55 protein-coding genes (1 of these 55 running past the window's edge) are annotated in these 57,671 nt (G+C 41.6%); 24 read left to right on the plus strand and 31 right to left on the minus strand.

Annotation, left to right across the window (positions count from 1 at the left end):
- Positions 1 to 198: 198 nt before the first annotated feature.
- From AN213_RS18350 to mnmE, 18 genes are all read right to left on the minus strand, one after another.
- Positions 199 to 2,037: a choice-of-anchor I family protein gene (locus AN213_RS18350; RefSeq protein WP_055199307.1), complete on the minus strand. Its 1,839-nt coding sequence runs from the start codon at positions 2,035 to 2,037 to the stop codon at positions 199 to 201.
- 143 nt (positions 2,038 to 2,180) lie between these two features.
- The gene (glmU, locus tag AN213_RS18355; protein ID WP_054563739.1) at positions 2,181 to 3,539 is read right to left on the minus strand and encodes a bifunctional UDP-N-acetylglucosamine diphosphorylase/glucosamine-1-phosphate N-acetyltransferase GlmU; all 1,359 of its coding nucleotides are present in this window, start codon (positions 3,537 to 3,539) and stop codon (positions 2,181 to 2,183) included.
- A gap of 269 nt (positions 3,540 to 3,808) precedes the next feature.
- A complete protein-coding gene (locus tag AN213_RS18360; RefSeq protein WP_054554812.1) occupies positions 3,809 to 4,231 on the minus strand; it encodes a F0F1 ATP synthase subunit epsilon in 423 nt (140 codons plus the stop codon).
- A gap of 13 nt (positions 4,232 to 4,244) precedes the next feature.
- On the minus strand, positions 4,245 to 5,630 hold the full coding sequence (atpD, locus tag AN213_RS18365; protein ID WP_054554811.1) for a F0F1 ATP synthase subunit beta: 1,386 nt from the start codon (positions 5,628 to 5,630) through the stop codon (positions 4,245 to 4,247).
- 32 nt (positions 5,631 to 5,662) lie between these two features.
- Positions 5,663 to 6,523 (minus strand): F0F1 ATP synthase subunit gamma, encoded by an 861-nt coding sequence (atpG, locus tag AN213_RS18370; RefSeq protein ID WP_054563740.1) that lies wholly within the window; start codon positions 6,521 to 6,523, stop codon positions 5,663 to 5,665.
- Positions 6,524 to 6,582: 59 nt separating this feature from the next.
- Positions 6,583 to 8,124: a F0F1 ATP synthase subunit alpha gene (gene atpA / locus AN213_RS18375; RefSeq protein ID WP_054554809.1), complete on the minus strand. Its 1,542-nt coding sequence runs from the start codon at positions 8,122 to 8,124 to the stop codon at positions 6,583 to 6,585.
- 14 nt (positions 8,125 to 8,138) lie between these two features.
- Positions 8,139 to 8,672: a F0F1 ATP synthase subunit delta gene (gene atpH, locus AN213_RS18380; protein ID WP_054554808.1), complete on the minus strand. Its 534-nt coding sequence runs from the start codon at positions 8,670 to 8,672 to the stop codon at positions 8,139 to 8,141.
- Between the two features lie 16 nt (positions 8,673 to 8,688).
- Positions 8,689 to 9,159: a F0F1 ATP synthase subunit B gene (gene atpF, locus AN213_RS18385; RefSeq protein ID WP_054554807.1), complete on the minus strand. Its 471-nt coding sequence runs from the start codon at positions 9,157 to 9,159 to the stop codon at positions 8,689 to 8,691.
- A gap of 42 nt (positions 9,160 to 9,201) precedes the next feature.
- The gene (atpE, locus tag AN213_RS18390) at positions 9,202 to 9,435 is read right to left on the minus strand and encodes a F0F1 ATP synthase subunit C (protein WP_010561330.1); all 234 of its coding nucleotides are present in this window, start codon (positions 9,433 to 9,435) and stop codon (positions 9,202 to 9,204) included.
- Between the two features lie 56 nt (positions 9,436 to 9,491).
- Positions 9,492 to 10,349, minus strand: a complete 858-nt coding sequence (gene atpB, locus AN213_RS18395) for a F0F1 ATP synthase subunit A (protein ID WP_054563741.1) — start codon at positions 10,347 to 10,349, stop codon at positions 9,492 to 9,494.
- Positions 10,350 to 10,364: 15 nt separating this feature from the next.
- The gene (locus AN213_RS18400) at positions 10,365 to 10,745 is read right to left on the minus strand and encodes an ATP synthase subunit I (RefSeq protein WP_055022070.1); all 381 of its coding nucleotides are present in this window, start codon (positions 10,743 to 10,745) and stop codon (positions 10,365 to 10,367) included.
- Positions 10,746 to 10,904: 159 nt separating this feature from the next.
- Complete coding sequence (locus AN213_RS18405) at positions 10,905 to 11,816, minus strand: ParB/RepB/Spo0J family partition protein (protein WP_054554804.1); 912 nt, start codon at positions 11,814 to 11,816, stop codon at positions 10,905 to 10,907.
- 20 nt (positions 11,817 to 11,836) lie between these two features.
- On the minus strand, positions 11,837 to 12,622 hold the full coding sequence (locus AN213_RS18410; RefSeq protein WP_054554803.1) for a ParA family protein: 786 nt from the start codon (positions 12,620 to 12,622) through the stop codon (positions 11,837 to 11,839).
- A 13-nt stretch (positions 12,623 to 12,635) separates the two neighbouring features.
- A complete protein-coding gene (rsmG, locus tag AN213_RS18415) occupies positions 12,636 to 13,256 on the minus strand; it encodes a 16S rRNA (guanine(527)-N(7))-methyltransferase RsmG (protein WP_054554802.1) in 621 nt (206 codons plus the stop codon).
- Between the two features lie 15 nt (positions 13,257 to 13,271).
- On the minus strand, positions 13,272 to 15,161 hold the full coding sequence (gene mnmG / locus AN213_RS18420; RefSeq protein ID WP_055199308.1) for a tRNA uridine-5-carboxymethylaminomethyl(34) synthesis enzyme MnmG: 1,890 nt from the start codon (positions 15,159 to 15,161) through the stop codon (positions 13,272 to 13,274).
- A gap of 429 nt (positions 15,162 to 15,590) precedes the next feature.
- Positions 15,591 to 16,040: an FMN-binding protein MioC gene (gene mioC, locus AN213_RS18425; protein ID WP_055022073.1), complete on the minus strand. Its 450-nt coding sequence runs from the start codon at positions 16,038 to 16,040 to the stop codon at positions 15,591 to 15,593.
- Positions 16,041 to 16,626: 586 nt separating this feature from the next.
- Entirely contained in the window at positions 16,627 to 17,367 is a 741-nt protein-coding gene (locus tag AN213_RS18430; protein ID WP_055199309.1) for an isocitrate lyase/phosphoenolpyruvate mutase family protein, read from the minus strand.
- A gap of 147 nt (positions 17,368 to 17,514) precedes the next feature.
- Positions 17,515 to 18,879 carry a tRNA uridine-5-carboxymethylaminomethyl(34) synthesis GTPase MnmE gene (gene mnmE / locus AN213_RS18435; RefSeq protein WP_055022068.1) on the minus strand — a complete coding sequence of 455 codons (1,365 nt, stop codon included), beginning with the start codon at positions 18,877 to 18,879 and terminating at the stop codon, positions 17,515 to 17,517.
- Positions 18,880 to 19,088: 209 nt separating this feature from the next.
- On the opposite strand from mnmE, the gene AN213_RS18440 reads away from it, so the two are divergent.
- Complete coding sequence (locus AN213_RS18440; protein WP_055199310.1) at positions 19,089 to 21,236, plus strand: TonB-dependent siderophore receptor; 2,148 nt, start codon at positions 19,089 to 19,091, stop codon at positions 21,234 to 21,236.
- 9 nt (positions 21,237 to 21,245) lie between these two features.
- Positions 21,246 to 22,451, plus strand: a complete 1,206-nt coding sequence (locus AN213_RS18445; RefSeq protein WP_055199311.1) for a PepSY domain-containing protein — start codon at positions 21,246 to 21,248, stop codon at positions 22,449 to 22,451.
- A 56-nt stretch (positions 22,452 to 22,507) separates the two neighbouring features.
- On the opposite strand, the gene yidC is transcribed toward AN213_RS18445, so the two are convergent.
- The 4 genes from yidC to rpmH all read right to left on the minus strand — a co-directional run bounded on the left by yidC (position 22,508) and on the right by rpmH (position 25,113).
- Positions 22,508 to 24,139, minus strand: a complete 1,632-nt coding sequence (gene yidC / locus AN213_RS18450; protein ID WP_054563757.1) for a membrane protein insertase YidC — start codon at positions 24,137 to 24,139, stop codon at positions 22,508 to 22,510.
- Between the two features lie 8 nt (positions 24,140 to 24,147).
- Complete coding sequence (gene yidD / locus AN213_RS18455) at positions 24,148 to 24,420, minus strand: membrane protein insertion efficiency factor YidD (RefSeq protein ID WP_054563758.1); 273 nt, start codon at positions 24,418 to 24,420, stop codon at positions 24,148 to 24,150.
- 128 nt (positions 24,421 to 24,548) lie between these two features.
- Positions 24,549 to 24,971 (minus strand): ribonuclease P protein component, encoded by a 423-nt coding sequence (gene rnpA, locus AN213_RS18460; RefSeq protein ID WP_058583673.1) that lies wholly within the window; start codon positions 24,969 to 24,971, stop codon positions 24,549 to 24,551.
- Between the two features lie 7 nt (positions 24,972 to 24,978).
- A complete protein-coding gene (gene rpmH / locus AN213_RS18465; protein WP_008488847.1) occupies positions 24,979 to 25,113 on the minus strand; it encodes a 50S ribosomal protein L34 in 135 nt (44 codons plus the stop codon).
- A 506-nt stretch (positions 25,114 to 25,619) separates the two neighbouring features.
- Between rpmH and dnaA the strand changes: the two genes are divergently transcribed.
- The 7 genes from dnaA to AN213_RS18500 all read left to right on the plus strand — a co-directional run bounded on the left by dnaA (position 25,620) and on the right by AN213_RS18500 (position 35,304).
- Complete coding sequence (dnaA, locus tag AN213_RS18470; RefSeq protein ID WP_055022065.1) at positions 25,620 to 27,017, plus strand: chromosomal replication initiator protein DnaA; 1,398 nt, start codon at positions 25,620 to 25,622, stop codon at positions 27,015 to 27,017.
- Between the two features lie 13 nt (positions 27,018 to 27,030).
- Positions 27,031 to 28,134, plus strand: coding sequence for a DNA polymerase III subunit beta (gene dnaN, locus AN213_RS18475; RefSeq protein ID WP_054563760.1), 1,104 nt, complete (start codon positions 27,031 to 27,033; stop codon positions 28,132 to 28,134).
- Between the two features lie 6 nt (positions 28,135 to 28,140).
- The gene (gene recF / locus AN213_RS18480; RefSeq protein ID WP_054563761.1) at positions 28,141 to 29,235 is read left to right on the plus strand and encodes a DNA replication/repair protein RecF; all 1,095 of its coding nucleotides are present in this window, start codon (positions 28,141 to 28,143) and stop codon (positions 29,233 to 29,235) included.
- Positions 29,236 to 29,247: 12 nt separating this feature from the next.
- Positions 29,248 to 31,674 carry a DNA topoisomerase (ATP-hydrolyzing) subunit B gene (gene gyrB, locus AN213_RS18485; RefSeq protein ID WP_054563762.1) on the plus strand — a complete coding sequence of 809 codons (2,427 nt, stop codon included), beginning with the start codon at positions 29,248 to 29,250 and terminating at the stop codon, positions 31,672 to 31,674.
- 141 nt (positions 31,675 to 31,815) lie between these two features.
- Positions 31,816 to 32,715: a glycine--tRNA ligase subunit alpha gene (glyQ, locus tag AN213_RS18490; protein WP_054554789.1), complete on the plus strand. Its 900-nt coding sequence runs from the start codon at positions 31,816 to 31,818 to the stop codon at positions 32,713 to 32,715.
- Positions 32,716 to 32,723: 8 nt separating this feature from the next.
- Positions 32,724 to 34,793 carry a glycine--tRNA ligase subunit beta gene (gene glyS / locus AN213_RS18495; protein ID WP_055199312.1) on the plus strand — a complete coding sequence of 690 codons (2,070 nt, stop codon included), beginning with the start codon at positions 32,724 to 32,726 and terminating at the stop codon, positions 34,791 to 34,793.
- Positions 34,794 to 34,854: 61 nt separating this feature from the next.
- The gene (locus tag AN213_RS18500; protein ID WP_055199313.1) at positions 34,855 to 35,304 is read left to right on the plus strand and encodes a hypothetical protein; all 450 of its coding nucleotides are present in this window, start codon (positions 34,855 to 34,857) and stop codon (positions 35,302 to 35,304) included.
- A 146-nt stretch (positions 35,305 to 35,450) separates the two neighbouring features.
- Here AN213_RS18500 and tusA read toward each other — a convergent pair whose 3' ends face one another.
- The 3 genes from tusA to fadB form a co-directional block, all read right to left on the minus strand.
- Positions 35,451 to 35,690, minus strand: coding sequence for a sulfurtransferase TusA (gene tusA, locus AN213_RS18505; protein WP_055199314.1), 240 nt, complete (start codon positions 35,688 to 35,690; stop codon positions 35,451 to 35,453).
- Between the two features lie 153 nt (positions 35,691 to 35,843).
- The gene (fadA, locus tag AN213_RS18510; protein WP_054563765.1) at positions 35,844 to 37,010 is read right to left on the minus strand and encodes an acetyl-CoA C-acyltransferase FadA; all 1,167 of its coding nucleotides are present in this window, start codon (positions 37,008 to 37,010) and stop codon (positions 35,844 to 35,846) included.
- Between the two features lie 5 nt (positions 37,011 to 37,015).
- Positions 37,016 to 39,175 (minus strand): fatty acid oxidation complex subunit alpha FadB, encoded by a 2,160-nt coding sequence (fadB, locus tag AN213_RS18515; RefSeq protein ID WP_055199315.1) that lies wholly within the window; start codon positions 39,173 to 39,175, stop codon positions 37,016 to 37,018.
- A 195-nt stretch (positions 39,176 to 39,370) separates the two neighbouring features.
- Between fadB and AN213_RS18520 the strand changes: the two genes are divergently transcribed.
- The 9 genes from AN213_RS18520 to AN213_RS18560 all read left to right on the plus strand — a co-directional run bounded on the left by AN213_RS18520 (position 39,371) and on the right by AN213_RS18560 (position 47,209).
- Positions 39,371 to 41,257, plus strand: a complete 1,887-nt coding sequence (locus tag AN213_RS18520) for a transglycosylase SLT domain-containing protein (RefSeq protein WP_054563767.1) — start codon at positions 39,371 to 39,373, stop codon at positions 41,255 to 41,257.
- Positions 41,258 to 41,350: 93 nt separating this feature from the next.
- Positions 41,351 to 42,673, plus strand: coding sequence for a Xaa-Pro dipeptidase (gene pepQ / locus AN213_RS18525; RefSeq protein WP_054563768.1), 1,323 nt, complete (start codon positions 41,351 to 41,353; stop codon positions 42,671 to 42,673).
- A 57-nt stretch (positions 42,674 to 42,730) separates the two neighbouring features.
- Positions 42,731 to 43,348: a YigZ family protein gene (locus AN213_RS18530; protein WP_055199316.1), complete on the plus strand. Its 618-nt coding sequence runs from the start codon at positions 42,731 to 42,733 to the stop codon at positions 43,346 to 43,348.
- 95 nt (positions 43,349 to 43,443) lie between these two features.
- Positions 43,444 to 44,895 (plus strand): TrkH family potassium uptake protein, encoded by a 1,452-nt coding sequence (locus AN213_RS18535; protein ID WP_055199317.1) that lies wholly within the window; start codon positions 43,444 to 43,446, stop codon positions 44,893 to 44,895.
- 38 nt (positions 44,896 to 44,933) lie between these two features.
- Positions 44,934 to 45,590, plus strand: coding sequence for a flagellar brake protein (locus AN213_RS18540; RefSeq protein WP_055022186.1), 657 nt, complete (start codon positions 44,934 to 44,936; stop codon positions 45,588 to 45,590).
- A 468-nt stretch (positions 45,591 to 46,058) separates the two neighbouring features.
- Positions 46,059 to 46,268 (plus strand): calmodulin, encoded by a 210-nt coding sequence (locus tag AN213_RS18545; protein ID WP_054563772.1) that lies wholly within the window; start codon positions 46,059 to 46,061, stop codon positions 46,266 to 46,268.
- 67 nt (positions 46,269 to 46,335) lie between these two features.
- Entirely contained in the window at positions 46,336 to 46,548 is a 213-nt protein-coding gene (locus AN213_RS18550; RefSeq protein ID WP_055199318.1) for a calmodulin, read from the plus strand.
- Positions 46,549 to 46,688: 140 nt separating this feature from the next.
- Positions 46,689 to 46,904 (plus strand): calmodulin, encoded by a 216-nt coding sequence (locus tag AN213_RS18555; RefSeq protein ID WP_055022185.1) that lies wholly within the window; start codon positions 46,689 to 46,691, stop codon positions 46,902 to 46,904.
- A gap of 86 nt (positions 46,905 to 46,990) precedes the next feature.
- On the plus strand, positions 46,991 to 47,209 hold the full coding sequence (locus AN213_RS18560; RefSeq protein ID WP_054563774.1) for an EF-hand domain-containing protein: 219 nt from the start codon (positions 46,991 to 46,993) through the stop codon (positions 47,207 to 47,209).
- Between the two features lie 81 nt (positions 47,210 to 47,290).
- On the opposite strand, the gene trkA is transcribed toward AN213_RS18560, so the two are convergent.
- The 4 genes from trkA to def are packed head-to-tail and all read right to left on the minus strand — an operon-like array spanning position 47,291 to position 51,442.
- Entirely contained in the window at positions 47,291 to 48,667 is a 1,377-nt protein-coding gene (gene trkA, locus AN213_RS18565) for a Trk system potassium transporter TrkA (protein WP_055199319.1), read from the minus strand.
- A 12-nt stretch (positions 48,668 to 48,679) separates the two neighbouring features.
- Positions 48,680 to 49,966, minus strand: a complete 1,287-nt coding sequence (rsmB, locus tag AN213_RS18570; protein ID WP_055199320.1) for a 16S rRNA (cytosine(967)-C(5))-methyltransferase RsmB — start codon at positions 49,964 to 49,966, stop codon at positions 48,680 to 48,682.
- Positions 49,959 to 50,912 carry a methionyl-tRNA formyltransferase gene (gene fmt / locus AN213_RS18575; RefSeq protein ID WP_055199321.1) on the minus strand — a complete coding sequence of 318 codons (954 nt, stop codon included), beginning with the start codon at positions 50,910 to 50,912 and terminating at the stop codon, positions 49,959 to 49,961. Before fmt ends, rsmB begins: the two co-directional genes overlap by 8 nt.
- Before the next feature lie 20 nt (positions 50,913 to 50,932).
- A complete protein-coding gene (gene def, locus AN213_RS18580) occupies positions 50,933 to 51,442 on the minus strand; it encodes a peptide deformylase (RefSeq protein WP_054554770.1) in 510 nt (169 codons plus the stop codon).
- Positions 51,443 to 51,560: 118 nt separating this feature from the next.
- Here def and AN213_RS18585 point away from each other — a divergent pair, with 118 nt between their 5' ends.
- From AN213_RS18585 to hemF, 6 genes are all read left to right on the plus strand, one after another.
- Entirely contained in the window at positions 51,561 to 52,679 is a 1,119-nt protein-coding gene (locus AN213_RS18585; RefSeq protein ID WP_055199322.1) for a LysM peptidoglycan-binding domain-containing protein, read from the plus strand.
- A 30-nt stretch (positions 52,680 to 52,709) separates the two neighbouring features.
- Positions 52,710 to 53,807 (plus strand): DNA-processing protein DprA, encoded by a 1,098-nt coding sequence (gene dprA, locus AN213_RS18590; RefSeq protein WP_054563779.1) that lies wholly within the window; start codon positions 52,710 to 52,712, stop codon positions 53,805 to 53,807.
- On the plus strand, positions 53,800 to 54,273 hold the full coding sequence (locus AN213_RS18595; RefSeq protein WP_054563780.1) for a DUF494 family protein: 474 nt from the start codon (positions 53,800 to 53,802) through the stop codon (positions 54,271 to 54,273). The genes dprA and AN213_RS18595 overlap by 8 nt, the downstream gene beginning before the upstream one ends.
- A 71-nt stretch (positions 54,274 to 54,344) precedes the next feature.
- The gene (locus AN213_RS18600) at positions 54,345 to 54,914 is read left to right on the plus strand and encodes a type I DNA topoisomerase (RefSeq protein WP_055199323.1); all 570 of its coding nucleotides are present in this window, start codon (positions 54,345 to 54,347) and stop codon (positions 54,912 to 54,914) included.
- Between the two features lie 34 nt (positions 54,915 to 54,948).
- Positions 54,949 to 55,515: an L-threonylcarbamoyladenylate synthase gene (locus tag AN213_RS18605; protein ID WP_055199324.1), complete on the plus strand. Its 567-nt coding sequence runs from the start codon at positions 54,949 to 54,951 to the stop codon at positions 55,513 to 55,515.
- Positions 55,516 to 55,517: 2 nt separating this feature from the next.
- Positions 55,518 to 56,468, plus strand: a complete 951-nt coding sequence (hemF, locus tag AN213_RS18610; RefSeq protein ID WP_055199325.1) for an oxygen-dependent coproporphyrinogen oxidase — start codon at positions 55,518 to 55,520, stop codon at positions 56,466 to 56,468.
- On the opposite strand, the gene AN213_RS18615 is transcribed toward hemF, so the two are convergent.
- The gene (locus tag AN213_RS18615; protein ID WP_054563784.1) at positions 56,465 to 56,917 is read right to left on the minus strand and encodes a hypothetical protein; all 453 of its coding nucleotides are present in this window, start codon (positions 56,915 to 56,917) and stop codon (positions 56,465 to 56,467) included. The genes hemF and AN213_RS18615 overlap by 4 nt on opposite strands.
- A 66-nt stretch (positions 56,918 to 56,983) precedes the next feature.
- Positions 56,984 to 57,671: the 3' end of a methyl-accepting chemotaxis protein gene (locus AN213_RS18620; RefSeq protein WP_054563785.1), read on the minus strand. It continues 908 nt past the right edge of the window; the window shows 688 of its 1,596 coding nt (coding positions 909–1,596); its start codon lies beyond the right edge, outside the window — the gene reads right to left on this strand; its stop codon occupies positions 56,984 to 56,986.

Here is a 57,671-nt window from a genome sequence, read left to right on the forward strand (position 1 = left end):
TATAGGGATGCGAAGAATTAACGCAAGCACTTTTTGAAGGTTTTTTTGATTATTTTCAAATTAGTACAATAACCATACAAATAAAGGGCTGCAGAGGGGTTTTAGCTCAAAAAGCAGTCATTTTTGTGAGGATAAAATGGTATAGAAAAGCGACATACTTTAAATTAGCTATGTCGCTTTTTATTTTTATAAGGCGGATTAGTTAGTAGAAATTTCCCAAACAGCGATTGAACCCGAAATTTCATTACCAACAACTAGCAATGCTTCATTCGTTGCACTTTGTTCTGCAGGTATAAATGCCATACCTTCAGGAGCAAGATCACCTGTTATATCTGCATCAGCTTCTAGGCCACGATTAAAAAAGTAATCTTGGAATGTCACATTGTATGGATTAGTAATATCAAACACCATAATGCCACCCATACGCTCTAACCCGATAAATGCAAATGTACGTTCGCCAATCGTACCCAGTGCTAACGCTTCTGGTTCTGCACCTTTGTCATCAGAGCGACTATCACCGTCATTTTCATCTTCGTTATTATTGAATGCTGCTCCGTGAACTGATGCAGTAATGCGTGAGATTTGATCGCCAGAGTCAAAAGCCACCATGCCGTTACTATCCCAAATGGTAAAAGAGCGGGCACCATATGCATAGAGTGATTCATATTCGCCATTATTATCTTCATCACCTTTAACAGTGGTCACTTTTAAACGGCCAATATCACTGTTGTCATTGTTCAGGTAATCAAAATTGCTTGCCAGTGTTAAGTCTTTAGCTCTGGTTTCATCTATATATGATAAACACCCATCATCTTCATCGTAATCAAGACCACCTTTTGCTAAACAATCAGCTTCGTCGGTTGTATCAAAGAAGTATTCTCGTGCATCACCTTCGTTCGCTGTGACAATAAAGTTAGCACCTTTCCAAGTAAAGCTTGAAATAGTATCTGGTTGATACATGCCATAGAGACCAGGGTAAGATTTAAAGTTAACGCCACCGTCTTTATCTGATGCATCAAAAAGTAAATTAGACCAATCCTTAAAACCTAAGCCTTTTAGCTCGATGCTATTATCTTCAAGGTTGACGATAGCAAGGGCGTTATTTTCTTGTAGTGACACGTAAGCAAACTTATTGTCTTTCGAAACGCTGACGTATTCAGGTTCTAAATCCATAGCTACGGTTGTATTAATCAAGTTACCGTTGATTGTTCGACCTGTCGGGTTAGCAAATACAATCCCAAGTTCTTCAAGCTCTGCTTGTTTGTCGTTATAAGCTGAAAAAGTAATGCTAATAGCAGTATCTGCAATTACACCATTATTGATATTAATAATGCTGATAGAGCCTTCAGGGTCAATACTGTAATCACCATTAGGTTCGCCTTCATTTGCAACCAATACTTTATTGCCATCATGGCTAAAAGTAACCATGTCGGGCAGGGCACCTACAGTGACATTTTTAATAAACTGAGGCTCGTCGCCACTAATATCATAAAATGCGATTAAACCGGCATCACCGGTATTACTTGCTGCCATTGCGACGGCTAAAAGTTCATTATTAGCATCAATAGCGATACTGTTTGCATCGCCCACACTGTGCTCATTAAGTGCAAGGGTAATCTCTGAACTTAAATTAGTGCCGGTTATGACCCCTTCGTTATCTTTAACTAAAGCTGCACGGTCAAAGCTATCAACTTTTATGATATTAACGACCGCAGAATCACCGGAACTATTGATAGCAAATATTCGTTGTTTAGATGCTTGGTAAGCAACAATTTCCGCAGCACCTTCAGGGCTTTCTGCGTTCAGCACTGCACGGCCGATAAGATTTATAGTTAAAGCAGCGTTTGCATCTGTACCATTTGCTCCGTCAGTTCCGTTTGTACCATCGGTGCCATTTACCCCATCAGTTCCATTAGTACCATTTTGACCTGCAGGACCTTGTTCACCTTGTAGGCCGTCTTTGCCGTCGTCACCGTCTAATGAGCAGCCAGAAAGAATGGTTAAAAGTGATAGCGCAATAATTGATCTTTTTAACATTATTATTTTTCCTTGGAGTTGTATTGAGGTAATTACAACACCCAGGTATTACAACTATATGGCACTTTTATGAGAACAAAATTTAGTCATAAAAAAAGCGAGTATAAACTCGCTTTTTATTTATAAATTAGTAGGGTAGCTCATTACTTTTTAGTTGGGCGCTTCCAACCAGTAAGGTTACGTTGTTTACCACGAGCGACTGCAAGCTGATCGTCTTCAACTGTATTAGTGATAACAGAGCCAGCGCCAATCGTTGCCATTGAGCCAATATTAACAGGGGCCACCAGTGATGAGTTAGAACCGATAAAGGCGTTATCTCCAATAATAGTTTTTGATTTGTTTACGCCATCATAGTTACAAGTAATAGTACCTGCGCCAATATTAACTTTTTCGCCAACTTCAGTGTCGCCTAAGTAGGTTAGGTGATTTGCTTTTGAGCCTTTACCTAAGCGAGTCTTTTTCATCTCAACGAAGTTACCAATGTGTGAGTCTTCTTCCATAATCGCACCAGGGCGAAGGCGGGCATAAGGACCTAAAGTACATTTCGCTGCAACACTGGCTTCTTCAACCAGTGAGTTAGCTTTAATAACAACGTTATCGCCGATAGTACAATCTTTAAGTACGCAATTTGGGCCAATCTGTACGTTATTACCCAGAGTTACTTTACCTTCGAAAATAACATTAACGTCGATCAGTACGTCTTCGCCGGTCGTTACTTCACCACGTATATCAATACGAGCAGGATCAGCAAGTGTTGCGCCGTTTAGCATTAGCTCTTCTGCTTGCCACGCTTGGTATGCACGTTCAAGCGCTGAAAGTTGTACGCGATTATTAGCACCTTCAACTTCCATCGGATGCTCAGGCTGTGCAGAAGTAATTTCAACACCTTCACTGTGTGCCATCGCAACAATGTCTGTTAAGTAATATTCACCTTGAGCGTTATTGTTAGATAGGTTACCTAACCAACGTTTAAGTAGCGCACCATTAGCAGCCATAATACCGGTATTGATTTCTTTAATCGCAAGTTGCTCAGGTGAAGCATCTTTTTGTTCGATAATACCTACTAGCTTGCCATTTTCACGGATCATTCGGCCATAACCTGATGGGTCATCTAAGGTAACCGTTAATACTGCTAAGCCTTTTTCTGGAGTCGCAGCAAGTAGCTTTTCTAAGGTCGCGCGTTTTGTTAGTGGCACATCACCATAGAGAATTAATACGGTGTCATCATCGGCAATATGTTCTTTAGCAACAGCAACAGCATGACCCGTACCGAGTTGTTCTTCTTGTAATACCCAGTTTACTTGGTTGTGCGATAGGGCTTCTTGAAGCTGCTCACGGCCATGACCGTAAACAAGATTTGTTTCACGAGCGCCAAGGGCAGTGGCATTATCGATAACGTGCTGCACCATAGGTTTACCAGCAACTTTGTGTAATACCTTAGGTAGAGCAGAGCGCATACGGGTGCCTTTACCCGCAGCGAGAATAACGGTAGTCAGAGACATTAAAACAATATCCTTCTTTCTTTGTTTTAGTGGGACGTAATGAGTTTAGCTATAAACATGCAAAGTTGCGCAAGTCACATCATGTGCAAATACTCAATCCTAGCTTGAAGGAAAGAACCTTGTATAAAAGCTTAGCTCATTATCAATTAACACATTGTAGCGGGGAAAAGTGCAGGTTATAAGTACAATGATCAGAATAGGGTATAAAACAGTGAATTTTAGACACAAAAAAGCCCACATTAAGTGGGCTTTTCGAAAACCGAGTAGGCTTACTTTTTACGTAATTGTTGAATTACGCGAAGTTGAGCGATTGCTTCAGCAAGTTGCACTGCAGCTTGTTGATAATCTAACTCAGCAGTTGACGTATTCGCCATTTGCTCTTCAGCATCACGTTTAGCTTTTTCAGCCGCTTGCTCGTCTAGGTCTTCACCACGTACTGCAGTATCTGCAAGAATCGTGATGCGATCCGGTTGAACTTCTAGCGTGCCGCCAGCAATATACATCACGTCTTCGTGACCAAATTGCTTAACTAAACGTACCATACCAGGTTTTAGGGCAGTTAATAATGGAGCGTGACCATAGTTAACACCAAGGTCACCTTCACTACCACTCACTTGAATCGATTCAACCAGACCAGAGAACAAGCTCTCTTCTGCGCTTACTACGTCAAGATGTACAGTCATAGCCGCCATACTACCCTCCTAATTACATGCTTTTGGCTTTTTCTTGAGCTTCTTCAATAGAGCCAACCATGTAGAACGCTTGCTCTGGCATATCATCAAACTCACCGTTTAAGATACCTTTGAAGCCAGCAATTGTGTCTTTAAGTGACACGTATTTACCAGGCGCGCCTGTGAATACCTCAGCAACGAAGAACGGCTGAGATAGGAAACGCTGGATTTTACGTGCACGAGATACAACTTGCTTATCTTCGTCAGAAAGCTCGTCCATACCTAGGATTGCGATGATGTCTTTAAGTTCTTTATAACGTTGAAGAACTGTTTGAACGCCACGCGCTGTATCGTAGTGCTCTTGACCGATTACTAGTGGGTCAAGTTGACGTGAAGATGAATCAAGTGGGTCTACCGCAGGGTAGATACCAAGTGAAGCGATATCACGAGAAAGTACTACTGTTGCATCTAAGTGAGCAAACGTTGTTGCTGGAGATGGGTCAGTTAAGTCATCCGCAGGTACGTATACCGCTTGGATTGAAGTGATTGAACCCGTCTTAGTAGATGCGATACGCTCTTGAAGTACACCCATTTCTTCAGCAAGAGTTGGTTGGTAACCTACTGCTGAAGGCATACGACCTAGAAGTGCTGATACCTCTGTACCCGCTAGAGTATAACGGTAGATGTTATCAACGAAGAAAAGTACGTCACGACCTTCGTCACGGAACTTCTCAGCCATAGTAAGACCAGTTAACGCTACGCGTAAACGGTTACCCGGTGGCTCATTCATTTGACCGTATACTAGAGATACTTTGTCTAGTACGTTTGAGTCGTTCATCTCATGGTAGAAGTCATTACCCTCACGAGTACGCTCACCAACACCTGCGAATACTGAGTAACCGCTGTGCTCGATTGCGATGTTACGGATAAGTTCCATCATGTTTACGGTTTTACCAACACCGGCACCACCGAATAGACCAACTTTACCACCTTTAGCGAATGGACATACAAGGTCGATTACCTTGATACCAGTCTCTAAAAGTTCTACTGAACTTGATTGTTCTTCATAAGAAGGTGCTGCACGGTGAATAGACATACGCTCTTCTTCACCAATTGGACCAGCTTCATCAATAGGGTTACCTAATACGTCCATGATACGACCTAGTGTCTTCGTACCTACTGGAACGTGGATTGGCTGACCTGTACCTTCTACTGCAGTACCACGACGTAAACCGTCAGTAGTACCAAGTGCGATACCACGTACCACACCGCCACCTAGCTGTTGTTGAACTTCTAAAGTTAAACCAGCTAAGTCGCCATCTGTTACTTTTAGTGCGTCATATACGGCTGGCACGTTGTCTTGTGGAAATTCGATATCCACAACGGCGCCGATAATTTGGACGACCTTACCTAAACTCATGTCTATTCCTCTCATTAAACTTTGCCGAAGCGTTAAACTGCTGCCGAACCGCCAACAATCTCACTAATTTCTTGTGTGATTGCAGCTTGACGAGCCTTGTTATAAACAAGCTGTAACTCATCCATAAGGTCGCCTGCGTTATCAGTTGCAGCTTTCATTGCAACCATACGGGCAGCCTGTTCAGAGGCAGCGTTCTCAACTACACCTTGGTATACTTGAGACTCAATAAAGCGTACTAACAGAGCTTCTAAAATTGCTTCTGGGTTTGGCTCATATAAGTAATCCCAAGAATGTTGAGATACTTCTTCTTCAGCTTTTGGCAAAGGGAGTAACTGATCGATTGTTGGCTCTTGCTTCATAGTATTAACGAACTTGTTAAATACTACGTATAAGCGGTCAATTTTACCTTCAGAGTATGCATCTAGCATTGTCTTTACAGGACCAATAACGTCTTGTAGTGAAGGTGTATCTCCTAAGTTCGCTTTTTTAGCGACTAACTTACCGCCAAAACGTTGGAAAAAGCCAGCTGCTTTGCTACCTAAAGTAGTAAATTCAGCTTCAACGCCTTTTTCTTTCCACGCTTTAACATCTAGGGCAACTTTTTTGAACTCGTTTGAGTTCAAGCCACCACATAGACCACGGTCAGTAGAGATAACAATATAACCAACTCGTTTTACTTCACGCTCTTCTAAGAAAGGGTGAGTAAAATCAAGATTTGCTTGAGCAACACGACCAATCACTTGGCGTAAGTTTTCAGCGTATGGACGGCTTGACGCCACACGTTCCTGCGCTCTTTTCATTTTAGACGCAGCAACCATTTCCATTGCGCTGGTGATCTTTTGAGTATTCTTGATACTCCCGATCTTGCTTTTAATCTCTTTTCCGCTGGCCATGACTCTCTCTCCGAATCAGGTGGGCTTTAGTTGCCTAAAGCTCACCATTCATAACTAAATTACCAAGTTTGCGTCGACTTGAACTTCTCTAGAAGTTCTTTAAGTTGAGCTTCAATCTCAGCGTTGTAGTTACCAGTTTCATTGATTTGAGCCATTAGCTCTGCGTATGTGCTGTTTGCATAAGAAATTAGGCCAGCTTCGAAATCCATGATTTTCGCGATTTCGATGTCTTTTAGGTAGCCTTTTTCAGCAGCAAATAGCGACAGAGACATTTCAGCAACAGACATTGGTGCGTACTGTTTCTGCTTCATTAGCTCTGTTACGCGCTCACCATGCTCTAATTGAGCACGTGTTGCATCGTCAAGGTCAGACGCGAACTGCGAGAACGCAGCTAATTCACGGTACTGAGCTAACGCTAGACGGATACCACCACCTAGTTTCTTAACGATTTTAGTTTGCGCTGCACCACCAACACGAGATACCGAGATACCAGCGTTAACAGCTGGACGGATACCTGAGTTGAATAAGTCAGTTTCTAAGAAGATCTGACCATCGGTGATAGAGATAACGTTTGTCGGTACGAACGCAGAAACGTCGCCGCCTTGAGTTTCAATGATTGGCAATGCCGTCAATGAACCTGTTTTACCTTTCACTTCACCATTAGTGAACTTCTCAACGTAATCAGCGTTTACACGTGATGCACGCTCTAGAAGACGTGAGTGAAGGTAGAATACGTCACCTGGGTATGCTTCACGGCCTGGTGGACGCTTAAGTAGTAATGAGATTTGACGGTAAGCAACAGCTTGCTTAGATAAATCATCATATACGATTAGCGCGTCTTCACCACGGTCACGGAAGTATTCACCCATAGTACAACCAGAGAATGGTGCTAGGTACTGAAGTGCCGCAGATTCAGAAGCAGATGCAACAACAACAATCGTGTTTTCTAATGCACCGTGCTCTTCTAATTTACGTACTACGTTAGCGATAGTAGATGCTTTTTGACCAACTGCAACGTACACACACTTAACGCCTGTACCTTTTTGGTTGATGATAGCATCGATTGCTAATGCAGTTTTACCAGTTTGGCGGTCACCGATCACAAGCTCACGTTGACCACGACCTACTGGGATCATCGCATCGATAGATTTATAACCAGTTTGTACTGGCTCATCTACTGATTGACGTTCGATAACGCCTGGTGCGATTTTCTCAACAGGTTCAAAACCGTCGTTATCTAAAGCGCCTTTACCGTCGATAGGTGCACCTAGTGTGTTAACAACACGACCAAGTAGACCACGACCAACAGGAACCTCTAGGATACGACCAGTTGATTTAACTTTTACGCCTTCTTTAAGGTCAGCGTAAGGACCCATTACTACAGCACCTACTGAGTCACGCTCAAGGTTTAGTGCGATAGCATAACGGTTGCCAGGAAGCTCGATCATCTCACCTTGCATACAGTCAGCAAGACCGTGGATGCGGATGATACCGTCAGTAACAGATACGATAGTACCTTCGTTACGAGCTTCACTTACAACTTCGAACTGCTCAATACGTTGTTTGATCAGATCTGAAATTTCAGTGGAATTAAGTTGCATGCTCTTTTTCCCAATTACGATTGTAGTGATGTAGCTAAGCGGGCTAATTTGCCACGTACTGAGCCGTCGATTACAGTGTCACCCGCCTTAATGATAAGACCGCCAACAACTGTAGTATCTTCACTACAATTCAGCTTAACTTTGCGTGCGAAACGTTTTTCAAGTGCCGCTACCAATGTTGCTTGCTGCTCAGCAGCAAGCGGTGTTGCAGAAATCACGTCAACGTCGATTTCTTTGTCGTAGTCCGCTTTAAATTCAGCGAATAACTCAGCAACAGCAGGCAGTGCAACTAAACGTCCATTTTCAGCCATCACCTTGATTAGGTTCTGACCTTGTTCGTTGAGCTGCTCTGCACAGATCTTGATAAACAGATCTGCTTGTTCAGTAGCAGTAGGCAATCCAGCTAGCGCGGCAGCGGCTTGCTCGTTGCTGGCAACGTGGCCAGCAAAGAACAGCATGTCGTTCCAACTTTCAACAGTGCCTTTTTCAACGGCAAGTTCAAAAGCCGCTTTAGCGTATGGGCGAGCGATAGTAGCCAATTCAGACATGCTCATACCCTCCTAATTACAGCTCAGCGACAAGTTTTTCAACGATGTCACTGTGTGCGGCTTGATTGATTTCGCGCTCTAAAATCTTCTCAGCACCAACCACTGCCAGCGTCGCTACTTGTTTACGTAGTTCTTCTGTTACACGGTTACGCTCTGCTTCGATTTCAGAGTGCCCTTGAGCAATAATTTTTTCACGCTCTTGTTGACCACGAACAGTTTCTTCGTCAACGATTAGCGTGGCACGCTTTTTAGCTTGTTCAATGATATCAGCCGCTTGAGCTTTTGCCTCTTTAAGCTGCTCAGCAGCTTTCTTTTGCGCAAGTTCTAAGTCTTTTTCGGCTCTATCAGAGGCAGCTAAACCATCTTCGATTTTCTTCTGGCGAGCTTCAATTGCACCATTTAGTGGTGGCCATACGTATTTCATACAGAAAAGTACGAAAACCGTAAATGCAATTAATTCACCGATAAGAGTGGCTGTTAAGTTCACGACCGCTCCTCCTTAAAATAGTAAGCTGTTCAAAAAATAATATTAAAGTACGAACAACAATACCATTGCGATACCAACACCGATCATAGCTACGGCATCGATTAGACCAGCAAGGATGAACATCTTAACTTGTAATGAAGGTGCAAGTTCAGGTTGACGTGCACAAGCTTCAAGGAATTTACCACCCATGTTACCGAAGCCGATAGCAGTACCGATTGCACCGAAGCCGATAAGTAGAGCAACAGCGATGTACTTAAGACCAATCATTAGTTCCATTTTTTTCTCCAAAGTTTCAATTGTAAATTAAAGTTAAAATTTAAAAGTGTAAAAAATTAGTGATTATCTGAGCTTGCCATGCTTAGGTATACGATTGTAAGCATCATGAATACGAATGCTTGCAGTACGATTACTAAGATGTGGAATACAGCCCAAATAAAGTGCAACGGTAGTTGCATTAAACCAACTGCGCCGATCAAGATGAAAATCAACTCACCAGCATATAAGTTACCGAATAAACGCAGTGCTAACGAGAACGGCTTAGCAACTAAAGCGATTGTTTCTAGTAATAAGTTACATGGGATTAAGAACACCATCGCTAGCTTGTTATTAGAGCTGAACGGGTGAAGCGTTAATTCAGCTAAGAATCCGCCAATCCCTTTGATTTTGATTGCGTAACCGATCATCAGAATGAATACACCAATAGCAAGTGCAGCAGTCATGTTGATGTCTGTTGTAGGTACAATCTTCATGTAAACATCGTGAGAATCCATACCAAATGCTTGCTCGCCAACGAAGCCAGCTAATGCAGGTAGGAAATCAACCGGAATCAAGTCCATTAAGTTCATTAAGAACACCCAAACGAAAATCGTTAGAGCTAATGGAGCGATTAATGCACTTTTACCGTGGTATGTGTCACGTACGTTGTCGCCAACGAACTCAACGATCATTTCAATGAAACACTGAAATTTACCAGGTACACCGGTATTTGCTTTCTTAGCGGCACTACGGAAGATCCATAAAAATACAAGACCTAGACCGATTGACCATGCGAGGGTATCTATATTCCATGTCCAGAAACCACTGTCTGCACACGCTTTGTTGAAGGCAAGACCAGCGTCGGTCGAGCACATCTTAGCGTTAGTTAAGTGGTGCTGAATATGGCTTGATAGAGTTACTTCTTCTGCAGCCATGTTATATCCCAAAAGTTAATGATTAAAAAAAACGGGCGCAAACAATCCGCTAAATAACACCAATACATAAACACAGAAAAACGGTAATAAAACGACCGTGTAAGACTTCAGTATCAGTGCAAACAAAACGATTGTTAGCATAAATTTTAATCCGTTGCCGCGCTTTAGCGAGGCATACACTTGATTTACTCGACTTGCACCCATATAACGGAATGCATAGACAGCAAATACAAAATTAGGGAGTAGTGCAACAGCTCCGCCAGCAAGCGCTGACTGGCCGGCATTGACTCCCCAACCTATAAAAACAATTACTGCAGCGATTAATGCTACGATACCCTGAAGACAAATTAATTTAAATGCGGCAAGCCTATACGGCTTTGCTAACCTATTAGTCACGTTTTGTTAACCTTTAGAACGTTAAATTGTCAGGGTATGAAAACTGGCGAAATTATACTGATTCCTACCAGTTTTGCAACTTGAGTCGACCCTTTGTAGTGCAAAAACACCACAAATGTCTCTTTTTGGACATGTTATTAATTAATGACGGGAATAGTCTTAATTTATACGGCTTAAAATGCCATCCAACTCATCAAGAGTTGTATAAGAGATAACCAGTTTTCCTTTGCCTTTTTTATTGTAGTTTATTTCTACTTTGGCGCCTAAATTTTCAGCAAGTTTTTGTTCTAACTGTTTGACATCCGGATCTTTTTCTTGCACTTCTTTTTTCGGAGCTGGTTCTAAGATAGAGCGAACTAATTTCTCAGTTTCACGAACAGTCAACGCTTTAGCAACCGCTAATCTAGCAGCATCTGACTGCGCTTCGCCTTCAAGTGCCAATAAACAGCGTGCATGACCCATTTCGATGTCGCCATGTTCTAACAAGATTTTAACATCTTCGTTAAGGTTATTTAGACGTAGTAAATTAGTCACAGTCGTACGCGATTTACCAACAGCTTCGGCGACTTGTTGATGAGTGAGTTCAAATTCGTTAAGTAAACGATTCAATGCAATCGCTTCTTCCATCGCGTTTAGGTCTTCACGTTGGATATTTTCAATCAATGCGATTGCAACGGCTGCTTCATCTGGCACATCTTTGATGATACATGGAACAGCATCTAATTTTGCAAGTTGAGCAGCACGCCAACGACGTTCACCAGCAATAATTTCATATTTGTCTGCACCAATTTGGCGCACAACAATTGGCTGAATGATGCCTTGGGCACGAATTGAGCTGGCTAACTCTTCTAGCGCTTCTTCAGACATGTCTTTACGCGGTTGATATTTACCCGATTGTAAAAACTCAATCGCTAATTTTTGCAGCTCACCTTTGCTTTGCTCTGCAACAACTTCAGAGACTTGCTCTGGTGTTGCTGTCGCTTGTTGCTGATTATTTGCACTTGGGGCAGGTTTTGATGAACTTAATAAAGCGTCGAGTCCTCGGCCTAAACCGCGTTTTTTAGCAGACATGTTATTTTTTTACCTCGAAGTTAGGCTACTGCTGAAGATGTTTTCTCTTTTCTACGTAACATTTCGCCGGCTAGGGCTAAGTAAGCTTTAGCACCACTTGATGCACGGTCATAATACATGGCAGGGGCACCAAAACTCGGCGCTTCTGCTAAACGGACATTACGTGGGATAACGGTACGATATACTTTATCGCCAAAATGTTGTTTGAGTTGTTCTGATACATCATTTGCAAGGCGATTGCGCGGATCATACATGGTGCGCAAAATCCCTTCAATTGTTAACGCTGGATTTACTAGCTTAGATAGCTGAGTAATGGTATCCATTAATGCCGTTAAACCTTCAAGGGCATAATACTCACATTGCATCGGAACTAAAATCGAATCTGCGGCAGCCATTGCATTAACAGTAAGCATGTTAAGTGAAGGCGGGCAGTCGATAAAAATGAAATCGTATTGATCTTGAATTTGTTCAAGCGCATTACGTAAACGCACTTCACGAGCAAACAATTCCATTAGTTTAACTTCAGCGGCAGTCACATCGCCATTAGCAGCAATTAAGTGATACTCACCTGAGGTTTCTTTATTGATCACTTCATCGATTGGTGTTTCTTCAATCAATAAATCGTAAATAGTCGCAACATCACCGTATTTATCGACACCACTACCCATGGTAGCGTTTCCTTGCGGATCAAGATCGATTAATAACACTTTACGCTTCGTCGCGGCCATCGATGCCGCGAGATTCACAGCGGTGGTTGTTTTACCAACACCACCTTTTTGGTTTGCTAATGCGATGACTTTTGCCACAGTGCTCTGATCCCTAGTCTTTAGATAGAATGATTAGATGTCTTTGCGCATCTAACTCAGGTACTTCCAAGCTGATTTTTTCATCAAACTTAATACCTTTAGGTAATGAGTCTAGTTCTTCGCTCGGAAATACGCCTTTTAAGGCGATAAATTTACCTGAATGATCAATCAAGTGCGCACACCAGTCAACCATATCTTGTAAAGAGGCGAATGCACGACTTAATACACCATCTAATTTAACACTTGGTTGATATTCTTCAACTCTAGACTGCACTGGGGTTACATTTTCAAGACCAAGTGCATGTTTTACCTGCATCAAAAAGCGTACGCGTTTACCTAAACTATCTAACAATACAAATTGTGTATCAGGTAAAGCGATGGCTAATACGATACCCGGTAAACCAGGACCCGTACCTACATCAATGTAATGTTTGCCTTTAAGGTGTGGTGCAACAACTAAGCTATCCATAATATGTTTAACCATCATTTCTTCAGGTAAACGAACAGAGGTTAAGTTATACGCTTTGTTCCACTTGTCTAATAATTCAACATATTGCACAAGTTGTTGTTGCTGTTTTTCTGTTAGCGCAATATCAGTTTGCGCTAACAGCGAAGTTAATTGTTGTTGTAACACTGTATTCCTCACCAACTACGCAGTCTTGCGCAGTAAGCCTTGCTTTTTCAGATAGACTAATAATAGCGAAATAGCAGCAGGGGTGATACCTGAAATACGTGACGCTTGGCCAATTGTATCTGGACGACTATCAGTAAGCTTTGCGATAACCTCATTTGATAAACCAGAAACAGTTGAATAATCAAAGTCTTTTGGTAATACAGTTTGTTCATGACGTAACTGCTTATTGATTTCATCTTGCTGACGAGCAATATAGCCTGCGTACTTAGTATGGATCTCAACTTGCTCAAGTGCAGCTTGGTTATCAAACTCAGAACCTAAACCATCGATCGCCATTAAGTCGTTATATCGAATTTCAGGACGGCGGATCAGATCTTCAAGGCTCGCTTCACGAGTCAGTGGTGTTTTTAATAATGCATTTACTTGATCAACAGCAACGTGATCTTTGTGGATCCATGTTTCTTTTAAACGTTGCGTTTCTTTTTCGATGATTTCCATTTTTTCGTTAAAGACAGCCCAACGAGCATCGTCAACTAAGCCAAGTTCACGGCCTTTCTCAGTTAAACGAATGTCGGCATTATCTTCACGAAGTAATAAACGGTATTCAGCACGGCTAGTAAACATACGGTACGGTTCTTTAGTACCTAATGTTGCTAGGTCGTCAATTAGTACACCTGTGTATGCTTCATCACGGCGAGGTGTCCAAGACTCTTTGCCTTGTACTTGTAATGCCGCGTTCATACCCGCAATTAAACCTTGTGCGCCTGCTTCTTCGTAACCGGTTGTACCATTGATTTGGCCTGCGAAGAATAAACCATTAATAAACTTAGTTTCTAATGATTGCTTTAAGTCGCGCGGATCAAAGAAGTCATACTCAATAGCATAACCAGGACGACAAATATGTGCATTTTCAAAACCAGTGATTGATTGCACAATTTCAAGCTGTACATCAAACGGTAAACTCGTTGAAATACCATTTGGATATAATTCGTATGATGTTAAACCTTCAGGCTCAACAAAGATTTGATGTTTGTCTTTATCAGCAAAACGTACGATCTTATCTTCGATTGAAGGGCAGTAACGTGGACCAATACCTTCAATTACACCTGAATACATAGGTGAGCGATGTAAGTTATTGCGGATCACATCATGTGTTTTTTCATTTGTATAAGTGATGTAACACGGGATCTGCTGTGGGTGATCCGATTGTTTACCCATAAATGAGAATACAGGCGTTGGGGTATCACCAGGCTGTTCTTGCATCTTGCTAAAGTCAACAGTACGCGCATCAATACGAGGAGGCGTGCCTGTTTTTAAGCGATCAACACGGAAAGGTAATTCACGTAATCGCTCTGCAAGTGCAATTGAAGGTGGATCGCCAGCACGACCACCTTTGAAGTTCTCTAAACCAATATGGATCTGACCACCTAAGAAAGTACCTACGGTAAGAACCACAGAAGGCGCGCTAAAACGAAGACCCATTTGCGTTACAACACCGATTACTCGATCACCTTCAACGATTAGATCGTCACATGATTGTTGGAAGATCTTTAAGTTTTCTTGATGTTGTAAAGTATGTTGAATAGCTGCTTTATACAAAGCACGGTCAGCTTGTGCACGTGTAGCACGTACTGCAGGGCCTTTAGATGAGTTTAAAGTACGAAATTGAATACCGCCTTTATCAATAGCCTGAGCCATTGCACCACCAAGTGCATCGATCTCTTTAACTAAATGGCCTTTACCAATACCGCCAATTGCCGGGTTACAAGACATTTGACCAAGGGTATCCATATTATGAGTTAGCAATAGGGTATTCATGCCCATGCGAGCAGATGCTAATGCAGCTTCAGTACCTGCATGTCCACCACCTACAACAATAACATCAAAACGTTCGTGAAAAATCATTTATGGGATCCTACTTAATCGACCAGCAAAACTTTGTAAAGGGAGCGTATTCTACCTAGAAATTTAGAGAAGATAAATGATTAAACAGTGCTCAAGATCTAAGTGGGTGATCTCTAATAATATAAAGGATCTTTTAAAGAGATCTTTTATTACTCTTACTACTAATAACGGCTAGATCTGTTGATAATGTTCGCTTTACTATTTAAAACATGATCTTAACGCAGATCTAAAGGTGTTAATATGATCGGATCTTCCCGCGTAAAAGCTTTGATCAAAAGGGCTATTTATACACAGGGCAATATCGATTGGATCTTATCCAAGGGATAAACTAGGTTAAAATCGCAGTTAGATCAGTGTTTATCCACAATCCGATCTAAATTATCAGTAAATTGTGGGTAACTTTTATAACAACGATCAACACCGATCGGTTTAATTGAGCCCCACTGATTCGATCCAGCTTGGTAACCAGGCTAATGCTGTGTCTTCTGGCAATGCTTCATCAAGAATATTTAGCTCTAAGCGTTCTGCCACGCGGTTTGCGCCTTTAATAGCTAATAACTCATCTAGATTACGGCCTGCATAGTTATAGGTGTCGTAACTAGTGTCACCTAATCCGATCACACTGTAGTTTAATCCTTTAAGATCAGCCTGTTGGTTAATAGACTCAATAAATGGCAGTAGGTTCTCTGGGTAGTCTCCCGCACCGTATGTAGAAGTACATAACAACCAAATAGTATCTTGCTGATCAATATCATCAAATACAGGCTGTTCATGAAGCTGCACTTGGATCCCTTGTTGTTCAAGGGCTTCTGCTAGTTGCTCTGCCACGTATTCTGCAGATCCCATTTGGCTGCCAACGATGATATTTACTGATTGCATGTGATTGATCATGTATAGAAATAAGTGGCCACATGATAACTAAGTTAGGGTGTGAGTAAAGCGTTGAATTACGATCTGAATAAGTTTTTCTGCTTAAAATGACAGCTTTAATTCAATGCTTTTTATAATCTACTGTTTTTAATCGTTTTTTATATTTATTCATAAATTAAACCCTTTGATCAAGCTGTTAATAAATTTGGGGAAAGTTCTGATCAAGCTAAATATTGGAAACTGTATAACTTTGCTAAGTTGTTGATCTTTAATTATGTGTAAGCGCTTAATTTTTCAGATCTGATAAAAATAGTGAGTATGATCGTTTTGTGGATAGATCGCTTGTTGATAACGATCGGTTTGCAATTTGCGATCAATAAAATAGATCGAAAAAAACTTAAATAAGCGCTAATAAAGGCTATTTTTAAGAAAATTAGTTATCAAAAAGGGCTGTTGTATGAAAATAAATTCAAATTTCCGCGTTTTTTTATGATCAAATCAGCCTTTAGATCTAAAAAATCCCCAAATGTGGATAACATTTTTAGCTAAATTCGATCTTAAAAGCTGTTTTGATCTGATTTTTTAGCTCGCTAAGTTAGTTTTCGATCTGAGTTAAACTGATTTTTATCGTATTACCGACTAGTTCATAAAGCGAATTACCCAATGAAAACCGTTTTGCACCACCAGCGAAAGCGGCTTTTGCTGAGTTAAAATTGCTCATTGCCATAACATTTAATGGCATATCTATTGTGTTAGCTAAGCTGGTTATGTGATCTATGTTAGTTAAGCCGGGTACAAACAGACCGTCTGCACCTGCATTTTGATACGCTTTTGCTCGCTTTAATGTTGCTTGAAAAGGGGAGTCACTAACAAAGTAGGTATCAGTTCTGGCGTTTATAAATAAACCACCGAAGCCATTTTCGTTAAGTACTTTTTTTATTTCACTAATAATAGTGCATTGCTGCTCGGTAGATCTCAGTGCGTTAGTGTTTTTATCTGAGTCCTCTATGTTGATGCCTACAACTCCTAATCTTGCTAACGCTAAAACGTTTTCGCTAATTTGCAGCGGATCGTTACTGTAGCCTGACTCTATATCGACAGAGAGTGGAATATGAAGGTGTTCGGTTAAGCTTTTAACCAGCGCTAATTGAGTTTTAAAAGAGATGTTTTCACCATCAGCTAACCCTAAACTGGCAGCAATTCCCCAGCTGGTTGTTGCTACTGCTTTAGCTCCCGCAGCTTGGATGAATTGTACTGAACTAAGATCCCACGCATTAGCAAGTATAAAGCCGCTTTGCTGGTGGTGTAATTGGTGAAAGAGTTGATATTTGTCCATGATGTCCTCCGTTTAATAACATCGCTAGACTAATTGATATGAGGTTAATTACTGGCTGGTTTCGGCCCTGAACCGATAATTGATTAGTTGAAGTAAAAACAAAAAAAGAGTCTTGCGACTCTTTTTTATAATATTGATGACCGTAATTTATTTACCGATACAGAACGAACTAAAGATTTTCCCAAGTAGGTCATCAGAGGTAAATTCACCCGTTATCTCATTTAAGAACTGTTGAGTTAGGCGTAATTCTTCAGCCAAGATCTCACCAGCTATATGCATCTCTAGTTGCTCTTTACCTGTGTTTAAATGATAGGCTGCATGATCAAGTGCATCTAAGTGACGACGGCGTGCCATAAATCCACCTTCTGTGGCACCTTGGAAACCTATACATGCCTTTAAGTGAGTACGAACTAACTCTATACCCTCTGCATTTTTAGCGCTTAAACGGATCACCGGATATTGATCATGTTCATCCATACCGACATTTTCACCGGAAATATCGGCTTTATTTCGGATCACAGTAACACCCATACCCTCTGGTAACTTGGCCATAAACTCTGGCCAAATATCATGAGGATCAGTGGCTGATGTGTCTGTGCCGTCTAACATAAATAGTACGCGATCGGCTTGGTTAATTTCATCCCATGCGCGTTCAATACCAATTTGCTCTACTTTATCAGGGCTTTCACGCAGGCCTGCGGTATCAATAATATGTAGTGGCATACCATCAATGTGGATATGTTCGCGTAAAACGTCACGTGTTGTACCAGCTATTTCGGTAACGATGGCTGCATCTCGGCCAGCTAAAGCATTTAATAAGCTTGATTTACCAGCGTTAGGGCGACCAGCAATAACAACACGCATACCTTCACGCATGATGCTACCTTGCTTAGCTTGCTGAGTTACATTCTCTAATTGATCAATAATGGCATTGAGATCTGTTGATACTTTACCGTCTGATAAAAAGTCGATTTCTTCATCTGGAAAATCAATTGCGGCTTCAACATACATACGTAGGTGAATGACTTTCTCCACCAGCGTTTCTATGTGCTTAGAGAATTCACCTTGCAGTGATTGGAGGGCGCTTTTTGCTGCCTGTTCACTGGTTGCATTAATTAAATCGGCAATTGCCTCTGCTTGAGTTAAATCAAGCTTATCATTCATAAATGCGCGCTCAGAGAACTCACCTGGTTTTGCTAAACGTACACCGTCAATTTGGCTAATTTCTTTTAATAGCATATCTAATACGACAGGGCCGCCGTGACCTTGTAGTTCTAGTACGTCTTCGCCGGTAAATGAATTTGGCCCTTGGAAGTAAATAGCAATACCTTGGTCAAGCTGTTCACCGTTCAAGCTTTTAAATGGTACATAGTCTGCGTAACGTGTTTTAGGACAACGGCCAATAATCTGTTCTGCCACTGTTTTAGCTAAGCTGCCAGAGACGCGAATAATACCAACCCCACCACGTCCTGGTGCGGTCGCTTGTGCTGCAATTGTGTCTTGATTAATCATGCGATGAAATAATGCCAATAAAAGAATGAATGCTGGCTCTATTGTAACCTATGGCTTAATTTCATGCGAATAGCTGTTTGAGTAATGAGGTAGCAAAAGTCTGATGTAAGTAATACTTTATTTAGCTTTAATTAATAATAAACGACCATTACAAATGATAATTATATTCATTACCATGTTGCGCATTCTAAATCTTATCGTTTTTTATTATGCGTCTTTCTGCTGTTTTTATTGCACTTGCTGCTGGTTTTTCGGGCGTTGCCCATGCTCAAACTGAAGTGACTACTTCGGATCAAAGTGATTCAAAAGAACTCGAAAAAATAGAAGTTGTTGGCCGTGCGTTTTCTTTATATCGCCCAACCGAGTCTAGCTTTGCTACTCGTACCAATACACCTTTAGAGAAAATTCCTCAGTCAATTCAAATTTTACCGCAGGAGCTGATCAGTGATCAGGCTGCTCGCCAAATTACTGACCTTTATAGCAATATAGCTGGTGTTAATGCCTTTAGTTATTCAGGCGTTACATTCCGTGGTTTTCGCCAAGATGAGATTTTATACGATGGCGTAAAGGGCGACCCTTTCAATGGTTTTGCTGTACCGCAATTATTTAATATTGAACAAGTTGCGGTTTTAAAAGGGCCTGCTGGCGCTATATACGGTAGTGGTAATCCGGGTGGTATTATTAACTATGTAACTAAGAAGCCTAAATTCACCAGTGAACACAGTATTGAAGTTGAAGTAGGTAATGATGACTTCTTTAGTGGTGCATTAGAAAGCACAGGAACATTGAGTGAATCACTTGATAATCATGCTTACCGTGTTGGTCTTTACCGTGATACTGAAAAGCCATTCCGTGCTAATACTAGCAGCGATAATACCATTGTTGATCTTGGTTATACGTGGCTTATAAATAGTGCAACCGAATTGACCACTCAGTATACCTATATAGAGCAAGAGTTGGGTGGGGCACGTTTACGTGGTGTACCTGCTGATGATAATGGCAATTTTCTAACTGATATTAGCTGGAATCATAACGAGGTGACAGACTTTCAAAATGTTGAGGCCCATGTCTATCAGGCAACTTTAAAACATGAGTTTAATGATGTTTGGCGCACAGATGTCACAGCACGTTATTTTGATAACAAAGAAGTGCAAAACTACCATGAACCAAGAGGCCTCGTAGATACAGATGACGACGGTATTGTTGATTGGAGCCATCGTGAGTTTCGTGATCAAGTACGTGAGAACGAAGGTTTTAGCTTAACAGCTAATGCGATTGCAGAATTTGTAGTTGCAGACATGCAGCATCAAGTGTTGTTTGGTAGTGATTGGTATGAACATGATTTTGAAAGCGTTTACCGTACAGCTACGCAACAAAGTAAAGGTGGCCCAGTACCAGGTCTTGATCTTAACAACCCTGAGTATGGTTTAACCTCTGCTGATGATTATGATCTTGATAGTATTACACCAAGGCTTGGCAAAACGAATAGCACCCGTTTTGGTGCCTACTTGCAAGATCAGCTAGATATCACCGCTAATTGGAGTGTGACAGCTGGCTTAAGGTATGATCGTTTTGAAGATAAAGATCTGTTAAATCAAACCGAGTTTTCTGATAGCGACTTAACTTACCGTATTGGTACCAGCTATAACATTAACAACATGTTCTTCCCTTATGCGCTACATGGCACTGGCTTTGTGCCGCAAAGTGCGAGTAATCAAGAAACAGCAAAGGGTGGCCCATTCTCGCCAGAGACTAGCCGTATTAACGAGTTAGGTTTAAGAACCAAGCTATTAGCAGACACACTTGCTGTTAATATGGCTGTGTACGATATTGTCCGCGAAAACATCCTACAACCTAGCTTATTAGGTGATGTTGCAGGTGACGGCGTTGATGATTTAGTTGCCGTTGGTGAAGTACAAAGTAAAGGTTTTGAACTCGAGGTGGTTGGCGATATTACTGATAGCTGGGTAGTGACTGCAAGCTACGCTTATAATGATACCCGTATTACTAAAGCCAACGACAGCATTCGTAACCAAATTCCTGATAGCGATAAATTTGCTAACGCGCCGCAAAATACTCTAGGTATATGGACACGCTATGAGCTACCTAGCTTATCGTCATCTATTTCTGCTGGCTTAGATTATGTTGATGAACAGCTTAGTTTAGGCGGTCAACGTGTTAAACCTTACACTGTTTACAACATGGCGTGGCAAACAACCGTTGATAACTGGCAATGGCAGCTATCAGTTAAGAACCTATTTGATAAAGAATACGCAAGCAGTGGCTTTATCGAACGAACAGGGCACTTTCCTGGTGAACCACGTCGTGTTTATTTAAGTGCTAAATACAGTTTTTAATGGTGGCGTGTGAACGCTAAAAGTTGGTTTAATTTACATTCTTGGGCAGGACTCTTTGTTGGAGTCCTGCTTTTTGTTACCTGCGTATCGGGAACACTCGCTACGTTAAGTCATGAACTCGAGTACTTAACAGACGCTAAGTACCGTGCTTTAACTTCTTCTGCCTCTACTAACTACCCAGCTCTCGAAAACACCCTTAATAAGCATTATCCGCAAGCTCAGCTACTTTATATCCAACGTCATAAGCAAGATTACCTTGCCATTGAAGCGGCTCTTAAAGTCGGTGATTCATTTCGCTTTGTTTATTTAGATGCTGCAACGGGTCGCTTACTCGGTGAAGGAGAGTGGGCGCGGATATCGCGGTTTTTACGTAACTGGCATATGAACTTGTCGATGGGCTGGACGGGTAAATTAATCGTCACCAGTTTGAGTATTTTACTCGTTATTTTATTGGTTTCGAGTTTTTATGTGTATCGGCGCTGGTGGCAAGGCTTTATGAAAAAGCCTGCTGCGCTAAGCCTTGGTAAACGAAGTAGTTGGTCTGATTGGCATAAGCTGTTAGGGCTTTGGAGTTTATGGTTTATTGCTGTGATGGCCATCACAGGGGTTTGGTATCTGGTAGAACATGGGCTGCAAACTGCGAAGGTACCTCACTATGTCTCTAGTCCACCTGCTGTAAGTGAGTTTAAAAAACAAAGCCCTCGTAAAGGTCTATCGCCAATTAGTTTAGCTGCTGCTTATGAAGCCGCTCAACAGGCGTTTCCTAGCCTAGATATACGCTATATTCGTTATCCTAATAAAGCGGCTCAGCCTATTGAAGTACGTGGTTATAACGATGATATTTTATTGCGCCTGCGTGCTAACCGGGTTTATTTAAATCCAAGTTCCGGTGAAGTTCTTGGTGTACAAAAAGGGGAAGAACTAAACCTGCTTCCACGAATTAAAGACACCGCTGATCCGCTGCACTTTGGTAACTTTGCAGGAATTGGTACTAAGCTTATTTGGGGTGTATTTGGTGCATTAATGAGCTTTGTAAGCGCTGCTGGCATCTATATGAGTTGGCTTAGGGTTAAGCGTAAAACAACGACTGGAAAGTGGCTTGGTTTATCTGGGGTGGTTGCAATCGGTTTGGTAGTTGCTTCGTTACTAACAACGAGTTTGAGCTTTACTGAACGCAGTGTGCCTAATCAAGTTTATTCTCCTATTCTCGGTTAGCTATTTTCAGGCAATAAAAAAGGCGCAGTTAGCGCCTTTTTTATTGGGTTAAGAGTTTAGCCTCTTACCTTAATACCTTTTTTCTCCATACCGCGGTAGATGATTAGCATCTGTGCGATTGAGATAAGGTTCGATACTAACCAGTAAAGTACTAGGCCAGATGGGAACCATAAGAAGAAAATAGAGAATACTACTGGCATAAAGGTCATCATTTTTTGCTGCATAGGGTCAGTAACCGTCATAGGTTGCAGCTTTTGAGTGATGAACATACTTAAACCAAATAAAACCGGTAATACGTAGTATGGGTCCATTGCTGATAAGTCATTTAACCATAAAACGAATTCAGCATGACGTAGCTCAGTTGACTCTAAGAATACGTAGAATAACGCTAAGAAGATTGGCATTTGTAGTAACAGTGGGAAACAGCCACCCATAGGGTTCACTTTTTCTTTGCGGTACATTTCCATCATAGCTTGACCGAATTTTTGACGGTCATCACCATACTTCTCTTTTAGGGCAGCCATTTTAGGCTGAAGTGCACGCATCTTCGCCATTGACGTGTATTGTGCTTTAGTAAGTGGGTACATTGCCGTTTTAACGATAACCGTGATTGCAATGATAGCTAGACCCCAGTTACCTAAGATACCGTATAACCACTTAAGTAATACGAATAATGGTTGTGAGATAAAGAATAACCAACCGTAATCTACAGTTAGGTCTAAGTCTGGGTGAATTGCTTCTAGTACGTCAGACTCTTTCGGGCCCATATAGTAGGTTGAGCCAAGCGTTGCTTGCGAACCAGCTTGTACATTAACTGCTTCACCTTTAACACCAATAATTGCTGCATTACCTGATACAAGTTTGCTGTAAAGAGTATTTTGTTGATCTTGCTTAGGTACCCACGCACTTACAAAGTAGTGTTGAATAAATGCAATGTAGCCGCCAGATGTGGTGATATTAAGGTTTTTATCAGCCATGTCTGAGAAGCTGTATTTTTCATACTTCTCTTCATCTGAGCCATAAGCGCCACCTAAGTAGTTTTGATCTACTAAGCTACCTTTTTCTTGTACTGTGCGTTTTACTTGCGTGTATAACTGAACTTGAATTGGATCAGCTGTTACGTTGTTTACTGTGTACTCTAAATCTACAGCGTAGTCGCCTTTTTTGAAGATATAAGTTTTAGTAAACGTCACACCTTTACTGTCAGTAAACTCAAGTGGTACACGTAGCTCATCACCCGTTAAAGTGAATGCTTTTTGTGTGGTTTTATAAACAGGGCGACCAGCAACAGTTGCGTCAGGACCATTTAAACCAATTAAGCCACTTTGCGAGAAGTATTGCTTACCATCGAACTCACCTAATAGCATGTAAGGTGTGTTACTGCCTTTTTCTTCTTCGTACTGAAGTAAGTCTGTTTCAATGATGTCACCACCACGGGTGTCAATTTTAACAGTGAATACGTCAGTTGTTACATCAATAACTGAGCGCTTTGCTGTAGTTACAGCTGGAACTTCACCGTCAGATGATGCTGGAATAAAGTCATCAGATTCTGGTGTTGTTGCGCCTAGTGTTTGTGTTGTGGCACTTGGATCAGCCTTTGGTGCGTTGTAGTCGTTATTCCATTCTTGAAATAATAAAAACGACACAAGCATCAAGCCGATTAATAAAAACGTGCGTTGCGATTCCATAACAGCTCTTATTTCTCGTGTTGGTGGTTAATATGATTTTTTGCCGGTACGGGATCATCCCCACCAGCATGTAAAGGGTGGCATTTTAATATGCGTTTAACAGCTAACCAACTGCCTTTTACACTTCCATGCAAATTAATTGCTTGAATAGCGTAACTAGAGCAGGTTGGATTAAAACGACAATGCGGGCCTAATAATGGGCTTATCCATTTTTGATAGCCGCGTATTAGCATGACTAAACAGCGCTTTGGAATAGCAACAAGTGGTTTAAGTAACCTCATGATGTGTCTGCCCCTGCGTTAATTTAGTCAATGGATACCATGAATTTAAATTCCCATCGTAGAATTTTAAATGCATGATTAAAAGGTGAGCTAAAGATACCTTAATTAAGCCTGTAATTCTATTGCTATCAGGCTTGTTTATTAGATTTAGCTGATTTATTCGGGCGTTTTTTAAATGGTGGTGGTTTAGGTGCACCAGGCTTGCAGCGTTCGTTAATTTTTCGCCACAATTTATTTAGTTGCTTTGTTAGCTCTTCGTTGGACTGTTCATCAATACCACTTTTAACCATAAGCACAATATCAATGTTATCGAGTTTATGTTGATTTAAACGGAAACTTTCGCGAGCAAGTCGTTTAATTCGATTACGTTGACAGGCTTTTTTAACGCGTTTTTTTGCGACCGTAAGACCTAATCGAGGATTAGTTTGGTCATTGCGTTTAGCTAATAGGGTAAAGAAAGGAGTCGCAGCGCGTGCTGGTTCATTAAAGATTCGAGAGTAATGCGAGGGAGTTAACAGACGTAACTCCCTGCTGAAGCTAAAGTCTTCCACTTATATATTAAGCAGAAAGAACTTTACGGCCTTTAGCACGACGACGAGCTAATACTTTACGGCCATTTGCTGTTGCCATACGAGCACGGAAACCGTGTGTACGTTTGCGTTTTAAAACGCTAGGTTGAAAAGTTCTTTTCATAACAATTCCATCCGATCGGTTAAGGTTAAAACATCCTATGCAGGTCGCGATCCTGGCACAGGTGCCATTGCGAGCGCGAGATATTATAGATGAAGACAACAAAAGTCAATCATTAAAACGCTGCAGAGGCCGTAATTATAAAGGATCCTTTTAGCTGATCATATAGGATCATCATAAATAAGAAGTTTTCCACAGCCTCTGTATAAAAAGTGAATAAAAGCTTGGGAAAAGCCAATTCGATCGTAGAATTTGATCGCGATCTGGCTGTAAATTTGTTATGATCACTGTTCGAGCTTAAAAAATAATTTTCTTAAAAATCAGTGTTTTATTCTTTTATGTTGCTGAGATCATATTTTTCATAAAAATCAATCTTGTACTTGTGGATAAAGTACCTTCATAATAGTCGGTCTGGGCCAAGAAAGTTGGTCAAAGATTAGCAATAAATGTTTGATTTTCCATCATTAAAGATGAACGGGAATAAAAATTAAATCTCTGGGAGTTTAACTGTGTATCTGTCGGTTTGGCAAAGTTGTTTATATGTATTGCAAGATGAATTGCCTTCACAGCAATTCAGTATGTGGGTAAGACCACTTCAAGCAGAAAGTACCGAAGATACGTTGACTATATATGCACCTAACCGTTTTGTTTTGGATTGGGTGAGAGAAAAGTATTTAAACCGTATTAATGAACTACTCGTTGAAATTTGTGGTGATGAAGCACCTGAATTACGTTTTGATGTTGGTAGTAAACCTATTTTAAATGCCCAAGTGGCATCTGCACCGGCTGCAACAGAAGCAAGCGCATCTGTTCCACAACAAACTGCCGAAAAACAACAGCCAAAACCTGAAAAAGCAGCGGTCGAACCTGCACCAAAATCAGGCTATAAATCAAACATTAAAGAAAATTACACCTTTGATAGCTTTGTTGAGGGTAAATCAAACCAATTAGCAAAAGCTGCAGCGACTCAAGTTGCAGATAACCCAGGTTCAGCATTTAACCCTGTATTTATATACGGTGGTACTGGCTTAGGTAAAACTCATTTATTACACGCTGTTGGTAACGGTATTATGGCTAATAAGCCAGACGCGAAAATTGTTTATATGCACTCTGAGCGATTTGTGCAAGACATGGTTAAAGCGCTACAAAATAATGCCATAGAAGAATTTAAACGTTATTACCGAAGTGTTGATGCATTGATGATCGATGACATTCAATTTTTCGCTAATAAAGAACGCTCACAAGAAGAGTTCTTTCATACCTTCAATGCTTTACTTGAAGGAAATCAACAGATTATCTTAACTTCAGACCGCTATCCTAAAGAGATAGAAGGGGTTGAAGATCGCCTTAAATCACGTTTTGGTTGGGGCTTAACAATTGCTATTGAGCCACCAGAACTTGAAACGCGCGTTGCTATTTTGATGAAAAAAGCGCAGCAAAGTAAAATCAATTTACCTCACGAAGTTGCCTTTTTTATCGCTAAAAAGTTGCGTTCAAATGTGCGTGAATTAGAAGGGGCGTTAAACCGCGTTATTGCTAATGCAAACTTTACTGGTCGTCCGATTTCAATCGACTTTGTAAAAGAAGCGCTACGTGACTTACTTGCGCTGCAAGATAAACTGGTAACGATAGATAATATTCAACGCACTGTTGCTGAGTATTACCGTATTCGTGTGTCAGATTTACTCTCTAAACGTCGTAGCCGTTCAGTAGCAAGACCACGTCAAGTGGCCATGGCATTATCAAAAGAACTTACAAATCACAGTTTACCTGAGATTGGTGACGCCTTTGGTGGTCGTGATCACACAACTGTATTACACGCTTGTCGTAAAGTTAAATCACTACGTGACGAAAGCCACGAAGTGAAAGAAGATTATCAAAACTTAATAAGAACCTTGTCATCTTAAGGCCGACTTTATTATGCAAATAACAATATCAAGAGAGCAATTTTTAAAACCTTTAGTTCAAGTGTCTGGTGCGATTGAGCGTAAGCACACCTTACCGATTTTATCGAACGTACTGTTAGTTGTTGAAAACGGGCAACTTTCGATGACGGGTACTGATCTTGAAATTGAGTTAGTGGCGAGTGTGTTTGTCGGTGAAGATACCACAGATACGCAACTCACTTTACCAGCTAAAAAGTTACTCGATATTTGTAAAAGTTTACCTGATGGCTCAGACCTAACGTTAAGTAGCCAAGATCATCAGTTACTATTAACAAGTGGTAAAAGCCGTTTTTCTTTAACTACGCTGGCCGCTGAAGATTTTCCGAATCTTGAGCAGTGGGATGGTGAAGTTGAATTTCAACTAACGCGTTTAGAATTGCGTAAACTTTTAGAAAGCACGCACTTTTCTATGGCGAATCAAGACGTACGTTATTACTTAAACGGTATGTCATTTGAAGTTGATAACGCAGATATTAAAACAGTGGCTACAGATGGTCACCGTTTGGCGATTGCACAAAAGCAATTACCACAGTCTTTAAATACACAACGTCAGTTAATTATTCCACGTAAAGGTGTACAAGAAATTATGCGCCTAATGGTGGCTGATGATGAGCTAGTAACCATTCAATTTGGTGCTAACCATATTCGTATTATTGATACTGAGTTTACGTTTACCAGTAAGCTGGTGGATGGTCGTTTCCCTGACTATCGTCGTGTATTGCCACGTGGTGGTGATAAAGTGATTACTGCTAACCGTGAATGGTTGCGCAGTGCTTTCCAACGTGTGTCTATTTTATCGAATGAAAAGTTCCGTGGTGTACGTTTGAACCTGTCTGAAGGTTTATTAAAAATTACTGCAAACAACCCTGAGCAAGAACAAGCTGAAGAGGTGGTTGAAGTAATGTACCAAGGCGGCGAACTTGAAATTGGCTTTAACGTTTCTTATGTACTTGATGTACTTAATACATTAAAAACAGAAGATGTAACCTTTACACTTGCAGACTCTAATAGCAGTGCGCTAATTGAAGGTGCAGGTGACGAAGAAGCTATGTACGTTGTTATGCCGATGCGCCTATAAGCTCATATGAGTTTAAGTCATTTAAGCCTCAATAATTTTCGAAATATTGAGGCGCTGACACTTGAGCCGGTTAATGGCATAAACATTATCTATGGCGAAAATGGCAGCGGAAAAACCAGTCTCCTTGAGGCTATATATTTCCTTTCTCACGGTAAATCATTTCGTACCGCCAAACATAAAAATATCATTCAGCATCAACAAGACAAGTTTGTGATTCATGGTCGCAAAGCGCTGCATGATTTGTCTATTCCGATTGGTATAAGCAAAAACCAAGCGGGTGAAACGTCTTTAAAGATTCAGGGAAAAACGAGCCGTAAAATCTCTGAGTTAGCTCAGCTAGTGCCGGTGCAAGTTATTACTCCAGAAAGCTATTCATTGTTTTTTGGCGGTCCAAAAGAACGTAGAAAATTTCTCGATTTAGGATTGTTCCACGTGGAACATGACTTTTTTTACTTGTGGCAGTCTTTTAATAAAGTACTGAAACAACGTAATGCTTTATTAAAAAGTAAACCTAGAGATTATTTCGAACAGATCAAGTTTTGGGATAAAGAATTTGTTAGACTAGCTGAACAAATAAATAATCTAAGAATCGCGTATATAAGTAGGTTTAAGCAGCAGTTTTTTGATAAAATGTGTGCAGAATTAACGCTTGTAAGCGATTTAGAAATTAACTTTCATGCGGGCTGGAAAGAGAGTGAAACGCTCTCAGAGGCGCTTGAGCAAAGCTTTGAACGTGATGCCAAACAAGGTTTCACAAGTAAAGGTCCGCATAAAGCTGATTTTAGTTTTAGCGTTTCTGGTAACAGTGTAGAAAATACCTTTTCTCGCGGTCAATTGAAGCTCTTGCTTTATGCGTTAAAAGTAACGCAAAATAGCTTAATTGAGTCAGAAACAGATAAGCAATCTATATTGCTAATAGATGACTTACCTTCAGAACTAGGTGAAGATACAAAAGAAAAAGTGGGTCAACTTTTGACTCATTGCGATTCGCAACTTTTTATCTCATCAATTTTATCTGAAAGTATTTCTGCTGTGGTGGAACCCATGCAACGAGAACTAAAAATGTTCCACGTGAAACATGGCAACCTAATAACAAGATAAGTGGGATTAACCATGTCTGAGAATTACGATTCGTCGAGTATTAAAGTACTTAAAGGATTAGACGCAGTAAGAAAGCGTCCAGGAATGTATATAGGGGACACCGATGACGGTACAGGCCTTCACCATATGGTGTTTGAGGTTGTTGATAACTCTATCGATGAAGCCTTAGCTGGTCATTGTGATGATATTTTTGTAACGATTCACTTAGACGGTTCAGTCTCTGTAAGAGATAACGGTCGTGGTATTCCTACATCTATTCACGAAGAAGAAGGTGTTTCTGCGGCTGAAGTTATCATGACGGTACTTCACGCTGGTGGTAAGTTTGATGATAACTCTTATAAAGTATCTGGTGGCTTACACGGTGTAGGTGTTTCGGTAGTAAATGCACTATCTGAAAAGCTGCAACTGACCATTCGTCGTGAAGGCAAAATTCACCAACAAACATATACTATGGGTGTACCAGATGCGCCATTAGCTATAATTGGTGACGCAACAGACACAGGTACTGAATTACGTTTCTGGCCAAGTGGTGAAACATTCACTGACCTTAACTTCCACTACGATATTTTAGCAAAGCGTTTACGTGAGCTTTCGTTCTTAAACTCTGGTGTAAGTATCATTCTTACTGATGAGCGCGAAGAATCTAAGAATGACCACTTCAAATATGACGGTGGTATCCAAGCATTCGTAGAATATCTAAACCGTAACAAAACACCTGTACATAAAAGTGTTTTCCACTTTACCCATGAGCGTGAAGAAGACGGTATTAGTGTAGAAGTTTCAATGCAATGGAACGATGGCTTCCAAGAAAGCATTTACTGTTTCACAAACAACATTCCACAACGTGATGGTGGTACGCACTTAGCTGGCTTTAGAGCAGCACTAACACGTACGCTAAATAACTACATGGAAAAAGAAGGCTTTAATAAAAAAGCTAAAACAACAAGCAATGCAACGGGTGATGATGCTCGTGAAGGCTTAACTGCGGTTGTAAGTGTTAAAGTTCCTGATCCTAAGTTCTCATCACAAACTAAAGACAAACTAGTATCAAGTGAAGTTAAGTCTGCTGTAGAACAGGCAATGGCAGAAAAATTAACAGAGTTCTTATTAGAAAACCCAGTTGATGCTAAAACAGTTGTTGGCAAAATTATTGATGCAGCACGAGCTCGTGAAGCAGCACGTAAAGCACGTGAAATGACACGCCGTAAAGGTGCAATGGATTTAGCTGGCTTACCAGGTAAATTGGCAGACTGCCAAGAAAAAGATCCAGCACTTTCTGAACTATACATAGTGGAGGGTGACTCTGCAGGTGGTTCAGCTAAGCAGGGTCGTAACCGTAAAAACCAAGCAATTTTGCCACTTAAAGGTAAGATTCTTAACGTTGAAAAAGCACGCTTTGATAAGATGCTTTCTTCTCAAGAGGTCGCAACTCTAATTACTGCATTAGGTTGTGGTATTGGTCGTGATGAATATGACCCAGAAAAGCTACGCTATCATCGTATCATTATCATGACCGATGCGGACGTGGATGGTTCTCACATTCGTACCTTGCTACTGACTTTCTTCTACCGTCAAATGCCAGAGATTGTAGAAAAAGGCTTTATCTATATTGCGCAGCCACCACTTTATAAAGTGAAAAAAGGTAAGCAAGAACGCTACATTAAAGATGACCCAGCGCTTGTTGATTACTTAACATCATTAGCATTAAACAATGCTGCACTTTATACAAGCGAAGGTGCATCTGCACTTGAAGGTGAAGAACTAGAAAGAATTGTTCACGACTATCAAAATACAGTTAAAGTGATTGAGCGCTTAAAACGTAAATATCCAAATTCGGTTATGGAACGTTTAATTTATCAAAGTGAAATTACCGAAGCTGATTTAGCAGATGAAGCAAAAGTTAAAGAGTGGACTAACACCCTTGTTGACGACTTAATTGCACGTGATGAAGATGCAACTATCTTCCATGCGGGTACTGAGCACGATACTGAGCGCAACATGTATTATCCTGTTGTGAATATTCGTCAGCATGGTGTGGATAAAGCACATGTACTTAACCATGACTTCATCACATCGCGTGACTACAAACGCATTGCAGCGACAGGCGTAAACATTGCTAACTTACTTGAAGAAGGGGCATATGTTCAACGCGGTGAGAAAACTCTAGCTGTTGATAACTTTGTGGATGCATTAGAGTGGTTAATCAATGAGTCGAAGCGTGGTCTTTATATCCAACGTTATAAAGGACTCGGTGAGATGAACCCTGATCAGCTTTGGGAAACCACTATGGACCCAGATGCTCGTCGTATGTTGAAAGTAACAATTGAAGATGCCGTAGCTGCAGACCAATTGTTCGCGACTCTAATGGGTGACCAAGTTGAGCCGCGTCGTGACTTCATCGAAACGAATGCGCTACGTGTAGTTAACCTAGACGTATAACGCTAAATTAAGAATTAAAAAGGAGCCTACAGGCTCCTTTTTTTATTGCTGAAAAAGCACAAACTGCTTAAAACCTTACTGCACACAAGGTATACTGAGAGCAATTTTCAGACTAAACGCACCAGATACTATAAGCCAAATATGCAAAAATATGACGTTAAAACCTTTCAAGGTTTGATCCTGGCTTTACAGGACTATTGGGCACAGCAAGGCTGTGTGATTGCTCAACCACTCGATATGGAAGTGGGAGCAGGGACATTTCATCCGTTAACTTTCTTAAAGTCAATTGGCCCAGAGCCAATGTCGAGCGCGTATGTTCAACCATGCCGCCGTCCAACTGATGGTCGTTATGGTGAAAACCCGAACCGTTTACAGCATTACTACCAATTCCAAGTAGTATTAAAGCCATCACCAGAAAACATCCAGGAGCTCTATTTAGGCTCTTTAGCTGCCGTTGGTATCGATACACTAACTGATGAAGTTCGCTTCGTAGAAGACAACTGGGAGTCGCCTACATTAGGTGCATGGGGTCTAGGTTGGGAGATCTGGTTAAACGGCATGGAAGTAACTCAGTTTACTTACTTCCAACAAGTAGGTGGCTTAGAGTGCTCACCTGTAACCGGTGAAATCACTTATGGTCTTGAGCGTTTAGCAATGTATATTCAGGGCGTAGATAGTATCTATGACCTAGTATGGGCAGACGGTCCTATGGGTCGTGTGACATACGGTGATGTATTCCATCAAAATGAAGTAGAGCAGTCAGCTTATAACTTCGAACAAGCGGATGTTGAGTTCTTATTTGCACAGTTCGATCACTGTGAAAAAGAAAGCGAAAAGCTAATTGAAGCAGGCTTACCATTACCAGCTTATGAGCAAGTGATGAAAGCATCACACGCGTTTAACTTATTAGACGCTCGTCACGCTATCTCTGTAACAGAACGTCAACGTTATATCTTACGTGTTCGTGCTTTATCTAAAGCATGTGCGCAAAGTTACTATGATGCCCGTGAAGCTCTTGGTTTCCCGCTTTGTAAGGATTAAGAATTAGCATGTCAGCAGAAAATTTATTAGTAGAAATTGGCACTGAAGAGTTGCCACCGAAAGCACTTCGTAAACTTGCTGAGTCGTTTGCTGAGAACTTAGCAACAGAGCTTGCAAGCTTAGAATTAAATCACCAAGGCGTTAACTGGTACGCATCACCACGTCGTTTAGGTTTGCGTGTTACTGCACTTGAGGCTAAGCAAAGTGACAAGGTTGTAGAAAAGCGCGGCCCTGCAGTTGCAGCTGCTTTTGATGCCAATGGTAACCCAACTAAAGCAGCAATGGGTTGGGCTCGTGGTTGTGGTATCGATGTAAGCGATGCACAAACACTTGAGACAGATAAAGGCGCTTGGTTATTACATAAGGCACAGGTTGAAGGTCAAGCAACTACATCACTTATGAGTGATGCTGTAAACAAAGCACTTGCTAAATTACCTATCCCTAAACCAATGCGTTGGGGTGCAAATAAAACACAATTTATTCGCCCTGTGCACACAGCGACTATCTTATTTGGTAGCACGCTAATTGAAGGTGAAATCCTTGGTAAGCAAGTTGGCAACCAATTACAAGGTCACCGTTTCCATCATCCAGAAAAAGTAACAATCAACCACGCTGATGATGTGTTTGATGTTCTTAAATCTGCTTACGTTGTCGCTGACTTCGAAGCGCGTAAAGCACAAATTCGCGAACAAATTGAAGCAGCAGCTAGCGCTGTAAATGCAAAAGTAGCGATGGATGAAGACTTACTTGAAGAAGTAACATCCTTGGTTGAATGGCCAGTAACGCTGACAGCAACATTCGAAGAAGCATTTTTAGATGTACCTTCAGAAGCGCTTATCTATACCATGAAGGACGACCAAAAGTACTTCCCGTTATTAGACCAAGATGGCAACTTACTAAACAAGTTCCTATTTGTTTCTAATATCGAAAGTAAAGATCCAAGCGTGGTAATTGCTGGTAACGAAAAAGTTGTTCGCCCTCGTTTAGCGGATGCGCAGTTCTTCTACGAAACAGATAAGAAGAAAACGCTAGAGAGTCGCTTAGAATCGCTAGATACCGTTTTATTCCAAAAGCAACTTGGTACGCTGAAAGATAAATCTGAACGTATTAGTGAACTTGCCGGTTATATTGCTGAGCAATTAGGTGCTGATGCAGAGCTGGCTAAGCGAGCAGGTTTATTAAGTAAAACAGACTTAATGACCGAAATGGTTATGGAGTTTACCGACGTACAAGGTGTAATGGGCATGCATTACGCTCGTCACGACGGTGAAGCAGAAGAAGTTGCACTCGCGCAAAATGAACAATATATGCCACGCTTCGCGGGTGATAACTTACCAACAAATGTGATCAGCTGTGCGGTAGCAATTGCTGATAAGTTTGATACGCTGGTGGGTATTTTTGGTATTGGTCAAGCGCCAAAAGGCGACAAAGACCCATTTGCACTACGCCGTGCAGCTATCGGTGCATTACGCATCATGGTTGAAAAATCATTACCGCTAGATATCTTAGACCTTGTTGCTAAGTCACAAACGCTATTCGGTGAAAAGCTAACGAACCTAAACGTATCAACAGATGTGTTTGAGTTTATGTTAGGTCGTTTCCGCGCATGGTATCAAGATGAAGGTATCGAAGTTGATGTCATTCAAGCCGTACTAGCACGTCGCCCAACTAAACCAGTTGATTTCGACCGCCGTGTTAAAGCGGTAAGTCACTTCCGTACATTAGACGCTGCAGAAGCGCTTGCAGCAGCAAATAAACGTGTAAGCAATATCTTGGCTAAGAATGACATCACAACACAAGGTGATGTGAATGAGAGCCTATTAAGCGATGACGCAGAAAAAGTATTAGCGTCACACGTTGCTAAGTTTGCAACTGAGCTTGCACCTTTATATGCAAATGGCGATTACCAAGAAGCATTGTCACAACTTGCGGGTATCCGTGAGAGTGTTGATAACTTCTTCGATAACGTCATGGTAATGGCCGATGACGAAGCGGTTAAACAAAACCGTTTAGCATTATTAAGCCAACTAAGCCGTCTGTTTTTAGATATTGCTGATATTTCTGTACTTCAGAAGTAAGCAGTAGCCAATTAATAAAAGCCAGCTCAGTGCTGGCTTTTTTGTAGCAAAAGGAACAGTAATGAAACGTGTAATTACTTTAGCATTAGCGGGCTTATTAACAGCCTGTTCTAGCCAAATGCAAATGCCAAGCATTGACGATATTCTGCCAAGTAAAGAGCTTGGCCGTACTATGTACTTACGTGGTGATTTTACCTTGTGGGATGCCGAGCCGCAGTATCAATTAGAGCAAGTTGCACCAGGCATATTCCAAACCGACGTTAAGTTTTCAACACCAGGTAAGGTTTATGAATTCAAAGTAGCGGATGCAGATTTTAGCGAAGGCTATAACTGTGGTTACAGTGAAATGGACCCAGCAGGGCAATCATTAGTGCTAGGCCAAGCCGCCAATGCAGACTGTAATACCATCTACAATTATTTCAGCTTTAAACCCGCTGCAAAAGGTGTGTATGTAGTGAGCTTTGATTACCGCAATAGTAATCAACCAAAAGTGACAGTAACGAAGAAATAGCTTTAAGCTGTCAGTTTTAAGTCGATCGAGTGAGCGTTTAATATTGATAAATGCTCACTTTTAATTTTAATTGATTAACTCGAAACTCGAAACTCGAAACTCGAAACTCGAAACTCGAAACTCGACTCGAAACTCGAAACTCGTTGTTATAACCCTTTCTTCACTAAGTATCTATACGGTGCTTCTTTTACATCTTTAGCCACAAGAGTGTGATCCATAAATGTACAAAAGCTAGGGATATCGCGGGTGGTTGATGGGTCATCGGCGATGATAAGTAATGTTTCGCCATCTTTCATTTTACGTACTGCGCCACGCACCATCATAACAGGTTCTGGACAACGTAGGCCAAGTGCATCTAATTGGTGATCGGGATTATCAAAACTCATGGCTGACCTTTTAGGTGAAAGAGACGATTAATAAGCGGCTATTTTAACTTTCTATTGCTGCCAGTTTCAATAACCGAAAGCAAAGCAAATAAAAAAGGCGCACTGAGCAATTCAGTACGCCTTTTTATCACCAAGATGTTTGGTGTGAGCTCGTTATTCTACGCGCTCAAATACAGTTGCAATACCTTGGCCTAAACCAATACACATAGTTGCTAGGCCGTATTTAGCGTTCTTGTCTTCCATTAGGTGAACAAGCGTTGTGCTAATACGTGAACCAGAACAACCAAGTGGGTGACCAAGTGCAATTGCACCACCATTTAGGTTAACTTTTTCATCTACCACATCCATCAGACCTAGGTCTTTTAACACTGGTAGAGATTGTGCTGCGAACGCTTCGTTAAGCTCTGCAACATCGATATCGTCAATAGTGATACCTGCTTGTTGAAGTGCTTTTTGCGATGCAGGAACAGGGCCGTAACCCATGATTGATGGATCGCAACCTGCAACAGCCATTGATTTAATACGCGCACGAATTGGTAAACCAAGTTCTTTTGCTTTCTCTTCGCTCATTACAAGCATTGCTGACGCGCCGTCAGAAAGTGCAGAAGAAGTACCTGCCGTTACGCTACCTGATGCAGGGTTGAATACAGGGCGTAGTTGCGATAAGCCTTCAACAGTTGTCTCTGGGCGGATTACTTCATCGTCTTCAACTAAGATTAAAGAACCATCTGCATCGTGACCTTCCATTGGCAGGATTTCACGACGGAAACGACCTTCAACAGTTGCTGCGTGTGCACGTTGGTGTGAACGGTAAGCAAATTCGTCTTGTTGCTCGCGGCTAATGCCGTGCAGCGTAGCAAGGTATTCTGCAGTTAAACCCATTACGCCAGCAGCTTGTGCTACAGACGTTGATAAACCTGGGTGAAAATCATTACCGTGAGTCATAGGTACGTGACCCATGTGTTCAACACCACCAATGATGTAGGTATCACCAGCGCCAGTCATAATAGCGCGTGCTGCATCGTGTAATGCTTGCATTGATGAACCACATAAACGGTTAACTGTAACAGCTGGTACTGAGTGAGGGATACCGGCTAGTAGTGATGCATTACGAGCAATGTTAAAACCTTGCTCTAAAGTTTGTTGTACACAGCCCCAGTAAATATCATCAATTGATGCTGGATCAACGGCTGGGTTACGGTCTAACAAACCTTTCATTAAGTGAGCACTTAAATCTTCCGCACGCTTGTTTTTGAATACGCCGTTCTTTGAACGACCCATTGGTGTGCGGATACAATCTACGATTACTGGATTATTCATGTTTCTTATCCTTCCACCTTATAGAATACACGGCCTTCTTCGGCCCACTTGCGAGTTTCATCTGATACTTGGTAAATCGCACCTAAATGAGCGTACTTGTCTGCTGTCGCAACAAAGTTCGCTAAACCAGTTTGATCTAAGTAACGGAATGCACCGCCTCTAAATGGAGGGAAACCAATGCCGTAAATTAGCGCCATGTCAGCTTCTTGTGGAGACGCTACGATACCTTCTTGTAAACAAAGTAGTACTTCGTTGATCATCGGGATCATACAACGGTCAATGATTTCTTGTTTGTCGAAATCTTTAGGTGCATCAGTGATAGCACTTAGTAACTGAGTTGCTGTTGCATCTTTTGCTTTTTTCAGGCGACCACGACGGTCTGGTGCGTACTGGTAGAAACCTGCACCATTTTTCTGACCAAAGCGTTTTTCGTTTGCAAATACAGTAACTGGGTCTTTATCTTGGCGAGCCATACGCTCAGGGAAACCGTCAGCCATTACACCAGTACAGTGGTAAGCCGTATCGATACCTACAACATCAAGAAGATATGCAGGACCCATTGGCCAACCAAATACATTTTCCATCACTTTATCAACTTTAGTGAAGTCAGCACCTTCAACAACAAGTTTGCTGAAACCTGCAAAGTAAGGGAATAGTACGCGGTTTACAAAGAAACCAGGGCAGTCGTTTACAACGATTGGTGATTTACCAAGTTTTAATGCGTAATCAACAACCGCATTAATTGTCGCTTCTGATGTTTTTTCACCACGAATGATTTCTACTAATGGCATTTTTGGCACTGGGTTAAAGAAGTGCATACCACAGAAGTTTTCTGGTTTTTCAAGTGCCGATGCTAACTCGTCAATACGAATTGTTGAGGTATTTGAAGTTAGGATAGTGCCCGCTGGTAAGTCTTTTTCAAGGCCCGCAAGAACGGCTTGCTTCACTTTAGGGTTTTCAACTACGGCTTCAACAACGATGTCTGCGCTTTGTAAGTCTGAATCGTTTAGCGTTGGCTTGATCTTGCCTAAGGTAGCAACCATCTTATCCATCGCCATATGGCCACGTTGTACTTTTTTGCCAAGTAGCTTAGATGCTTCGCCCATTCCTAAATCAAGTGCATCTTGGTTGATGTCTTTCATGATAATAGGTGTGCCTTTATAAGCAGACTGATATGCAATACCGCCGCCCATAATACCTGCGCCTAATACAGCTGCTTGTTTGATCTCAAGTTCACTGTGTTTAGCTTGCTTCTTCGCTTTACCTTTAATGTATTGGTCAGCTAAGAAAATACCTGTTTGTGCAGCAGCTTCGCTTGTTGCTGCTAATTTAGCAAAGTTAGCGTTTTCAATCGCCATTGCTTCAGCGCGTTCACAGTTTGCTGCAGCTTTGATTGTTTTTACAGCCATAACAGGTGCTGGGTAGTGACCTTTTGTCTGACCCATTACCATGCCTTCAGCCATCGCAAAGCTCATACCTTGCTCAACACGGTTCATTTTCAGTGGCTGTAATTTTACTTGTCGTTTTGCTTGCCAATCTAGCTTGCCAGCAATTGCTTGCTCAAGCGTTGCAATACTTGACTCTAAAAGTTTGTCAGCACTAACTACCGCGTCAAAAGCACCTACTTTTAGGGCATCAGCAGCGCGGTTTTCTTTTCCTGTAGTGATCCATGTCATCGCATTATCAGCGCCAACAAGGCGCGGAAGGCGAACTGTACCACCAAAACCAGGCATGATGCCTAGTTTAACTTCAGGTAGGCCAATTTTAGCGTTAGAGCTAGCAACGCGGTAATCGGTAGCAAGTGCCCACTCACATCCACCGCCAAGCGCCATGCCGTTTACAGCACTTAGCGTTGGGAAAGGTAAATCTTCAATTGCATCAAAAACGTCAGTTGCATTTTTGATCCATGCAACAAGTTCTTCTTGAGGTTTAGTGAAGGTAGGTAAAAATTCGAAAATGTCGGCACCGATAATGAAATGATCTTTATCGCTGGTGAACACCATGCCTTTGATATCTGAGTTTGTTGCCAATTCTTTTAATGCTAAAGCGCAATCTTGCAAGGTTTGCTGCGAAAGTTTATTTACTGAGCCGTCTGCACAGAACTTAAACTCGGCGATGTTGTCCTTGATGAAAGCAACTTCAAATGAATCGCTTTTATATAACATTATTATTCTCCCTAGTTTATTAACTAAGACTGGTACGATGAGTTTGCATTTCAATCAGTGTGCTTGCTTTAAAATGAAAATGCAACGAAAAATTTACTGCGCTTTATCGCGATTGGTTAAAATATAGCTGGTTTGGTGCTAAGGTGTAGGAGAAGTTTTTTGTTATTAATTCTTTAATTTTTGTTAAAGGTCATCATGAAAAAACAACTCCTTGGTTGGACAGCTGCCGCATTACTTTTTCCTTTTTTTGCAGCTGAAGCCAACGATAAACATGACGCTTTTTTAAAAGCAGAAAAAAAGGCGCGTTACGGTGATTATCAAGACATGAAAGAGGCAGCAAGTGGGCTTGATCACCCTTTGAAGCCTTATGTCGAAAAGGCTTATTGGCAACGTAATCCGAGCTTAAAACACCAGACAGAAATCGAAAACTACCTCAATGTTTACCAAAACACGCCACTAGAGTGGCCTGTACGTAAGGCATGGCTAAATTACTTAAAAAAGTACAACAAAAAAGCGGCTTATATTCGTAACTATCGCGAAACAAGCAATAACGAATTGACCTGTCCTTATTTAAGTTTTCAATTGGACTTAGGTGCGCCTGAAAAAGCCATCATGAATCAAGTTACTGATTTATGGGTGGTAGGAAAATCACAACCAAAAGAGTGCGATAAGTTGTTCTCTCTTTGGAAGAAAAAAGGTTACCAGACCGAAGAGCGGGTTTGGCAGCGCATTAGCTTGGCTGCCGAAGGGGGCTCATCAAGTTTAATCCCATACTTAAAAACACTACTGCCTCGTGCTGACCAATATTTAGCTGATTTATATCTAAAGGTACGCAAAGATCCGAGTGCTTCAGCGGGCCTTTATCGCTACAAGAAAAAATCAGCTAAAGAAGGGCAGATTGCGATTTATGGAGTTAAGCGCCTAGTATGGCGAGATAAAGACCTTGCACTGCGTGCCTGGGAAAAGCTCGAAACCATGTTCGATTATACAGACGAGCAAAAAGCGGATGTTTACTACAGCTTTGCCTTGTCGCTTGCTTCAAGTGGCCACCAACAAGCGCGCTTTTGGTTAAATAAAGTGCCTAAAGACCGTCAAACTAGAAAGTTAATGCAATGGCAACTTGGCAATATGTTAGAGAGACAAGATTGGTCTGGCATTGTGGCATTTTTTACAGGCAAAGAAAACCTGAGCCTAGGTCAACAATATTGGTTAGCATATAGCTTAAACCAACGTGGTGAAGTCGAGCGTGCTCGTGAAATCTGGCAAACAGTAGCTAAAGAGCGTGATTATTACGGCTTTTTAGCATCTGCACGCTTAGGTATTCCGGTTAGCTTAAATAATAAAGAGATAAATATTAGTAATAAGCTAAAGCTTGAAGTGGCGAATGCTCCAGGCTTTAAGCGAGCTCGTGCTTTATATGAGCTTGAGCGCTTTACATCTGCGCGTCGTGAGTGGAATTATTTAACGGGTACATCAACCAAAGAAGAAAAGCTCGCCGCGTCTTTGCTTGCTGCTGAACTTGATTGGTACGACAGTACTATCTACACTTTGGCGCAGTTAAAAGAGTGGGACTATGTCGACTTACGTTTCCCATTTGCGTTCAAAGATGTATTTGCAACATATAGCAGTCGCAGCCATATTGATGTTGCTTGGAGCATTGCAATTTCACGCCGTGAAAGTTCTTTTGCGCCCGATGCACGTTCTCATGCCAATGCCCATGGTTTGATGCAGTTGTTACCAAGCACTGCTAAGTATATGAATAAAAGCTCTGTATCACGAAAGCAGTTATACCAGCCTCGTACTAATATTCGTCTTGGTAGTGAGTATTTGCAGTATTTGAAAAAGAAAAACCACGGCAACGAAATCCTTGCAACGGCTTCTTATAATGCGGGTTATCATCGTATTAAACGTTGGATCCCAGAGCAAGCTATGCCAGCTGAACTGTGGATTGAGTTAATTCCTTATACAGAAACACGAAACTACGTTAAGAATGTATTTGCTTACAGACAGGTATACCATACTCGATTAGGACGCGATGGCAATGTTCTAGCGCCAATTCTTGATATGTCGATGGGTGGTTAAACTCGATTTGTCACACTATCCTCCCTCAGTTGGGGGATGGTGCTAGCTATGATAGACTGCTAACAAGTTAAATTTACTAAAGATGGGTTTACTATGGATAAATTAGCGGTGTTATATGCCGAACATATTGCAACCTTGCAACAACGCACTCGAACAATTACAGAGCGTGAAGGTTTAGAAGGGTTAGTAATTCACTCAGGTCAGGCTAAACGTCAGTTTTTAGATGACATGTATTATCCGTTTAAGGTGAATCCGCAATTTAAAGCTTGGTTACCAGTGATCGACAACCCACATTGTTGGATTGTGGTTGATGGTGCATCTAAGCCGAAACTGATTTTTTATCGTCCTGTCGACTTTTGGCATAAAGTACCTGACGAACCACGTGATTTTTGGGCTGAGTATTTTGATATTGAATTATTAGTACAGCCAGATCAGGTAGAAAAACTGCTTCCTTATGATAAAGCTAAATATGCCTATATCGGTGAATACCTAGAAGTAGCGCAAGCGCTGGGCTTTAGTATTATGAACCCAGAGCCAGTTATGAACTACCTTCATTTTCATCGTGCTTATAAAACGCAGTATGAGCTTGAGTGTTTACGCCAAGCTAACCGTATCGCGGTAGATGGCCACAAAGCAGCACGTGATACGTTTTTTGCTGGTGGTTCAGAGTTTGATATTCAGCAAGCTTACCTTATGGCTACCCGCCAGAGTGAAAACGAGATGCCTTACGGCAATATCGTTGCACTAAATGAGAACTGTGCAATTTTACATTACACGCATTTTGAACCTAAAGCGCCGCAAACGCATCACTCTTTCCTTATTGACGCAGGTGCAAACTTTAATGGTTATGCTGCTGATATCACACGTACTTATGATTTTAAAAAGTCAGGTGAGTTTAGCGATTTAATTAAAGTAATGACTGAGCATCAAATCGCTTTAGGTAAAGCATTAAAACCTGGCTTGTTATACGGTGAATTGCATTTAGATTGTCACCAGCGTGTAGCGCAAGTACTAAGCGACTTTAATATTGTGAAGTTACCAGCCGCTGAAATTGTTGAGCGTGGTATTACGTCGACGTTCTTCCCGCATGGTCTTGGTCATCACCTTGGTTTACAAGTTCACGATATGGGTGGCTTCATGGCTGATGATACAGGTGCGCACCAAGCACCACCTGAAGGTCATCCGTTCCTACGTTGCACTCGCTTAATCGAAAAGAACCAAGTATTTACTATTGAACCTGGTTTATACTTTATCGACTCGTTATTAGGTGACCTTGCGCAAACTGACAACAAACAGTTTATTAACTGGGAAAAAGTTGAAGAGTTTAAGCCATTTGGCGGTATCCGTATTGAAGATAATATTATCGTTCATGAAGATAGCCTAGAAAACATGACCCGTGATCTACACTTAGATTAACGATAAAGGTTAGTGAATATCGGGGCCAATAGGCCCCATTTTTTTAGATAAGCAATTATGTCTGAATACCAATATCCGGCTGAGCCGGTTTTTTACCAAGAAGAAATCAAAAAAAGCACCTTTATTGTGCATATTGCCCACACCCCAGATCTTGCGTCAGCAAAAGCCTTTATCAAAGAAATTCAAGATAAATACAGCGATGCTCGTCATAATTGCTGGGCACATGTTGCGGGTAACCCCGGTGGTAGTCATGTGTATGGCTTTTCTGATGATGGTGAGCCCAATGGCACAGCAGGTAAGCCAATGCTTAATGTATTAACAGGCTCTGGTATTGGTGAAATTACAGCGGTGGTTACCCGTTATTTCGGGGGCATCAAGCTTGGTACTGGTGGACTTGTTCGCGCTTACGGCGGTAGTTTAAATAATGCCATGCGCGAGCTTAAAACAATTACCAAAGTGCCTAGTGTTGAGCTGATAGGCCAAAGTGATTACAGCGTTCAAGGTGCAATCGAGCAGTTATTAAAAAATCAGTATCAGGTGCTTAATATCGAAAAACAATTTGCAGAGAACATCACATGGCAAATTGAAATCGATAGCCGTCAGGCAGAGCAAGCGATTGATGATATACATGAATTGACTCATGGCGAAGTTAGCCTAAAAGTCAGAAAAGTTTGAAATGTAAAAATAATACATTCCGTTTACTTACAATTAAGGCTGTAAGACAATAAACTGTATTAGCTAAACATTTAATAAGAAAGCGATACGCCTAGATGCAATTTCGTACCATAATAAAAATTCTCGGCCAGCTGGTGGCGTTATTTAGTATCACTATGGTGCCACCGGCACTGGTGTCTCTGATCTACAAAGACGGTGGTGGTGTGCCATTCATTCTCGCTTTCATCTTTAGTGTTGTGATTGGTTTAGCAGCTTATTATCCAAACCGTCATGAGCATGGTGATCTTAAAGCCCGTGAAGGCTTCTTGATTGTAGTCTTGTTCTGGTTGGTACTAGGTACCTTCGCTGCGGTTCCTTTAGTGTTTTTACAAGAGCCAAATCTTTCCTTAGCTGACTCTGTATTTGAGGCCTTTTCAGGGCTGACAACGACAGGGGCTACCGTACTTACGGGTATAGAATACCTACCTAAATCAGTCCTTTTTTATCGCCAGCAATTGCAATGGTTAGGTGGTATGGGGATCATCGTACTAGCAGTCGCGGTACTGCCTATGCTAGGGGTCGGTGGTATGCAGCTATACCGTGCAGAAACACCAGGTCCGGTTAAAGACTCAAAAATGACACCGCGTATTGCCGATACCGCAAAGCATCTTTGGTATATCTATGTATCGCTGACGATAGCCTGTACGCTTGCTTATTGGGCTGCAGGAATGGATTGGTTTGATGCAATCTGTCATGCGTTCTCTACGATTGCGATAGGCGGCTTCTCTACCTACGATGCATCAATGGGGCAGTTTGATAGCCCATTAATTAACTTTATTTGCGTAGTGTTTTTGCTGATCGCAGCCATTAACTTCTCGCTGCATTATGCGGCGGTAGCTTCACGCAATATTCGTGTTTATTTACGCGACCCTGAATTTAAAGTGTTCTTATTGATTCAATTAGCATTGGTCATTGTCTGTTTTACTGTACTGTCTTCAAATAATATTTATGCTGATGGTGATGAGACTCTCGATCAAGCTATGTTCCAAGCGGTATCAATGAGTACTACCGCGGGCTTTGCGACAGACAACTTCTCAGCATGGCCGCTGTTCTTACCTATTTTACTTATTTTCTCAAGTTTTATTGGCGGCTGTGCCGGCTCTACCGGTGGTGGTATGAAGGTCGTGCGGGTGTTCTTACTTTACTTACAAGGTATTCGTGAGCTCAATCGTCTTGTGCATCCAAGGGCTATTTATTCAATTAAATTAGGCCGAAAAGCACTCCCAGATAAAGTTGTAGAAGCTGTTTGGGGCTTTTTCTCTGCGTATGCTTTGGTGTTTGTCATTATTATGTTGGCGCTGATGGGCACCGGCATGGATAACATCAGTGCATTCTCAGCAACAGCTGCTTGCTTAAATAACTTAGGCCCAGGTTTAGGTGAAGTCGCTGCTCATTACGGAGCGATTTCTGATACGGCAAAATGGCTACTTACTATTGCAATGGTATTTGGTCGTTTAGAAATATTCACCCTATTAGTGTTATTTACGCCAACCTTCTGGCGAGGCTAATCAAAGTAAGGTGATTATCTAGAAGTGGAGGCATTACTGTGCCAAAAACTCAAAAACAACGTAATCTAGAAAAGCTAACCTGTATCCCTGCGGGTAGTTTAGTGGATGTTGAAATTACCACACCAACCGACAGTAAACGCGTAAAAACAGAATTTATTGGTTTGATGAATGATCAGTACATCATTATCAATTACCCATCAGCAAAGCGTTTAGCAAATGGTAGTGATTTCATCAAAGATGGGGTGATGGTCGTTATACGCGCGGTACTTGAAGCGGGTGGTGGGCAAGTAATTGCTTTTCGTCAGCAAATAAGCGCCTTGGCATCGCATCCTCACCGTTTAATTTTTCTCGAGTTTCCTAAGCAAGTGCAGCTTTATAGCTTACGTAGTGAAGCACGTATTCCTACGTTATTCCCTGCAAACTTAGTCATTGCAGAGCAAAAACTGGCAGGGCTTATTAAAGATATTTCACTCACAGGCGTGCAGTTTGATCTTAATAGCAAGGAGGACTTAAGCGCTTTTAAAGGGCAAAGCTGCCAAATCACACTTAGTAAACGTGAGTTTAATGGCACAGTATGTAGCGTGCGTAAAAGAGCAGGCGGTTTTATGTTCGGTGTACAGCTTGATACGAGTGAAGATGAAATGAAAGCGTTTATGAAAGAGCACTTAATTGACCTTTCTGTGTTGGATATCTAATACCAATTCGCCATTTTGCAACAAAATGGCTATTTTCCCCGATTTAGCCCTATAAATATTAAAATTAATTTATAAATAAATTTAAATAACCAATTAAATCAATGTGTTATTAATTAAATTAATTTCGATTTTTTTCTTCAAGTTTTGTTGTTCAGATAGAGTTTATTTTCAAATTTCTAATTTTTCTGTTTTCTAATCCGAGTTAATCGCTATTGTCTCCATTTTAATCTTTGTAACTTATTGATTTTAAAGGTGACAAAAAACCAACCACCGAGCTTGTTGCAAAACAGCAACAAACAAATAGCGTTATTTCCCCCTAATTCTCGATATTATAATTTAATGCACTGATTTTATTGTTCTTTTTAACTTTGGCATCGAAGTTGAAATAGTCTTAGCGAACACAGAGAAAAACTGATTCAGGAACATATCCTTTATCACAGTTGAGACAACATTGAAGGAATAGTGATTATGAAAACGTTACACAAAACTTTAGCACTTGTAGCTCTTGCAACTTCATCAGCAGCGTTTGCCGCTGACTTTGACACACTGGATGTTAATGGCGATGGCGCTATCAGCAAAAGCGAAGCATCAGTAAGCGAAACGTTAATGAGCCAATTTAAAGAGCTTGATACAGACGGCAACGGTGAGCTGTCTAAACAAGAGTACTCAAAAGCTTAATTTCATTGTAAGGACACACTGAAAAGGACTTCTAACTCAAGACAACACATTTTGAAGGAATGACATTATGAACACAGTAAATAAAACACTAGCACTTATGGCACTAGTATCTTCATCAGCAGCATTTGCGATGAGTGATTTCGATACTCTAGATGTTGATGGCAATGGTGTTATCAGCCATAGCGAAGCATCGGTAGATGCAGAGCTAATGAGCAAATTCAGTGAATTAGACACTGACGGTAACGGTGAGTTATCGAAACAAGAATTTTCAAAAGCTTAATGTGATTAAGCAAAACCAGTTTATTTAGCTGATTAGTTCTGAGCTGCCAAAGACAGCCTAAATGGATAAGGGAATCCATGACAAAGGACAACACTGGAAGTGTGATCAGCTAACACTCTTAAAATTGAAGGAATATGATTATGAAAACAGTAAACAAAACATTAGCTTTAATCGCACTTGCATCTTCTTCAGCAGCTTTTGCAGCAACTGATTTTGACACTCTAGACGTAGACGGTAACGGCGTGGTTAGCAAAAGTGAAGCAGCCGTTGACGCAAAAATTATGTCGCAGTTTAAAACATTAGACGTGAATGGCGACGGCGTTCTTACTGAAGCAGAGTTCTCAGAAGCCGAATAACTGAATTAATACGTAGTTATACCAATTTCCACTAAACAGGGATCTCAGAAACGGATTTCACTCTTTTCAAATTCAAGGTAGTTATTATGAAACAGTTAAGCACAACAATCGCAATTTTAGCACTAGCAACATCATCAGCAGCCTTTGCACAAGGCGTAAGCTTTTCAACATTCGATACCGACGGTGATGGTGTGATCAGCAAAGAAGAAGCGTCTGCAAATATGCAGCTTGAAAAGTTATTTCCAGAGCTAGATAGCGATGGTAATGGCGAACTTTCAAAAGAAGAGTTCGCTCAAATTCAATAGAATCTTTTAGAAAAGTTAGGTACTTTCACTTCAAGAGTCGTAAAGCAGCTGTCATGGCTGCTTTTTTCGTTTATAAGCTTTTTACAAGAAGATAGCGCTTACTTGGAACAGCTTTTCAACAACCGTAATGTGCTTTTTATCAATCAAGAACATGATGACGTGGTCACCCGACTGAATAACTGTATCGTCATGGGCAATCAGTACATCATCGTTACGCACAATTGCACCAATGGTTGTTCCGGCTGGTAGTTTGATATCAGCAATTGCTCGGCCAACAACTTTAGAAGTATGCTCATCACCATGAGCGACAGCCTCAATGGCTTCTGCTGCACCCTTACGTAACGAATAAACATTAACGATGTCACCACGACGTACGTGTGTTAACAGCGCTGAAATAGTGGCTTGCTGAGGCGAAATAGCAATATCAATCTCACCGCCTTGTACTAGGTCAACATAAGCGCCACGCTGAATAAGTACCATGGTTTTTTGTGCGCCCATACGCTTTGCCAGCATCGCAGACATAATGTTTGCTTCATCGTCGTTAGTCACTGCGATGAATACATCCACTTGTTCAATATGTTCTTCAGATAACAGTTCTTGATCAGAGGCATCGCCACAAAATACCACGGTGTTATCAAGCATTTCAGATAGCTGCGAAGCACGCTCTTTATTGCGCTCAAGCAGCTTCACGCTGTGGTTTTTCTCAAGTGAACGCGCAAGGCCCGCACCGATATTACCACCACCAGCAATCATGATCTTTTTGTAAGAACGTTCGAGCTTTTGAAGCTCATTCATGACTGCTCGAATATGCTTTGTTGCAGCGATAAAGAACACTTCATCGTCCGCTTCGATAACCGTTGTGCCAAGCGGTTTAATCGCTTTACCTTGACGATAAATAGCCGCGACACGGGTTTCGACATTCGGGATGTGCTCTTTCAAGGCTGAAAGTGCATAACCCACCAGCAAACCACCGTAATAGGCTTTCACCGCAACCAGCGATAACATGCCATCGGCAAATTGTAATACCTGCAAAGCACCCGGATAGTCGATTAAGCGACGAATATACTTAGTTACCAGCGCTTCAGGAGCAATGTAGTGGTCAACAGGTAAGTCGTCGTTATGAAATAGCTTTTCACGGTACTTTAAGTATTGCTCTGAGCGAATACGGGCAATTTTGGTTGGTGTGTTAAAAATACTATAAGCAACTTGGCAAGCAACCATGTTCACTTCATCTGAACTGGTTACGGCAATAATCATATCGGCGTCTTCCGCACCTGCGCGACGCAGTACATCGGGATGCGCACTGTGGCCAGTAACACCTTGTAAGTCGTACTTATCTTGTAGCTCTCGCAAACGGTTACCGTCGATATCGACAACGGTGATCTCATTTTGCTCACCAACGAGGTTTTCTGCCAGTGTGCCACCAACTTGTCCGGCACCGAGTATGATTATTTTCATAGCTTGTTCTTATTAGTGTTTTTTAACTAGCTTTGCATAATAGAAACCGTCACTTTCACCAGGCAATAATTGCAGGCCAGGTAACGTTGGGGTGTCATTTTCATGTAAAGGTATGTGTTCAGCACTTGGATTATTGGCAAGGAACTTGGCAACTTGTTGTTGGTTCTCTTGCGGTAATACAGAGCAGGTCGCATAAACTAACGTACCACCAGGCTTAAGTAGAGGCCAGATGCTATTTAAGATATCGCCTTGTAAATTAGCCAGATCTTCAATATCAGATGCACGACGTAACCATTTAATGTCAGGGTGACGACGGATTACGCCTGTTGCTGAACAAGGCACATCAAGCAAAATACGGTCAAATTGCTGCTCATCCCACCAGATATGCGGTTGTGAAGCATCGGCACATTGTAAATCGGCAGCTAAACCAATACGCACTAAGTTTTGTTTAACGCGTTCTAGGCGCTCGCTGTCGCTATCAAGTGCTAATACGTCGGCGTCAGCAAGCTCTAGGATATGGCACGTTTTACCACCTGGCGCTGCGCACGCATCTAAAATGAAATCATCATTTTGAGGATCTAAAAAGCGTGCAGCTAATTGTGCCGCTGCATCTTGAACTGAGCAGGCTCCGGTATCAAACTCTGGTAATGCGTATACATCACATGGTTTAGCTAGTTTAATACCATCAGGAAAATCAGCATTAAGGGTATGCTCAATATCATTTGCTTTAAGCATTTCGCTGTATTCTTGGGTGCTGTATTGCGCTTGGTTTACACGTAACCACATAGGTGCTTGTAGCTGATTCGCTTCAAGAATTTCTTGCCAGTTATCAGGATAAGCTGCAGTAACTTGTTTGATAAACCAACCTGGGTGGTTAAATTTGCAAACAGGAATTTGCTTTGCTTTTTCTTCAAGCTCAACTTGTTCACGTTGGAAACTGCGTAAAATAGCGTTAATCAGGCCTTTTAAACCCAGTGCGCGCATTTGCTGAAGCGCATTAACCGTTTCGCTGATTGCTGCATGAGGCGGTACACGCATGTGTTGAAGTTGGTAAATACCCACATACAACAAGAACTGAAAAATACGGCGCTTACCTTTTAGTGGTTGATCTAAAAGTTGCTGACAATAATTTTCTAGGCTAGGTAAATAGCGCAGCACACCGTAGCAAATTTGTTGTAGTAGGGCTTTATCTTTCGGCGATAATCCTTGGCTTGCAAAAGGTAGTTCTTGATTTAGCGATGCACCTTTATCGACCACGTTATAGAGGGTTTCAGCAGCAAGTGCTCTTACATTACTCATTGCTTTGACCTAATACTGAGCCAGGTTCAACCCAATCACTGCGACCATTTAAAAAGTCAGTAACAGCCATTGGTTTTTTACCTTGTGGTTGAAGAAGGGTGATTTTAAGTGCATCTTGCCCACAGCCAACGGTAATACCTTGCTTATCAGCAGCAATGATTTTACCGGCTTGTGCAGTTTGCGATACAACTTCGGCTTGCCAAATTTTTACCGTTTGTCCTGCCATTTCAGTAAAGCAAACAGGCCATGGATTAAAGGCACGGATATTACGCTCAATTTGCGCAGCATCCATTGACCAATCAATATTGGCTTCGTCTTTTGATAGCTTCTTGGCGTAATTTGCTTGTGCGTCATCTTGCTTTTCTGGGGTGATTTCACCTGCAGCAAGACGATTGATTGTACTGATCAGTGCATCAGGACCAAGTGCAGCTAATTTATCGTATAAAGAGCTACTGGTTTCTGTGCTATCAATCGGGCAGCGGCTGATATGCAGCATATCGCCGGTATCTAAGCCTTCATCCATTTGCATTATTGTTACACCGGTTTCATTGTCACCAGCCCAAATAGCACGTTGGATCGGTGCAGCACCACGCCAGCGCGGTAAAATAGAGCCATGCACGTTTAAGCAGCCTAAGCGCGGTGCATCTAAAATCGCTTTTGGTAACAGTAAGCCGTACGCCACCACAATCATAATGTCGGCATTCAGGCTGGTAAGCTCTGCAAGTGCTTCATCTGATTTTAGTGATTGCGGTTGAAATACAGGTAAATCATGAGCAAGTGCCAGTTCTTTAACTTCACTGGCTTTTAGCTTTTTACCTCGGCCCGCTGGGCGATCAGGTTGGCTATATACACCAACAACTTCGTGCTCTGAGTCAATCAGTGCTTGTAAATGGCGCGCAGCGAAATCCGGCGTACCAGCAAAAATAATGCGTAATGGTTGTGTCACAGATATTCCTATTGATTAACTTATGATTTAGCAGCCAGCTTAGCTTCTTTCTCAAGCTTTTTACGGATACGTTGGCGCTTTAAAGGCGATAGATAATCAATAAATAGGGTGCCTTTAAGGTGATCAAGCTCATGCTGAATACAAATTGCTAATAGCTCGTCAGCGTCAAGGCTGAATTCTTCACCGTTTTCATTAAGCGCTTTAACAGTAACTGTTTCTGCGCGGTCAACTTTTGCGTATGAGTAAGGAACAGATAAACAGCCTTCTTCACTCACAGTTGAACCATCTTTTTTGGTGATTTCTGGGTTGATTAACACTAACGGTTGGTCGCGCTCTTCAGATACGTCGATCACCACAATTCGCTGGTGGATATCTACTTGCGTCGCTGCTAAGCCGATACCGTTTTCGTCATACATAGTTTCAAGCATGTCTTTGACGATTTGACGAACTTCATCGTTTACTTCTGGTACTTCTTTCGCGATTGTACGTAAACGCTCATCCGGAAATCTCAAAACTTCTAACCTAGCCATAGTTACCTTTTACACTTGTGATTCATTTAGGGTATTGTATGCTCTTATTTTAGCCATTCGTGTTCACCTTTAACAGGTTTTGGTCGATAATAATCTAAAAACAACTCAAGGAAGCCAAATGAGATACCCACTAGTTGCGGCTTTGTTAGCCATTAGCTGTGCTTTTCCGGTAGCTGCTGATGTTTTAACAATTAAAAAAGATGCACCAAAACAATATGTTGTCAAAAAAGGCGATACGCTTTGGGATATCTCGGGCGTGTATCTTGATGAACCTTGGCAATGGCCTGATTTATGGCAAATGAACCCGCAAATTGCGAATCCGCATTTAATATACCCGGGTGATGCGCTCACTTTAATTTACGATAAAGACGGAAATCCTCGTTTAGTTAAAAATGCGCGTTATAAAAAACTCTCGCCAGAAGGGCGAATTACACCAAAAGGCAAGCAAGCAGTGCCGACGTTGCCTTTGGAGTTGCTGCGCCCATATTTGAGTTATGAGCAAGCGATTAGCGCCGATGTTATTGCACAAAAACCATATATTTTGGGTGCCAGTGTTAATACCAAAATGAATACTATGGGCCATACGCTTTACGTTAAAGGTGACTTAACACTTAACGAAGCTTATGGCGTATACCGTAAAGGCAATGATCTTGTTGATCCAAATACCAATGAAGTACTAGCGAATAAAGCGGAATTAGTGGCGATTGTTCGCGCATTTAGAAGCGGTGACGTAGAAAACGGCGTACCTGCCTCAGTTAAAGTTGAACTGGTAAAACAAGAAATTAAGCCGCATGACTTTTTAATGCCGGCGATGGAAGGGCAAATTTTGCCAGCCTATTTCACTATGAAACGCCCTGAAGCAACTTTAGATGGCACTATTATCGCCGCAGCTAATGAAATGCGTGAATTTAGTACCATGGACATTGTTGTACTAAACTTAGGTTCAGACCAAGTGAAACCAGGTTTTGTACTTGATATTCAGCGTCAATCACCTGAAGTGTATGACGGCCGCAATGGTCCGCGTTACCGCGAAGATTCTAACAGTCTTGAGAAATTCATGACTGATGCAAATGATGTGTTAGGAATTGAAAGCGATGAAAACAGCAATGTATGGCACATGCCAAAGGAAAAAGTCGGTGAGTTAATGGTGTTTAAGGTATATGACAACGTTAGCTACGCATTGATTGTGAAGAATCAGCACCCGATCCGAGTTGGAGATTATGCAGTTATAAACTAACTCACAATTTGGGCGCTCTAAGGAGGGAGCATGGCACAGGTTTCAGGCAAGCTATCCCATTGGCTTGCCTTTTATTTATGTAAAGGGCTTGGAATAAAAAGCCTTATTGCATTAAGTCAAAAACAGCAACTGGATGAGCTATTTAAGCTATCTAGTTTAGAGCTTCAGCAGCTGGGCTTATCACAAAGCCAAGCCGATAACTTAGTTAATACTGACTGGCAGTTAGTAGCCCACTACCAAGAGTTAATAGCAAGACTTAAAATCAAAGTCATAAGCTACTTTGATAGCAGCTATCCGCCCTTACTCAAGCAAATAGCCAATGCACCTATCTTATTATTTTGTTTAGGTAACACAGAACTATTACTGTCACCGCAAATAGCAATTGTCGGTAGTCGTAATGCCACACCGACAGGGCTTGAAGTAGCTGCTGAGTTTGCCCATCAACTTTCTGCTGTTGGCATGACGGTGACATCAGGCATGGCTATGGGGATTGATGGTGCAGCCCATAAAGGCGCATTAGCAGGGTCAGGAAACACCATTGCCGTACTTGGTACGGGTATCGATATAGCTTATCCAAAACGCCATCGCTTACTCATTAAACAGGTTGCTGAGCGGGGCTTGTTGGTTTCTGAGTTCTTACCGGGAACGGCTGCTAATGCCGCTAATTTCCCGCGCCGAAACCGTATTATCTCTGGATTGTCATTAGGTGTATTGATTGTCGAAGCGCAAATTAAAAGTGGCTCATTGGTTACCGTACGCTATGCACTTGAGCAAAATAAAGAGGTGTTTGCCGTGCCAGGTTCAATAAAAAGCCCACTTTCAGAGGCAAGCCATTTTTTAATTAAGCAAGGCGCTAAATTGACAGAAAATATTACTGATATTCTTGATGAAGTGAGCTTTTTCTGTGAAAACAGTCTATATAGTATAGAACAGCCTATTGCAGATGAACCCGACTGCCCAGTGTTCAAAAGTATAGGGTATGAGGTAACAAGTGTTGATCAAATAACACAGCGCAGCCAATTACCTGTAGACGAAGTACAAGCTCGGTTACTCGACCTAGAGCTCGCAGATAAAATCGAACGAGTACTAGATGGTTATATAAGACTTGGAGGACATAAACATGTTTGACATCCTCATGTATCTTTTTGAAAACTATATCCATAGTGAAGCTGAAATCTTCACTGAAGAGAACGAACTTACCGATGAGTTGGTTCGTGCTGGCTTCAATAAACCTGAAATCTACAAAGCCCTTGATTGGCTAGAGCAACTTGCTGACTTACAACAAAGCGATATCTACCCGTACCTTAATGCCCAACCACAACATGCTATGCGTATTTACACTGATAGTGAATGCCAAATGTTAAGCGTGGAGTGTCGCGGTTTTTTAATGTTTATCGAGCAAATAGGTGTAATTAACACCGTAACTCGCGAAATGGTGATAGATAGACTTTGTGCTCTAGATAAACCATTTATTTCTTTGGAAGACCTAAAGTGGGTGGTGCTAATGGTGTTATTTAATGTACCAGGGTCAGAGCAAGCTTACGCACAAATGGAAGACTTAATATTTGACGAGCCAGCTGATGTATTACACTAAGTAGACTTTGCTTGTATCTTTGTTGAGTTTGGGTATATTAGGCGAAAATTAGCCAACCCCACAGGAATCTTATGAGTAAAATCGACCATTCTCTTTTTTCTGCAGATAAACATGCACTCGAAAAAGAGTATGAGGTTTGCCCTAAATGCGGTTCTGAATTGGTTATGCGCAACTCAAAGTCAGGGCCGTTCTTAGGCTGTGCCAGTTATCCAAAGTGTGACTTTATCCGCCCATTAGCTCATCACGATAGCCAACAAATAAAAGTACTCGAAGACAGTGCCTGCCCAGAGTGTGGTAAGCCATTAGTAATTAAAAATGGCCGCTACGGTATGTTTATTGGGTGTACTGGCTATCCTGTGTGCCACTATATTGCTCATGATGAAGAGCCTGACGATGCCCCTCAATTACCTGCTTGTCCTAAATGCAAAAAAGGCCAGTTGGTTGCGCGTAGTAATAAGTTTGGCAAAACCTTTTATTCTTGTGATGGCTATCCGCGCTGTAAATATACCCTTAACCACAAACCTGTGCCGACCGAGTGCCCGGCCTGCCAGTGGCCAATTATGACCGAAAAGAAAACTGCCTCAGGTGTTGTGTTACAATGCCCGCAGAAGTCGTGTATGCATAAGTTAGTCGAATCTTAATGCACTTGTAATTTGTTTATTTAGGAGAGTTTCTTTGTCTGATCCTGTTGCACAACCAGCCAATGCAATTGACGCTTTGCAGCAAGGCGGTGTAATCGTTTACCCAACCGAAGCTGTTTTTGGTCTTGGTTGCGATCCTGATAACCAAGCTGCGGTTGAAAAGCTTTTAGCCATCAAACAACGCCCTGTAGAAAAAGGCTTAATTTTAATTGCTGACAATTATGGCCAGTTATTAAAGTATGTAGATGATGCCAAAATCCCGATGGATAAACGAGCTGATATCTTTTCACAATGGCCAGGTGCTATCACTTGGGTGATGCCAGCAGCAAAAGAAACTCCAAAGTGGCTAACAGGCCAGTTTGATACTATTGCGGTACGTGTTACTGATCATCCAACGGTAAAAGCCCTGTGTCAGCAATTTGGTAAGCCGTTGGTGTCAACAAGTGCAAACTTAACCGGTCAAGAAACGGTAATGACTGTCGCACAAGCGAAAAGCGAATTTTCAGACACGGTAGATTTTTATGTTGATGAGCCGTTAGGTGGCAACAGCCAACCAAGTGTGATCAAAGACGCAGCGACCGGTAAAGTATTTAGAGGATAAACATGCAAAGCGAGCTACTCGAACAAGTTAAAACCTATTTAATGGCCTTACAAGATACAATTTGTCAGGGCCTTGAAAATGCTGACGGCAAAGCAAAATTTGTTGAAGATAATTGGCAGCGTGCAGAAGGCGGCGGTGGCCGTACTCGTGTTATCCAAGGTGGTAATGTCATCGAACAGGGTGGCGTAAACTACTCGCATGTATTTGGCGCGTCAATGCCAGCATCAGCAACAGCGCATCGTCCAGAGCTCGCGGGTCGTAGTTTTCATGCATGTGGTGTGTCATTAGTGATCCACCCTAATAATCCACATATTCCAACTAGCCATGCCAATGTCCGTTTCTTTATTGCCGAAAAAGAAGGCGAAGAGCCAATTTGGTGGTTTGGTGGTGGTTTTGATTTAACCCCTTATTACCCTGTTTTTGAAGATGTACAACATTGGCATCAGGTGGCTAGCGATTTATGTCAGCCATTCGGTGCAGAGGTTTACGATAAATATAAAAACTGGTGTGATGATTACTTTTATTTAAAACACCGCAGTGAAACTCGTGGTGTTGGTGGCTTGTTCTTTGATGATTTAAATGAGCTGGGCTTTGAACAAAGCTTTGCCTTTATGCAGGCGGTAGGAAATGGCTATTTAGATGCTTACCTTCCTATTATTGAGCGCCGTAAAGACACGCCAACAACCGAACAGCAACGCGACTTTCAATTGTATCGTCGTGGTCGTTATGTTGAGTTTAATCTTGTTTGGGACCGCGGCACATTATTTGGCTTACAAACAGGTGGACGTACTGAATCAATTTTGATGTCGATGCCACCATTAGCTCGTTGGGAATATAACTATGTACCTGCTGCAGATAGCCCTGAGGCTAAGTTGTATCAGTACTATTTACGCCCGCAAGATTGGTTAAATAGCAAAGAATCTGATTTAGTTGCACGTCAATGGCAGCTTTAATCAAGTATTGAAACCACTCGAACCAACATTGCGTTGTCACCCTCTACGAGGGTGGCAACACTGTCACTGCTAGGCAGCTCTGCCAAGACACTAAATAGCACTTCTGCTTTTAATATTTTTAGCTTATCAGGTGTTGTATCAATAGGTGCGCTAACCTGTGTTAAGCATTGACTGATATCACAGGCATAGAAATCAAGTTTCACCTGAAAATATTCAGGGTGCTGAATAAGCTTATCAAAACCACCAACAATACTTTGTTCATACTTATCGCTTTGTGAGGTTTTATCTTGGCTGAGAAGAGATTGAGCAATCTGTTGAATATCATCACGATGTATATATTCATTAACAGTGCTTATTTGATCCGCAGATTCATTCACGCTGTGTTGATAGGTAAATAGTAACGCTGCAATAATCCCAATACAGACTAAAAGAGTTGTTAAAAATTTCATTTAAACATCCTTATTTACTATGAAATACATATAACAACTCTAGCAGTTGCACGAAAAGCGCGCAATTTAGCTTAATTTAAAGCGTCTTACTTGCTCATCAAGTGAACGAGCTAACGACAACAGCTCTTCACTGACTTTTTGGTTTTCATGGGCATCGACTAATGAGTGCTCGGCATTATCACTAATTGCAATAACACTTTGGTTAATTTCTTCAGCCGCGAGGTTTTGCTGTTCAGTAGCATCAGCAATTTGCACGTTAAGTTGGTTTATCTCACTCATTTGTGAAGAAATATCACGTAATGCTTTAGCTACTTGCTTAACTTGCACAGCTCTTTCGTCTGCTTCTTCGCAAGAGTTATTCATGGTATTAACGGTTTGTGCCGCTTCACTTTGTAGCTTGTCGATAGTGCGGCGAATTTCGTCGGTTGAGTCATGGGTGCGGGTCGCTAAAGTACGTACTTCATCGGCTACCACAGCAAAGCCTCGGCCAGCTTCACCAGCACGAGCCGCCTCAATGGCTGCATTAAGTGCAAGTAAGTTTGTTTGTTCGGCAATGCTACTGATCACCTCGAGTACTTTACCAACATCTAACGTTTGGGTTTGCAGTTGACTTACTTGCTCGGCAGCTGCTCTAACATCTGCCGCAAGTTGATTAATACTTTGCTCAGTGTGCTCAGCAACATGTAAGCTTTGTTGTGCAAGTTGATTACTGTGCTCTGACTTTTCAGATGCAAAATGGGTGGTGTTTTTAACT

Source organism: Pseudoalteromonas sp. P1-8 (assembly GCF_001399985.1).
GTDB lineage: Bacteria > Pseudomonadota > Gammaproteobacteria > Enterobacterales > Alteromonadaceae > Pseudoalteromonas.

What these genes read in the sequence shown, in the direction of transcription:
- recF (WP_054563761.1), top strand. Translation starts at nt 28,141, where the DNA reads ATGAGTTTAAGTCATTTAAGCCTCAATAATTTTCGAAATATTGAGGCG.
- AN213_RS18545 (WP_054563772.1), top strand. Translation starts at nt 46,059, where the DNA reads ATGAAAACGTTACACAAAACTTTAGCACTTGTAGCTCTTGCAACTTCA.
- dprA (WP_054563779.1), top strand. Translation starts at nt 52,710, where the DNA reads ATGGCACAGGTTTCAGGCAAGCTATCCCATTGGCTTGCCTTTTATTTA.
- AN213_RS18405 (WP_054554804.1), bottom strand. Translation starts at nt 11,816, where the DNA reads ATGTCTGCTAAAAAACGCGGTTTAGGCCGAGGACTCGACGCTTTATTA.
- pepQ (WP_054563768.1), top strand. Translation starts at nt 41,351, where the DNA reads ATGGATAAATTAGCGGTGTTATATGCCGAACATATTGCAACCTTGCAA.
- AN213_RS18360 (WP_054554812.1), bottom strand. Translation starts at nt 4,231, where the DNA reads ATGGCGGCTATGACTGTACATCTTGACGTAGTAAGCGCAGAAGAGAGC.
- dnaN (WP_054563760.1), top strand. Translation starts at nt 27,031, where the DNA reads ATGCAAATAACAATATCAAGAGAGCAATTTTTAAAACCTTTAGTTCAA.
- fadA (WP_054563765.1), bottom strand. Translation starts at nt 37,010, where the DNA reads ATGAATAATCCAGTAATCGTAGATTGTATCCGCACACCAATGGGTCGT.
- glyQ (WP_054554789.1), top strand. Translation starts at nt 31,816, where the DNA reads ATGCAAAAATATGACGTTAAAACCTTTCAAGGTTTGATCCTGGCTTTA.
- AN213_RS18520 (WP_054563767.1), top strand. Translation starts at nt 39,371, where the DNA reads ATGAAAAAACAACTCCTTGGTTGGACAGCTGCCGCATTACTTTTTCCT.
- atpD (WP_054554811.1), bottom strand. Translation starts at nt 5,630, where the DNA reads ATGAGTTTAGGTAAGGTCGTCCAAATTATCGGCGCCGTTGTGGATATC.
- mnmG (WP_055199308.1), bottom strand. Translation starts at nt 15,161, where the DNA reads ATGATTTTTCACGAACGTTTTGATGTTATTGTTGTAGGTGGTGGACAT.
- AN213_RS18615 (WP_054563784.1), bottom strand. Translation starts at nt 56,917, where the DNA reads ATGAAATTTTTAACAACTCTTTTAGTCTGTATTGGGATTATTGCAGCG.
- mioC (WP_055022073.1), bottom strand. Translation starts at nt 16,040, where the DNA reads ATGCAATCAGTAAATATCATCGTTGGCAGCCAAATGGGATCTGCAGAA.
- AN213_RS18530 (WP_055199316.1), top strand. Translation starts at nt 42,731, where the DNA reads ATGTCTGAATACCAATATCCGGCTGAGCCGGTTTTTTACCAAGAAGAA.
- AN213_RS18595 (WP_054563780.1), top strand. Translation starts at nt 53,800, where the DNA reads ATGTTTGACATCCTCATGTATCTTTTTGAAAACTATATCCATAGTGAA.
- gyrB (WP_054563762.1), top strand. Translation starts at nt 29,248, where the DNA reads ATGTCTGAGAATTACGATTCGTCGAGTATTAAAGTACTTAAAGGATTA.
- mnmE (WP_055022068.1), bottom strand. Translation starts at nt 18,879, where the DNA reads ATGATTAATCAAGACACAATTGCAGCACAAGCGACCGCACCAGGACGT.
- glyS (WP_055199312.1), top strand. Translation starts at nt 32,724, where the DNA reads ATGTCAGCAGAAAATTTATTAGTAGAAATTGGCACTGAAGAGTTGCCA.
- AN213_RS18440 (WP_055199310.1), top strand. Translation starts at nt 19,089, where the DNA reads ATGCGTCTTTCTGCTGTTTTTATTGCACTTGCTGCTGGTTTTTCGGGC.
- def (WP_054554770.1), bottom strand. Translation starts at nt 51,442, where the DNA reads ATGGCTAGGTTAGAAGTTTTGAGATTTCCGGATGAGCGTTTACGTACA.
- atpG (WP_054563740.1), bottom strand. Translation starts at nt 6,523, where the DNA reads ATGGCCAGCGGAAAAGAGATTAAAAGCAAGATCGGGAGTATCAAGAAT.
- AN213_RS18350 (WP_055199307.1), bottom strand. Translation starts at nt 2,037, where the DNA reads ATGTTAAAAAGATCAATTATTGCGCTATCACTTTTAACCATTCTTTCT.
- atpA (WP_054554809.1), bottom strand. Translation starts at nt 8,124, where the DNA reads ATGCAACTTAATTCCACTGAAATTTCAGATCTGATCAAACAACGTATT.
- glmU (WP_054563739.1), bottom strand. Translation starts at nt 3,539, where the DNA reads ATGTCTCTGACTACCGTTATTCTCGCTGCGGGTAAAGGCACCCGTATG.
- tusA (WP_055199314.1), bottom strand. Translation starts at nt 35,690, where the DNA reads ATGAGTTTTGATAATCCCGATCACCAATTAGATGCACTTGGCCTACGT.
- yidD (WP_054563758.1), bottom strand. Translation starts at nt 24,420, where the DNA reads ATGAGGTTACTTAAACCACTTGTTGCTATTCCAAAGCGCTGTTTAGTC.
- fadB (WP_055199315.1), bottom strand. Translation starts at nt 39,175, where the DNA reads ATGTTATATAAAAGCGATTCATTTGAAGTTGCTTTCATCAAGGACAAC.
- hemF (WP_055199325.1), top strand. Translation starts at nt 55,518, where the DNA reads ATGCAAAGCGAGCTACTCGAACAAGTTAAAACCTATTTAATGGCCTTA.
- AN213_RS18535 (WP_055199317.1), top strand. Translation starts at nt 43,444, where the DNA reads ATGCAATTTCGTACCATAATAAAAATTCTCGGCCAGCTGGTGGCGTTA.
- AN213_RS18600 (WP_055199323.1), top strand. Translation starts at nt 54,345, where the DNA reads ATGAGTAAAATCGACCATTCTCTTTTTTCTGCAGATAAACATGCACTC.
- AN213_RS18555 (WP_055022185.1), top strand. Translation starts at nt 46,689, where the DNA reads ATGAAAACAGTAAACAAAACATTAGCTTTAATCGCACTTGCATCTTCT.
- atpH (WP_054554808.1), bottom strand. Translation starts at nt 8,672, where the DNA reads ATGTCTGAATTGGCTACTATCGCTCGCCCATACGCTAAAGCGGCTTTT.
- trkA (WP_055199319.1), bottom strand. Translation starts at nt 48,667, where the DNA reads ATGAAAATAATCATACTCGGTGCCGGACAAGTTGGTGGCACACTGGCA.
- rsmB (WP_055199320.1), bottom strand. Translation starts at nt 49,966, where the DNA reads ATGAGTAATGTAAGAGCACTTGCTGCTGAAACCCTCTATAACGTGGTC.
- atpB (WP_054563741.1), bottom strand. Translation starts at nt 10,349, where the DNA reads ATGGCTGCAGAAGAAGTAACTCTATCAAGCCATATTCAGCACCACTTA.
- rpmH (WP_008488847.1), bottom strand. Translation starts at nt 25,113, where the DNA reads ATGAAAAGAACTTTTCAACCTAGCGTTTTAAAACGCAAACGTACACAC.
- AN213_RS18585 (WP_055199322.1), top strand. Translation starts at nt 51,561, where the DNA reads ATGAGATACCCACTAGTTGCGGCTTTGTTAGCCATTAGCTGTGCTTTT.
- yidC (WP_054563757.1), bottom strand. Translation starts at nt 24,139, where the DNA reads ATGGAATCGCAACGCACGTTTTTATTAATCGGCTTGATGCTTGTGTCG.
- AN213_RS18500 (WP_055199313.1), top strand. Translation starts at nt 34,855, where the DNA reads ATGAAACGTGTAATTACTTTAGCATTAGCGGGCTTATTAACAGCCTGT.
- AN213_RS18550 (WP_055199318.1), top strand. Translation starts at nt 46,336, where the DNA reads ATGAACACAGTAAATAAAACACTAGCACTTATGGCACTAGTATCTTCA.
- AN213_RS18560 (WP_054563774.1), top strand. Translation starts at nt 46,991, where the DNA reads ATGAAACAGTTAAGCACAACAATCGCAATTTTAGCACTAGCAACATCA.
- atpE (WP_010561330.1), bottom strand. Translation starts at nt 9,435, where the DNA reads ATGGAACTAATGATTGGTCTTAAGTACATCGCTGTTGCTCTACTTATC.
- AN213_RS18430 (WP_055199309.1), bottom strand. Translation starts at nt 17,367, where the DNA reads ATGGACAAATATCAACTCTTTCACCAATTACACCACCAGCAAAGCGGC.